Below are 57,671 nucleotides of genomic sequence, written 5' to 3'. Positions count from 1 at the left end.
TTAGGAACTACGAAAATAGCTATTTTCTTCAGAAATCGTCTGATAGAATCCCCGAACAATTTGAATAAAAAACAAGCGGTTACCGAAATTTTATTAGCTTTGTTTGTCTAATTTAAATTCATGGTACGATGAAAAAAATACTTTTAGTAGCTGTATTGTCGATTATGGGAGTGACCCATGCCCAAACACCCAACGCAAATGCAAAACCGGCAACACCTCAACCTGCACAACCGGCTCAAAAAGTGGATGGTCCGCAAATCACTTTCGAGAATGAAACGATTGATTACGGAACGATTCCTCACAATGCCGATGGTAATCGTGAATTTGTTTTTGTCAACACAGGCAACAAGCCATTGGTTATTGAAAGCGCGCAGGGCTCTTGCGGTTGTACTGTGCCAACCACCCCCAAAGATCCGATTCAACCTGGACAACGCGGGGTAATTGGGGTTCGTTATGCCACCGACCGTGTAGGTCAATTCACCAAAAATGTCACCGTGCGCTCTAATGCAGTGGGCAATGAGATTAAAGTACTTACCATTAAAGGAAATGTACTTCAAGCCCCACAACCCGAAGGAACAGCCTCTGTGAAAAGTTAATAATACTTTGTGAAACGATAAAAGCTCCTTATTGGGGCTTTTTTTATTTTTGTACTATGCGAAAATTAGCCAATAACGAACTTGAACGAAAAACGGTAGCTGACTTTAAATCGGCAGTAAAAACACCTATAATTCTCATTCTTGACGACATTCGGAGTCTCCACAATATCGGTTCCGTTTTTAGAACTGCGGATGCCTTTTTGATTGAAAAAATATACCTCTGTGGCATCACGGCTACCCCACCACACAAAGAAATCCAAAAAACAGCTTTGGGCGCTACCGAGACAGTAGCATGGGAATACCACAAAGAAGTGGGAACCGCGATTGAAAAGCTCCAACAAGAGGGCTGGAAAATTTATGCGATCGAACAAGTCGAAGGCGCTGCATTTTTGAACACCTTTCACCCAAAACCCAACGAACGTCTTGCCCTAATTTTTGGAAACGAAGTGTACGGGGTTTCACAAAAAGCCCTCGAACAATGTGAGGGTTGCATTGAAATTCCTCAATTGGGTACCAAACACTCCCTTAACATTGCCGTAAGTGCCGGAATCGTGGTTTGGGATATTTTTCAAAAGATGAAACAATAATTGTATGAATCGCCTACGCATACTTTTTTTGTTATTAAGTTGTACCCTTGGGGCGCAGACCTCCAACGTTGCCCCTATTTTGCAAGCGACAGGCAATCAAGCGTATTGTCCCGGTACTGCCCTTCCTATTGCCACCTCCATGTCCTTTATCGACCCCGACGATACGGGAACCCAACAAGTGACAGTGCAAATTTCGGGAGGCTATGTTCAAGGGCAAGATATTTTATTACTCACGGGAGTTCACCCAAACATCAGCAGCTCATGGGATGCCGCCGCTGGAAAACTCACGCTCACCGGAATTACAAGCCAACCTACTTATGCCGAATTGCAAGCCGCCATTTTAGGGGTTGTGTATCAAAGTAACCACCCTGCCCCTACAGGAACACGAACCTTTGCCATAGCGGTGGGTGATGCCAATTACCTTCCATCAACGGGACATTATTACCTTTTTGTACCCAATGTTGGCATTACTTGGAGCGATGCCCTGACGTTGGCTGCGGCCAGCAATTATTTTGGCCTTCAAGGGTATTTGGCTACGCTTACCTCAGCAGAGGAAGCAACTTTTGCGGGAAATCAAGCTTCCGGCACGGGTTGGATTGGCGCAAGCGACCAACAAACCGAAGGTCAATGGCGCTGGATGTCGGGCCCTGAAATGGGTACTTTACTCACGTATTCCTTTTGGAATTCGGGGGAACCCAACAATATGGGAAATGAAGATTATGCCCACATCACTGCCCCAGGAGTTGGTATTCCAGGTTCATGGAATGATTTATCCAATACAGGAGAATCCAGCGGCCCCTACCAACCGCAAGGGTATATTGTTGAGTTTGGGGGGATGCCCAATGACCCCATACTGCAATTATCAACAAGTACCTCGGTATATATGGTACACATCAATAGCATCACCGAAGGTGAATCGTGTGGCCCCGGAAGTGTAACCCTATCGGTCACTGCTTCAGGAAATCCGATTGCTTGGTATACGAGTGCGGTTGGGGGAACACCAATTGCTTCGGGACCGTCTTTTACCACCCCAATTCTGTCATCAACTACGGTGTATTTTGCCGCTTTGGTCGATTGTCCCAACACCCCACGAACGCCCTTGGTTGCCTTAATACGTGATGTTCCCGTGGTAACGGTTGGACCAACAACTACGGCTTGTGCCGGAAATACACAACTTTTGAGCGCCACCACCACGGCTGGAATTCTTCGCTGGTATGACGATCCCACCACCTCAGTTGCTTTGGCTACGGGTACAACTTTCACCACACCACCCTTAACCGCAGCTGCGATGTATTATGTAGAGGCCGACAACAATGGCTGTCGTTCCGGACGAATTCCTATTGTTCTACCGTTGTTTCCGAGTCCCGACTTGGGTAATGATGAAGTCTTGGCCTGGTGTGAAAATCAATCGGGCACCCTTAGTGTATCTTTTCCCAACGGAACCTACCTTTGGTCGAATGGGAGTACTACCAATACGATTACGGTTTCACAAGCGGGTACCTACACCGTTACGGTAACGACTCCTGAAGGGTGCACGGATAGCAAAACCTTTACTGTCAACACATACGCTATTCCTCAAATCGCTTCGGTATTGGTGAATGGCTTGGACGTTAGCCTATTTACCGTCAATCCCGGCGATTACGAATACAGCATAGATGGCTTAAATTTTCAAGACACGCCCTTTTTTACCTTACCTACGGGTGGGAATTATGTAGCAACGGTTCGAGAAGTACACGGCTGTGGATTGGTAATTTATCCTTTTAATGCCACCTTTTTTAGTGCCTTTTTTACCCCTAATGGCGATGGCATCAACGATCAATGGACGCCAAAAGGGCTTGTATGGAATGCCCAAACTTCAATTGTTATTTTTGACCGTTTTGGAAGAATACTAAAACTCTTGGATGCCAATACACCGGGCTGGGACGGTCTTTTCATGGGTCAGTTGGCCCCTGCGGATGATTATTGGTTTCGCTTTCAAGCCGACGAATCTGCTGCACCTCAATTGGGCCATTTTAGTTTAAAGCGCTAGACTTTCCTGAATTTTATCGAGAATAAAAACATAGTCCGATTGATGTTTTACAAAATCCAATTCAGAAACATCGATGACTAATACATTAAGGCCTTGTTGGGTTTTGATAAAATCCAAGTACCCACTGTTGATTCGCTCCAAATAGTCGGCGGGGATTTCTTGCTCATAACTGCGACCTCTTTTGCGAATATTGGCCAACAAGCGCGCTGTATTTTGATACAAATAAATATACAAATCGGGCTTGGGCATTTCCTTATAAATGATATCAAAAAGCGTTTTGTACAATCGATATTCATCTTCGGCTAAGGTAACCTTGGCAAAAATAAGCGACTTGAATATGTGGTAATCCGCTACGATAAAGTCTTTAAACAAATCGAATTGCGAGAGATCGTCGGAAATTTGTTGGTAGCGATCGGCCAAAAACGACATTTCCAACGGAAAAGCATACCGGCTTTGATCTTTGTAAAATTTGGGTAAAAACGGGTTGTCGGCAAAACGTTCATAGACTGTTTTCCCATTAAAGTCCGCTGCAATTTTGGAAGCTAACGTAGTTTTCCCAGCGCCGATATTCCCCTCGATGGCAATATAATTGAACTTGTCTAAGGTGATTTTGGCTAAGGGTTGAGGCATCGAACCCACACGCTCACAACGTCCCTTGTCGGCACAAGCGCTAAGTAAAGCCTTTACCGAGGTTCCCGTGAGAGGCTCTTTCCAATACGGGAGTACTTCCTGCAAAGGGCGCAACACAAACAACCGTTCCGACAGATGCGGATGGGGCAAGGTCAAGGTTTCTGTAGTGAAACACTCCTCATCGTAACTGATGATATCAATATCGATGATGCGGTCTTGATACTCCGACGTTGATTTTACTCTTCGTCCCATCGTTTGCTCCAAGCGTTGAAATGCTTTTAATAATTTTTGGGGCGATTTGTACGAATGAACCACAAGCACACAATTGAGAAACGAAGCACTTTCAAATCCCCACGAGTCACTTTCATACACCGAAGAAACAGCAACAACGGTGGCAATCTCTTGGTGGATTTGCGCCACACATTGCACCAAATTCTCGGGTTTATTCCCCATATTGGTTCCTAAAGCGACTACTATAGTGTGTTGTGCATTCATGAAGCGCAAAATAAGTAAAAGTTGCTCAGATTAACTTATTTTTGCGGGCAGTGTTGATAACTATTTCTTAGAAAATTTTAAAAAAGAAAACGTAACATTTTTAATGTTTTGATAACTAATTAGAAAAAAAAGTTATGCGATTTTTAAGTAATGTGTTGGCCACCTTAGTGGGACTGTTTCTGTTTTTTATGATTTCATTTTTCGGTCTTATTATTATCGCCGCCGTGTTTGGAGGGGATGAAGAGACCGTTGCGGTAGAGTCCAATTCAGTCATCGAACTGGATTTATCCAAAGTTTCCCTCGATTATGCTGGGAAAATCAACTTTACCGATATCGGACAATATACCGAAAACCATGACGGATTGATGGACATTATTCATGCCTTATCGTATGCAAAAGGCGATACGGACATCAAAGGAATTTCGATTATCAATTCCAATTCAGCCCTAGGTATGGCGCAAACCAAAGCGTTGCGAGATGCCCTTACCGATTTTAAAAAATCAGGGAAATTTGTTTATGCCTATGCCGACGTGTATTCGCAAAAAGACTATTACCTCGCCTCCGTTGCCGATAAAGTGTATATCAATCCGGTAGGAGAATTGGACTTTAAAGGACTTTCAGCTGAAGTGATGTTCTTTAAAAACATGCAAGAAAAATCGGGAGTGAAGATGGAAGTCATTCGCCACGGGAAATACAAAAGTGCCGTGGAACCCTTTTTGGAGGAAAAAATGAGTGAAGCCAACCGAGAGCAAACCAATCAATTGATTCAATCGCTTTGGACGTCAATGTTGAAAGACATTAGTACTAGTCGTAAACTCTCTGTTGAACAGTTGAATGCCATCGCAAACAATTTGGGAGCCCGAACGCCCGAAATGGCTAAAGCCAGCCGATTAATTGATGGCATTACTTACGAGGACCATTACCACGATGTGATTCGTAAAGCACTGGATGTTGAAAAAGATACAGGCTATAATACCGTATCGATTGTGGATTATGCAGAAGCCAATGCGACATCGGCGATGGATTTAGAAAGTTCCGATAAAATTGCGGTGATTTATGCGCAAGGGGAAATTGCCGAGGGGGAAGGCGATGTCAATATCATCGGTGACGGTGCCATGCGAAGAGCTATCCGTGCCGCCCGTCGCGATGAGGACGTAAAAGCGATCGTGTTACGCGTGGACAGTCCTGGGGGGGATGCCTTAACTTCGGACTTGATTTGGCGTGAAATTGAACTCACCAAAAAAGTAAAACCCGTAGTGGTATCGATGGGGAATTACGCCGCCTCGGGAGGATATTACATTGCTTGTAATGCAAATAAAATTTTTGCCGAAGAAACTACCATTACGGGATCGATTGGCGTTTTTGGGGTGATTCCCAATTTTGCCGAATTGAGCCAACGCATTGGCCTTACGGTTGACCAAGTACAGACCAATGCACAAGCCAACGGATACAGTCCCTTCCGCCCCATGGATGATAGCTTCCGCGCGGTAACGCAAGAAGGGGTCGAACGCGTCTATGCTACCTTTGTCAAACGAGTCGCTGAGGGACGAAAGTTGACCCCCGCTCAAGTAGACGCCATCGGTCAAGGTCGCGTGTGGAGTGGAGCCGATGCGATCAAAATAGGCCTAGTAGATGCTATTGGCGGCATGGATGAAGCCTTGGCAGAAGCCGCTAAATTGGCTAAAATCAAAACATACCGCACCCAAGAGTTTCCTGAATACGAGCGCGAAGTTTTTGCCTTCTTTGAAGAAATGGGACTCATTCAAAGTCGGGAATCCCTATTGAAAGAAACGATGGGAGCTGAAAATTACGCTGTATTCCAACGCATCCAAGTGCTGGCTCGTCAACGAGGGGTCATGGCACGTGTTCCCTATGAACTCGAAATTCAATAAGCTACAAACCGCCTAACTTCAGGCGGTTTTTTTATTTTTTTTAGCATTTTCCTTACGATAGACTCCGTTGGAAAAGATTATTTTTGTGCTATCTCGTTTCAGGCAAGCTTTTTGCAAAGCTCTTTAAAACCCTTTATTATGTTGAAGAAAATCGCCAAAATTACCGGAATCACTTTGGGAGTACTCCTTTTAGCTGCTTTTGCTATCCCCTATTTTTTTAAGGACCAAATCAAAGCCCGTATTGAAAAAGCACTCAATGAAAGTGTCAATGCTAAGGTGTCTTTTGCCGATGCCGAGGTAAGTCTTTTTCGAAATTTCCCAAAAGCAACGGTAAGTATCGAGAAAATGGCAATCATCAATAAAGCGCCTTTCGAAGGCGATACCTTGGTGGCTTTTGAAGAACTAGCCTTGAAATTGTCGGTCATGGAATTGTTCAATGAGGAAACCGAACCCATGCAAGTAGACGCGATTGCAACCAAAAATGGCCTCATCAATGTTATCGTAAACAAAGAGGGTATCGGCAACTATGACATAGCGTTGAAAAAAGCGGATGAAAAAGCATCTACCAAGGAAAGCAAACCGCTGTCTTTCAAAATTAATTCGTATGAAGTTGAAAATTACCGCTTCCGATTTACCGATCAAGCCTCAAACATGAAGGTGGTCCTCGACAGCATTCAGCATACCGGAGTGGGTGATTTTAGCAATGACGTTTTGGATTTAGACACCCATACCGCAACAAAGGTTTCACTCTCAATGGATAAAATCAATTATATGCGTAACATTCCCGTGCGCTTGGATGCTATTTTGGGGTTGGATTTAAAACAAAGCAAATACAGCTTTAAAAAGAACGAAGCCAAAATCAATGATTTACCTCTAAAATTCAATGGGTTTATTCAGCTCTTGGATAAAGCCCAAGTATATGACCTGACGTTTGAAACGCCTACTTCCGACTTTAAAAATTTCTTGGGTTTGATTCCTGCCGCCTACCGAAGTAATATCGAGAATGTAAAAACAACGGGGCAATGTAGTGTCAACGGATTTGCCAAAGGACAATTAACCGACACAACGATTCCTCGATTTTCATTGGCCATCGCCTCAAACAATGCTTCCTTTCAATATCCCAATTTGCCCAAAGCGATTAAAAACATTCATATAGATACCAAAATTGTGAATGAAACGGGGCGAGTCAACGATACCTATGTCAACCTCAATCGCTTGTCGTTTGCCGTAGATCAAGATGTATTTGAGGCCAAAGCCACCATTAAAAATTGTGCTGAAAACGCTTTAGTGAATGCGCAATTAAAGGGCGTTGTCAACTTGGCCAATTTTTCAAAAGCCTACCCTATTGCCGTTGACAAACCCTTGTCGGGAATTATCAAAGCCGATGTAACCACCGAATTTGATATGGCTGCTGTGGAACAAAGTGACTATGCGCGTATCAAAAACGCAGGGGAAATAGACCTTACTGGATTTCGCTATACCGATGAAAGTGGCAAAACGATGGACATCAGTAAAGTATGGGTTGCCTTCAATCCGAGCCGCGTCGTGTTGAAAGAATTTAAAGCAAAAACGGGAAAAAGTGATTTGGGCGTGAGTGGCGTATTGGAAAATTTTTACGGCTACCTCTTTCGCAACCAGAACTTGGAGGGCAACTTTACGCTGACTTCCAATCAAATTGCCGTGAGTGATTTTATGACTACCGAAAAAGCGGCCCCAAGCGAAACTTCAAAAAATAAAGAACCGCTTAAAATTCCAGCCTTCTTAGACTGTACACTCACGGCCAAAGCCAACACGGTATTGTATGACAATTTAACATTGAAAAACTGTGCTGGAAAATTAATTATTAAAGAACAAAAAGTAACGCTAGAGAATGTAAAAACAAACATTTTCGGCGGGCAAATTACCTTTAATGGCGATGTTTCAACCCAAAAGAAAGTGCCTACTTTTGCAATGGATTTGGGGCTGAACCAAGTCGATATTGCACAAACTTTTACCCAACTCGAACTATTTAAAAAAGTGGCTCCTATTGCTGGGGTTATCAATGGAAAATTCAATTCCTCTGTACAGCTGAAAGGATCCTTAAACGCGACCGAAATGACCCCTGACCTAAAAAGTCTCAACGGCGATTTGATGGGACAATTGTTGTCAACTACGGTAAATTCGAACAATTCTAAGCTCTTACAAGCACTGGATGGACAGCTCAAATTCATTGATTTGAATAAACTAAATCTGAACAACCTCAAAACGGCCCTTCATTTTGAGAATGGCCGCGTTACCCTCAAACCCTTTGACCTTAATTACCAAGATATCAAAGTAAACGTCACTGGTTCACACGGTTTTGACCAAACGATGCGCTATGGGTTGACTTTCGATGTTCCCGCTAAATATTTAGGGCGCGAGGCCAATGCGCTTTTGGCAAAACTATCTCCCGCAGAAATCAATGCGTTGGGCACACTTCCTATCAATGCTACCCTTACTGGTAATTTTAATAACCCAAGAGTAACCACCGACTTAAAGACAGCCACGACCACGCTCGCCAACCGATTGGCGCAACAGCAAAAGAATAAATTGGTCGACAAAACGAAAAACGAAATTGGACGAATCATCGATCGAAATACAAAACCTGGCGACACGGCCAAGGCATCTTCGAAAGAAGCGGTAAAAAATAAAGCGGGAGATTTGTTAAAAGGCTTGTTGGGGAAAAAGAAATAGTATCTTCGCAGCAATAATTCTAATTCGTTACCATGAAAAAAATCATTCTTATTGCAGTACTCGCCACAGGCTTGTGTGCCACTGCCCAAAAACGCGTTCGCGGTGATGTTGAACTTACCCCTTACATTGGGTATCATTCGTCAACATATAGCTCAGGCTATATTTCTAATACAAACACCTTAAACACCTTTCAATTTGGTGCGCTCGGTGATTTTTATTTTAACAACCGCTGGAGTATTCGAACGGGATTGCAATCGCAAACCATGGGGGTTGAAGTTTTAGGCTTTGATGAAAAATTAAATTATATACAAATCCCAGTGAATGCCAATTGGCACTTTGGTTCCAGTCGGGCTTGGAATTTGAACTTCGGATTGACGGGCGGGGTATTGACCTCTGCGAAAGCCGATGGTGAAGATATTTCAGAATTAGTTGAAGGGACTCAAATCGGACTTTCGTTTGGTATTGGATACAAAATCTTCTTAAACAAACGCACCGGATTACTCATTGACTATCAAGCTTTTTCTGGAATGACAGATATTTCAAAAGACCCAAGGTTTGATGTTCGAAATGTTGCAGGAAGTCTTAACTTAGGATGTGTCGTGCGCCTTTAAGTTGGGAATCACTTTTATAAATTCAACGGCCAAGTACTCCTTGGTCGTTTTTTTATACTTCAATACTTACCGTATAGCCTTCATAGGTGCGTACATTAAACACCGTTTGATCTTCAAAAAGCAAATATTGCCCTTTAATTCCTACTAGTTTACCTTCATAAAATGGCGACTTGTCCAAATTGAGACTCACTACTTTGGAAGGGTATTGCAGTACGGGATAGTGCAATTCCCAAAGGCTATTGGCATTTAGATCAAAATAAGGACGCACTTCCTCTGGGAGTTTTTCTGCCAATGTAGTGAGCATGTAAGGCAAATCGGCGGTGGGCACTTCATTTTTCAACATCTTTTGCCAGTTGGTTTTGTCGGCGAAATACTGTTTCAACGCGACTTCGGTAATTCCTGCCAAATACCGATTGGGCACTTCTACGATAGGCAAGGCTTGAACCGCTCCTTGATCAATCCAGCGTGTAGGCACTTGCGTTTTTCGGGTAACCCCCACTTTGACATCACTTGAAAGGGCCAAATAAACGATGTGGGGTTGTAATTGGATTCGTTTTTCATAGTCCAAATCCCGATCTTCAATATCCAAATGGGCGGTACTCAATTCGGGCTTCATAATCCAATCGCCTGCCGACGGACTTTGCATAAAACAATCGTAACAAAACCCTTGTCTAAAAATTTTCTTGGCTTTTCCACATTGCAAACATTGGTAGCCCGTATGGTGTATGGCAAGCGGCTTCCCCAAAAGTTGGTTCATGTGTAAAAAACTGTTTTCAAAAACCAAATAGTATTGAATAGGTGCTTGAAATTCGGTTTGCATTTTGGTTAATACACCTTCGTAAGACATTGCCTCAAAAATTGAAATGGATAATCGTGTAAAGATAAAACAACTACTATGCTTAGGGAATAAAATTTCTTTTTTTTCACCATTTCTTTTGGGGTAAAGGCATTTTTTAGTACTTTTAACTAGCTATACAAATCATAAAATTATGGGATTTGATTGAAACGAATTTGTTTTTATTCCCCTACAACTTTATGATTTAAAATTATTTTTATGCCATTTCCCATCATCAATTCCATCGCCTCTTGGGTATTAAAACAACGCATTCACCAAATTGAGTTGTTTTTAAAATACCCTAATGAAGTTCAAGAAGATTTGTTATTGAACCTGATTCGTAATTGTGAGGAAACGGTGATTGGTAAAAAATATGATTTCGCCTCGGTCAAAAGTTACCAAACCTTCATTGATCGTGTGCCCGTCTCTAGTTATGAAGATTTGGAACCCCTCATTGAAGAAACCCGCAGGGGGTATCAAAATATTTTTTGGCATTCTCCCATCAAGTGGTTTGCCAAATCGAGCGGAACGACCAATGCCAAAAGTAAATTTATACCGGTGAGCAATGAAGCCTTGGAGGATTGTCATTACAAAGGCAGCAAAGATTTACTGGCGATGTACTTACATAATAACCCCGATTCGGGCTTGTTTTTGGGAAAAAGTTTACGCCTTGGAGGCAGTTCGCAAATCTATGCCAACAACAATACGTATTTTGGAGACCTGTCGGCGATACTCATTGAAAACATGCCGCTTTGGGCCGAGTTTAGCAGCACCCCGAGCAATAAAACTTCATTGATGAGTGAATGGGAAACCAAATTGGCCGCCATTATTCAAGAAACTAAAAATGAAAATGTCACGAGTTTCGCTGGAGTTCCCTCGTGGATGCTCGTATTGATTAACCGTATGTTGCACGAAGAAGGGAAAACTAATTTGTTGGAGCTCTGGCCCAATTTGGAAGTCTATTTTCATGGCGGGGTTAGTTTTGAACCCTACCGTGAGCAATACCAAAAAATCATTCCAAAGACAGAATTCAAATATTACGAAATTTATAATGCCAGCGAGGGCTTTTTCGCCATTCAAGATCAAAATTATTCGAGTGATTTATTGTTGATGTTGGATTACGGCATTTTTTACGAATTCATTCCGATGGACACTTTTGGTACTTCAGAGCAAAAAATCGTTCGGTTGGCCGAGGTAGAATGCGACAAAAACTATGCTGTGGTCATCACCACCAACTCAGGCTTATGGCGCTATATGATTGGCGATACGGTGCGCTTTACTTCGCTAAATCCCTATCGAATTCGGGTTTCGGGACGTACGAAGCATTTTATCAATGTATTTGGCGAAGAATTGATGGTGGAAAATACCGATCGCGCTTTGGCCGAAACCTGTAAACAGTTGCAATGTGAAATTAAAGATTATACCGTGGCTCCTATTTTTATGCAAGGTAAAGAAAAGGGCGCCCATGAATGGATGATCGAATTTGCCCAAAAACCGGAGTCGATGGAGGCCTTTGCCAAACTTTTGGACGAAACCTTGCAATCGTTGAATTCTGATTACGAAGCCAAACGTTACAACAATATGACCTTAAACCCGTTGAAAGTGAATGTCGCCCGAGAGAACTTGTTCTACGATTGGCTGAAAGAGCGCAATAAATTGGGAGGACAAAATAAAATTCCACGTTTATCCAACCAACGGGATTATTTGGAGCAACTATTAGGGTTACAACAAACACCCCATTTCTTATGAGAAAAGTCGTAGTATTCCTTTTGGCATTGAGTTTTGTAGCGTGTGGCCCAAAACGGATGAAATGTTATGGCCGTCGTTGTGTCACTATTGACATTCAACCGGTGCATTCGCCAAATTCAAAACTTCCAGGATAACATTTTTTTGTGATTCAGATGTAACAAATGTACGACACGAGAGTCTTACGTGTAATCATCAATCAATCACAATCATGAAATCAACTTATTTGACCCTACTGCTATTGGTAGGCTTAAGCGCCCTTGCGCAAGAACCAAACAACCCAGAAAAAGTCCAAGCCAACGATTCGATCAAAACCAAGGTTACTACCCTTGATGAGGTAACCATTGCACAAAAGCGCAAATACATAAAAGTTGAATCCGACAAAACAACGGTTTCCATCAAAGACAACCCGATGGTGAGTAGCGGCAGTAGTTTGGATGCGATCAAAAAATTACCCGGTGTAATTACTTCGCCTACGGGCGAAATTTCGCTCAACGGTCGTGGTGTTCGTATTTTTATCGATGGAGCGCCCACCTCATTGGCGGGAACCGATTTGCAAAACTACCTGAGTTCACTCCCCGCCAATGCCATTGAAAAAGTAGAATTGATTTACAATCCCGGCGCTTCTTATGACGCCAATGCAAGTGGTTCAATCATTAATATTGTAACCAATGCCAAGCGCAAAGCGGGAATCAATGCCAGTATCAACATCAATTACAACTTCAACAAATACCAAAAACCAAGTCCACAAGTATTGGTCAATGGAAAATCCGGCAAATTGAGTTGGCAAACCATGACGGGCTACAACTATATTGAGGGAGAAAATCGCCGTCGTATCACCCAAACCTTTACTGCTTTTACACCTGATAAATTTTTGGATCAAGAAAATTTTGGGGTCAACATTTACCGCAACTTTTACTTTCGGGGAGGCACCAATTACCGTTTTAATGAGCGTTCCAATTTGTTATTCAATTACAATGTAAATGCCGCCAATGAACGCAGTCGTTTTGAAAACAGCACGTTGGGTGAAAATATTGATTACCGCAACAATGGCTTGTCCAAAAACAAGAGCTACAATCACGAGTTGAGTTTGCAGTTTAAACAAAAATTGGACACCATCGGTTCTTCTTTTGATGTTACCGCTTATTCTAATTTCTTGGATCAAAAACCCATATCGTCGGCTTCTGCTTTTGATTTTGCATCGTCAAACACCTTTACCAATACGAGTAATTCGGTTTTCCACTTGGACAATCATTATTTGAAATACGACTTTGTCTTTCCTATTCCGAAATGGAAGTTGACCCTTTCTACGGGAGGGAAATACAATTATTTGTCGGTGGTTCAAGATGGAAACTACTTTTTAAATAGTGTAACCCCCAATGTGATCACCTTCGACTATCGCGAGGATAATTTGGCCTTTTATGTAGAAGCGCGCCAACAATTTAAAAAATTGAGTCTGACCGCTGGGTTACGCTACGAAAACTTTCATATTGAACGTTTGACGAACACTTTAGCGCAAAAGGTAACGTTCACCAATCGAAATCTGTTTCCCAATTTGAGTGCGCTTTATGCCTTCACGGACCAATTGAATGTTTCGGCCTCGTATGCTAAAAAAATCAACCAACCGAATTATTTCTCATTGAATCCCAACAACAGTTCCAATTTTGACCAATTCAATGCTTCGCAAGGAAATCCATTGTTGAATCCAACGTTCTTGGACAATTTTGAATTGAAATTTACAGCCTTCCAATTTGTACAATTAGGGGCCAATTATACAATTAGTAAGGACAATAATTTATTTGTTTTCAGCGCAGACCCTACTGCCGCTACGCCTATTAGCAATGCCACGTTCCGTCAGTTTGAGGAGTTTAGAACCTTCAGTGCTTTTGCCAGTTTTCCTATTCCGTTGGATTATTTTTTTAAAGGAAAAGAAGAATTTCAAAAACGCATGAACAACATGGATCAAATGAATTACATTTTTGTGAATGTAAACTATATCAAGTCGGAATTACGAGGAGTTTCCCTGCCTTACGGGACCGAGGGGCTATTCAATTATGGGGCACAGGCGCAAATTATTTTGCCTTGGGGCATCAAAAATGTGATGAATTATTTCATTTTGCCGGGCAATGGGAACTGGGAAATCTACCGCATTACCAAACCCATTCAGCAATTTGATATTTCCTTCCACAAGGAGTTTATGGATAAAAAACTAAAAGTGGGTCTCCATGCGATGGATTTGTTTAATCAAAATAACATTAACGCGTTGGTGGCTGGAGAAAATTTGGATACGCGTTTCCGTGAGAAGATTGACTCACGCGTATTCCGAATTTCGTTGACGTATAATTTTGGTAATCTAAAACTTCAGAAAGAAAACACCGACATTCAAACGGAGAAAGTAAATGCTGGAGGCGGCTTACTGAAATAAATTTGAGGTTAGTGCATAAAAAACCCGATCGGTGGATCGGGTTTTTGTGTTTTAAGAAGCAATTTCTAATCGTTTCAGTAAGTTTTTATTCAACGCATGCTCGGCATAGGCTTGGTCTATCTCTAGATTTCGTTCGTCAGAGCCGGGTAGTTCGTACATAGCGTCGGTGAGAATGGCTTCGCAAAGCGAGCGCAATCCTCGGGCACCCAATTTGTACTCCAATGCTTTTTCAACAATATAATCGAGTGCTTCATGGGTCACCGTTAAGGCTACGTGATCCATCGCAAACAATTTTTCATACTGCTTGATTAAGGCATTTTTGGGTTCGGTAAGTATGGCCCGTAAGGTTGCTTTATCGAGTGGATCCATGTGGGTTAAAACAGGTAAACGACCAATGATTTCGGGAATTAAACCAAAATCTTTCAAGTCTTTGGGGGTAATGTATTGCAACAAATTATCCTTATCCACTGCTTCCTTCTTTTGGTTGCTGTACCCAACGGCTTGTCGATTTAAACGTTTTGAAATCACGCGTTCGATACCATCGAAAGCACCACCCGCGATAAATAGGATGTTTTGGGTATTGACCTCCACAAATTTTTGGTCGGGGTGTTTTCGTCCGCCTTTTGGGGGAACGTTGACCACGGTTCCTTCCAACAATTTGAGTAAGGCTTGCTGCACCCCTTCACCCGACACGTCGCGGGTAATGGAGGGGTTATCGCTTTTTCGTGCAATTTTATCAATTTCGTCAATGAAAACAATCCCGCGTTCGGCTTTGGCCACATCATAATCGGCGGCTTGAAGCAAACGCGTAAGAATACTTTCAACGTCTTCGCCCACATAACCGGCTTCTGTCAATACGGTGGCATCGACGATCGCTAAGGGCACATCCAACATACGCGCAATGGTTTTAGCCACTAAGGTTTTGCCGGTACCCGTTTGGCCGACCATGATGATGTTTGACTTTTCAATTTCAACTTCATCGGCTGCGTGGGGTTGCATTAACCGTTTGTAGTGGTTGTACACCGCTACGGAAAGTACTTTTTTGGTTTGTTCCTGACCAATGACATATTGATCCAAAAAGGAACGAATCTCTTTAGGGTGTTTCAATACCAAGTCGGCGGCCGATTTGGCGCTTGCTCCTGTACGAATTTCTTCCAATACAATGCCATGCGCTTGCTCGATACAGCGGTCACAAATGTGTGCGCTAATACCGGCAATCAACAAGTTTGTTTCGGGTTTTTTACGTCCGCAAAAAGAACATTCTAAAACTTCTTTAGCCATAATTGAGCTGCTGAGAAGCTGAGAAACTGAGAACCTGAGCGAATGAGGCTGAGAAACTCGGTTACTTAGCGACTTATTAAAAATTATCTGCGTAATACTTCGTCGATCATACCGTATTCTTTGGCCTCATCGGCAATCATCCAGTAGTCGCGTTCGGAGTCTTTGTATACTTTATCAAACGATTGTCCCGAGTGATTGGCAATAATATGGTACAATTCGTCTTTCAATTTCAACATTTCTTTCAAGTTGATTTCCATATCGGTAGCTACGCCTTGTGCTCCACCAGAAGGTTGGTGAATCATGACACGGGAGTGGGGTAAGGCTGAACGTTTCCCTTCGGCGCCGGCACACAAGAGTACGGCCCCCATAGACGCGGCCATTCCGGTACAGATGGTGGCTACATCGGGTTTGACATATTGCATGGTATCGTAAATTCCCAAACCGGCATACACGCTTCCGCCGGGCGAATTGATATAGATTTGAATGTCTTTGGAAGCATCAACACTTTCCAAGAAGAGCAATTGCGCTTGGATAATGTTGGCCACATAATCGTCAACGCCTGTGCCCAAAAAGATGATGCGGTCCATCATCAAACGGGAGAACACATCGAGTTGCGAAACGTTTAATTGACGTTCTTCAATAATATAGGGTGTCATACCGGCTACGATTTTGTCGTAGTAAAGGCTGTTGACCCCGTGCTTTTTCGTCGCAAATTTTTTAAATTCTTTTCCGAAATTCATAGGTTGTGATGAAATGAATTAATATTCTTTTTACTAGATGCGAAAAGGAGTACAAAGGTTGTACCGCTTTTCATAGAAATGCCAAAGTGACGGTTTTTAGGGAATTGCAGCCCGGATTGTCGTGAAGGTCACCGGAAGTGGCGGTCGTGTTGTTGTGGGAACAGCAGCGCGACCGAAGGAAGCGCCTGAGGGGCCGAACAACAACCGAGTGGCACGACGGTACCGAAACAAAAGCCGGAAATGCTGCCCAAAAACGGTAAGAACGTATTTAAAAAAAGCGTCAAAATCGAGGAGACTTTGACGCTCAAATATAGCAATATTATTTGAATTAGTGTTTCAACTCGCCGTACATCGCTTTTACGAAGTCTTCGTAGTTCACTTCTTTGGTTTTGGCTTTCACGTTGGTTTTGAACAAATCCAACATTTTTTGGTTCATCACTTGTTCGGACAAACGGCGCACTTCGTCTTGATTGGACATCACGCGGGCTACGATGCCTTGTACATCCTCGTCGGAGGGATCCATTTGACCGAATTGTGCCATTTGTTGTTTGATCAAACCGGAGGTGTAGTCTTTCAATTCGTCGAAGGTAATTTGAAGGTTGTTGTCCTTCATGATTTTACTTTCGATTAATTGGTAACGCAATCCTTTTTCAGAGCGTTCGTATTCGGCAGCAGCTTCTTCGGCCGAGATTGGATTTTCGCCGGTGGTTTGAATCCATTTTTTTAAGAATTCAGCGGGCAAATCAAATTTTGTAGCTTCTACCAAGAACTCCGTCACATCGTTCAAGAACTTTTGGTCGGCTTGTTGGGCGAATTGACGCTCGGCATCTTCTTTGATTTTTGCTTTTAACTCATCAACAGAAGTCACTGCTTTGGGTCCGAACAACCGATCAAACAATTCTTGATCTAAGGTAGCGGGCTCATATCCGATTACTTCATCAATAGTGAAGGTCACTTCGACATCCAATCCGTGTACGTCATCGTGACCGATATTGAGGACATCCATTAATTTATGATCGTCATTGAACAAGCCTTTTGTGTTTAAGGTCACTACGTCGCCTACTTTTTTACCCAAAATTGCTTTTACCGCTTTTTTGTCGGCAAGATCTTCTAGATCAAGCGTAGTGCGGTTGTTGATGCCACGCTCTACGTTGGCAAAAATACCGGCGACATCATTTCCTTCTTCAACTTTATCTTTGGCAATAACCTTTCCGTATTGTTTTTGAATGCGTGCGATTTGAGCGTTTAGCATCGTTTCGTCGGCAATCACATTATATTTTACTACGCTTGTTTTAGCGCCTAAATCAACGGAGAATTCAGGGGCAAGACCCAATTCGAATTCGAATTTAAAATCGTCAGTATCCCAATTAAAATCTTCCGTAACTTTAGGAAGTGGGTTTCCAAGGATGTCTAATTTCTCTTCCACCAAGTAATTGTTCAAACTTTCTTGCAACAATTTGTTCACTTCGTCCAATAATACTGCTTTTCCGTATTGTTTTTGGATTAACGTCATGGGCACAGCCCCTTTGCGGAATCCGGGGATGCTTGCATTTTTACGGTAGTTGGTTAACACTTCCTGTACTTTGTCTGCATAATCGCTTTTGTTCACTTCTACAGTCACTACTGCATTCAAAGCGTCCACATTATTTCTTGTAATATTCATGAGTTTGAACTAATTTTTAGTATATAAAATCGGGTTGCAAAAGTATAATTTTTCTGCAACCCGACCAAGTTTTAGGGTATTGATTTTTAAAGTCTTATTTTTTAAGTTCAGTCAACCGGTAAACAAGTGACTGCGAGAGCGAAAGCACCACACTAAAAAGCATGGCCCAACCGATATTCTTGACATCAAAACCGTCGACAAAATAATCGCAAAGCATGATCATCATTCCGTTGATGACGAGCAAAAATAAACCTAGACTAAACACGGTAATAGGTAAGGTAAAAAGGACGAAAATAGGTTTTACAAAAAGGTTTAACACCCCTAAAACTAGCGCTACAGTTAAGGCTGTAGTAAAGGCATCGACCACAATTCCTTTAAAAAAAGTAAGGAATAATCATCACCAAAAGAGCGGTAACTAACACACGCACAAGAAGTTTCTTCATAACATTAACACTTAATTGTTGGGTTTAAAGGTAAAAAAATTGTGTAAAAGAATAAAATTACTTAGATTTGCTTTGTAATTAATAAATTTATGTACATGAAAAAACTATTACTTTCTTTAACATTATTGGCTGGTTCTATGGCATCAGCACAAATTTTCCAAGAAAATTGGGATGGTAACGGACCTGGGGTTAGTGGATGGACTCTTTACAACCTTGACAACAGAACTCCTGTGGGACCTGACGGAACCGATGGTGAACCGCTATCGTTCCTTGTTCAGAATGCTTGGACAGTACTATCACTTGCTGACATTCAAGGTGCTAATCCTGATTATCCAGGTTACCCAGCAGCCGCAACAGGAATGGATGGTAACATTATTGCAAGTAACTCATGGTACACACCTGTTGGTGTTGCTAACGATTGGCTTGTATCACCTCTTATCACTGTACCCGCTGGAACAACTGGATTAAGCCTTAACTGGGCAGCAGTTAGTTTAGGTAGCGCCAATTTCTTGGAAGATTACCGCGTTTTGATTTCTCCAACGGGAGGTAATGCTGTGGCAAACTTTACTACGCTATTGCTTGATGTCAACAACGAGTTGAATACAGGTAGTTATAGAGAAGTGCCACTTCCAGCAAGTTTAGCGGGAACATCTTTCCGTATTGCTTTCCAAAATGATGGAAACGACCAATATGTAATGTTCCTAGACAACATTACTGTAACTGGTACATTATCAAACAGTGAGTTCTTAGCTAACAAATTCAATTTGTACCCAAATCCATCAAACAGCATCGTCAATATTTCTTCAGACGACGCTATTTTGATTGACAAAGTTGAGATTACTGACATCAATGGAAGAATTGTGAAATCTTTCAACGCTGATGCAACATCATCTACATCTATAAATGTGAGTGATTTAAATGCAGGCGTCTATTTCTTGAACATTTCTTCTGCGGAAGGTTTGGCTGTAAAAAAATTAATCAAAAACTAATTCAGTTTTGATAAATAGAAAAGGCTTCCCAACGGAAGCCTTTTTTTATGCCCTAAGGAACCCATTTATTCTTGCAAAAATCGTGCAGTGATCTCAAAGAACGATTTCGGATTTTCGGCATGAAGCCAATGCCCTACGCCGGGAATTGTGTCTAATACAGCTTGCGGAAAATGACGTTGAATGCCTTCCCAATCGGCATCTACGATATAGCGCGAATTTCCTCCCCGTAAAAATAAGGTAGGATTATTGAAAACCGTATGCTCGGGCAAAGCAGCGCCTACTGCTTCGATTTGCTCGTTAAATACTTTTAAATTAAAGCGAAAATCAAGCTGCCCGGGTGTTTTCCAATATACGTTTTTCATCAAAAACTGGCGCGTACCAAAATCAGGAATGTAGGGATACAACATTTCTTCTACTTGGGCACGGTCGGGTTGAATAGAAAAATCCACAGCATTGAGTCCGGCCAAAATATCGTGATGATGCGGCGCGTAATATTTGGGTCCGATATCGGCAACAACTAATTTCCGTACCCGATCGGGATGACGGACCGCCAACAACATCGCTACCTTTCCTCCCATAGAATGTCCGATGATGTCAAATGAATTCAACTGATATTCGTTGGCGTAGGCTACAACATCTTGCATCATCACTTCATAATTGAACGCGTCTGAGTGGAAGCTTTTGCCATGGTTTCGTAAATCGAGCAAATGGACTTGATACCCCAGCGATGCATATTGAGGCGCAAACGACTTCCAATTGTCTGACATTCCCATGAAACCATGAATAATAAGTAAGGGCTTACCTTCACCTTCAATCCTAGAGAACAACATGTTTTGAGAATTATGAGTTATGAATTATGAGTTATGAATTATGAGTTATGAATTATGAGTTATGAATTGAAAATTGTTTTTATTTCAATTTTTGAAGGTACATATTCACTACATTATCAAGACCAAAATACAAAGCTTCTGATATTAAGGCGTGCCCAATGGAAACCTCTAAAAGTCCGGGGATATTTTGCTTAAAAAACCGAATGTTCTCCAAACTTAAATCGTGCCCTGCATTCACGCCCAAGTCTAAATCTACCGCTCGTTGCGCAGCAGCAGCATAGGGCGTAATGGCGTGTTCATTTCCCAAAGCATATTGCTGGGCAAAGTGCTCTGTATACAACTCTATCCGATCGGTGCCGGTAGCTTTGGCCCCTTCAATCATTTTTAGATCGGGATCTACAAAAATTGAAGTTCGAATTCCCTGAGCCTTAAATACAGCTATCACCTCCTGTAAATACGATTGGTGGCGCACGGTATCCCAACCTGCTGAGGAAGTAATTGCCCCAACGGCATCGGGCACCAGGGTTACTTGCTCGGGACGGCATTCGAGAACGAGATCGATAAAATTATGCTGGGGATTTCCTTCGATATTAAATTCAGTAGTGACTACACCGCGCAAATCACGGGCATCTTGATAGCGAATATGCCGTTCATCGGGTCTTGGATGAATGGTTATCCCTTGGGCACCAAAACGCTGTATCGCGACAGCTGCCTCAACAACATTGGGCACATTTCCGCCTCGAGCATTACGCAACGTGGCTATTTTATTGATGTTGACACTTAGTTTTGTCATGGTATTTGTGGATTAATTATGCAAAAATACAAGTTAAAATCGGCACACCCGAACGAAAAAATTGATTATTTTGCATTAAATATCCTTCCCTATGACTGCCATCAATGATTACATCACCAACGATCATGCTGCCTTAGACAGTTTACAAACCGTTGCTGACGCGCAAGACTTTTTTTTGGAAGTTCCATTTTCCAATTTCCCTGTGCTGCAAGAAGGCATCTACATTGGCTGTATCGCCGCCGACGATGTAGAAACGTTTGACATGGACAAGCCGCTTTCAGACTACCGTTATGTTTTGGAAGGATTTTTTGCACGGAAAAGTATGATGTGGTTGGATGTTTTGGAGGTATTTGCAAAAAATCACACGAACATTGTACCGGTATTGGACGATGAAAACAATCAGTATTTAGGGTATTATGAGCTGGAGGATATTGTCAAATTTTTCCATGAAACGCCTTTTCTAAAAGAGCAAGGGGGAATTATTGTAGTTCAAAAAGGCTTAAACGACTATGCAATGAGTCAGATCGCTCAAATTGTAGAGAGTAATAATGCCAAAATGTTGGGGGCGTTTATCTCAGATGTGGCTGGAGACCAAGTGGAAATAACCGTCAAAATTGCCATTGGCCCCATGAACGACATTATTCAAACGTTCCGACGTTACAATTATACTATTGTTTCGGAACATCACGATGATATGTTTTTGAATAACTTGAAAGAACGTTCTGAATATTTGGATCGCTTTCTGAACATCTAATCTTATGAGAATCGCCATCTTTGGTCAGTATTACCAAAACGATACCCGTCCTATCATTCGTGATATTTTTCTTTTTCTAAATGAAAACCAAGTCGATTTAGTGATCGAGGCCGATTTTCTGACGATTTTATACGAACATGAATTGCTCAAAAAATCGTATAAAACATTTTCGTCGTATGAAGATTTAAAATCGGGATTTGACTTAATGATTAGTATCGGCGGCGACGGAACAATTTTGCGTGCCGCTACTTTTGTTCGTGATTTGGGTATTCCTATTTTAGGGATTAACGCGGGTCGTTTAGGATTTTTGGCTAAAGTTCAAAAAGAAAACATCAACGCATTTTTACAATTGGTATTGGAACGACGCTATACTATTTCTGAACGGACGTTGTTGGAACTTCAAATCACTCCTGACGAAGGTATAATCCCCACACTCAATTTCGCCATGAACGAGGTGACCATGAGCCGTAAAGACACCACTTCGATGATTACCATTGAGACCCATTTAGACCATGAATATCTTACCTCCTATTGGGCCGACGGTCTCATTGTGGCCACACCTACGGGAACCACTGGATATTCGTTGAGTTGCGGAGGTCCTGTACTAACGCCCGATGCCAAATGCTGGGTAATTACTCCCATTGCGCCTCACAACCTCAATGCACGACCTTTAGTTATTCCCGATCATACCACCATCCGTTTGCGCGTTTCAGGAAGGGAAGATCAATTTTTAGTATCCTTAGATTCCCGTTTGATTACACTGACCAAAGAACATGTATTAACCATACGGAAAAATGATTTTACGATTAAAATGGTCGAAATACAAGAGGAAAGCTTTTTAAAAACCTTACGCAACAAACTCCTTTGGGGGGAGGATAAACGAAATTAACACCTGTATTACACTACACTCTTTTTTTTGCCGTTAAACCCTTCGAACAGTGAATAGTTATAAAAAGAAGGTTTAACCGTGTAAAATATAATTTTTATTATTCAAAAGGGATGTTTATCTACTAATGATAATTATTATATTTGCACGCTATTTTCCATTGGATGAAACGAATATATATCGCGTTATTGGTATTGACTTTTTCTGGATTACAAGCGCAAATTCATGAAATTGGCGTGTTTGCAGGAGGAGCAAATTACATTGGAGAGGTAGGTAAAACAAATTACATCAATCCAAACGAACCCGTTTTTGGGTTTTTGTATAAGTGGAATAGAAGTCCGCGTCATTCCTACCGCTTCGCATTCAATTGGGGAAAAATTAGCGCCAACGATTTGGACTCCGATGTTCCTGGACGACAGCGAAGAGGAAATCGCTTTGAAAATTCAGTACGCGAATTGGCTGTAGGAATGGAATTCAATTTTTTTGAGTTCGACCTGCATGAAATGGACCGCCAATTTACGCCCTATGTATTCACAGGACTAACGTATACCTTTTATGATGAATTGTATACTGTGAATCGTGAAACTAGAACTGATAAAAGTAGTTCAACGCTTGCCATTCCGATGGTCGTGGGCATAAAAACGAATATTGCTGACCATTGGATTTTGGGCTTTGAAGTGGGTGCCCGTTATACGTTTTCTGACAACCTCGATGGAAGTCAACCCAAAAACAACCGGTATGCAGCACTTCGTTATGGCAATTTAGAAAGTAATGATTGGTATGTGTTTACGGGAGTAACCCTAACCTATACCTTTGGAAATAAACCCTGCTTTTGCGCAGACTAACTATGAGTTTACTACAACACGTAAATACCGATAATCTACCCAAGCACATTGCCATCATTATGGACGGCAACGGAAGATGGGCTAAAAAACAAGGTATGTTGCGCACTTTTGGCCATGAGCGTGGCACCAAATCGGTTAAAACTACCGTTGAAACTTGCGCGCGCTTGGGGATACAAAACCTCACGTTGTATGCTTTTTCAACCGAAAATTGGAACCGCCCCAAAATTGAAGTAGAAACGTTAATGAAACTTTTAGTTAAATCGCTTAAAACCGAACTTAAAACGTTACAATCCAACAACATTCGACTTAATGCGGTCGGATGCCTTGATTTACTGCCCAAAGGAACGCGCAGTGAGTTACTAGAAGTGATGGATAAAACCAAAAACAACAACCATATGACCCTCACTTTAGCCCTAAGTTACGGCTCTCGAGAGGAATTAATTCAAGTTGTTAAAAACATCAGCGACAAAGTTAAAAATAGTATAATTTCAATTGAGGCTATTGACGAATCCATTATTAATCAACATCTTTACACCCATGATTTACCCGATGTTGACTTATTAATTAGAACCAGTGGCGAGCACAGAATCAGTAATTTCTTGTTGTGGCAAATTGCTTACGCAGAGTTGTTTTTTACCGATGTATTGTGGCCTGACTTCACGGACGAGCATTTGTATGAAGCCATTATCAATTATCAAAAAAGAGAACGCAGATTTGGAAAAACCAGCGAACAGATTAACCCTTCCTAATATGAAAAATAGCTACTTATTATGGACCGCTATCCTACTATTAGGAGTGTTTCAAGCCCTTAATGCACAGAACACCGAACGAATTCCTTTCGACCAAGGAAAAAAATACATTTTAGGAAAAGTAAATGTTACCGGGAAAATTAGTTACAATGAACTCACCGTAGTCACCTTTGCCGGTTTAGAGAAAGGACAAGAAATTACGGTACCCGGGGAACAAATTAGTAATGCCATTAAAAAATTAGGGAAACTTGGTCTTTTTAGTGATATCGATTTTTATGCTAGTGAAATTCGGGGCGACACCATCGATTTGGAGTTGAACATTACAGAACTACCGAAACTAAATGACGTGCGAATTAATGGGGTTAAGAAAAATAAAATCGAGGACTTAATCAAAGAAAATGCGTTAACAAAAGGGAAAATTGTCAACGAAAACTTAATTACAACAACACGTAACTACCTCGAAAACAAGTATAAAAAAGAAGGATACTTTAACGCCAAAGTGTCTGTAAAGACTTCTCCCGTGGATTCTACTGTCAATCAAGTGAATATGATTGTGGGGATTGACAAAGGAGATAAAATCAAAATCAACCGCATCACCTTTGAAGGAAACGAAAAATTTTCAGACAAAAAGTTGCGAAAGGCCATGAAAGGCACGAAACAACAAAACCCAATCCGTATTTTCAAAGCTTCTAAATTTATTCGCAGTAAATTCAATGAAGATTTGGTATCTATTGTAGAAAAATACAAAGAAAAGGGATACCGTGATGCGCGTATAGTCTCCGATTCGGTGTGGTTGGATACCAAAAAGCAAAAACTAGCCTTGAACATCAAAGTAGAGGAAGGGCGAAAGTATTATTTTGGAAACATTAAGTTTTTAGGAAATTCCGTCTATTCTGACCAAGCGTTATCAGGTATGTTGGGCATCAAAAAAGGGGATACGTATAACGGTGTTCTCTTGGAAAAACGCATTTCCGATAAAAGTAAACCCGATGGCGATGATATTACCAACTTATACCAAAACAACGGATACCTCTTTTCTACGATCAATGCCGTAGAGGTAAAAACGGAGAAAGACTCCATTGACTTTGAAATCCGCGTTGTCGAAGGACCTATTGCGTATTTTAACAAAATCACTGTTGTGGGGAACGACAAAACGAATGATAAAGTCATCTATCGTGAATTGCGAACGAAACCCGGAGAAAAATACAGCAAAGAAGATTTGGTTCGAACTGTGCGTGAAATTGGCCAATTGGGATTCTTTGACCCAGAAGCCATCGACCCAAAATTCAAAAACGTTGACCCCACAGCGGGCACTGTAGATATTGAATATAATTTGGTCGAACGTGGCTCAAGTCAGATTGAACTCCAAGGAGGTTATGGGGGCGGTGGATTTATTGGAACCCTAGGACTTTCATTCAACAACTTTTCGATTGCCAATATTTTCAAGAAATCGGCTTACAAACCCTTGCCCATGGGTGACGGACAAAAATTAGCCTTACGTTTACAAGCGAGTACCTTCTTTAGAACCTATAGTTTTTCGTTCTCTGAACCTTGGTTTGGTGGAAAAAAACCTGTGAGTTTCTCGGCCTCCGTATCACAAAGTAAGCAATACCTTTTCTCGGGGTCGTTTAACAGTATTGACCGCTCGCGTAGTTTTGACATCACTTCGGTAACTATCGGTTTGGCAAAACGACTTACGATTCCCGATGACTTTTTTATTCTCTCAGGCAATTTAAGTTTCCAATATTACAACTTAAACAATTACAATACAGGACTTTTTACATTTGGTAATGGTACCTCTAGAAACTTTGGATTCAGTGTGGGTCTCACCCGAAACAACAAAGCAATCAACCCAATTTACCCGATTCGTGGGGCAGAATTTAGCATCAATGCCAAGTTTTCTCCACCCTATTCGTTATGGAACGGGGTAGATTATGGCGACCTTCCGAATCAAGCTGAATTCAAAAAACGATTTGACCCCAACACGATGACGGCTGATCCTAATGTAAATGTTTTACCTGCTGTCGGTGATTTCGTTACTCAAAATCCGAATACAGGACTATACACTCGGGTCGACACCTTCCAAGAGGCCGATGTGGATCAAGCCAAAGTAGACCAGAAGCGTTTTAACTGGTTGGAATACTATAAAATTAAGTTCAAAGCCGATGCCTATACCAAACTTCAAGGTAACTTGGTGTTGCGCAGTTTAACCGAATTTGGTTTCTTGGGAGCTTACAATCAAGAGCGCGGGGTTGTTCCTTTTGAACGTTTCTTTGTGGGAGGTGATGGTTTGGCCAACTTTGCTTTGGATGGCCGAGAAATTATTCAGTTACGCGGGTATCCCAACCAATCCTTATCCTCAAATGTAGGAGGAAGTATCTATAACAAATTCACGTTGGAGTTACGATATCCTATCACTTTAAAAGCCGCTGCCTCCATTTATGCATTAACTTTTTTAGAAGGAGGAGCCTCGTTCAACAATTTTAGAAGCTTTAATCCGTTTGCTATACAACGGTCAGCCGGTTTCGGTATTCGTGTGTTTATGCCTGCCTTTGGATTGTTGGGAATTGACTTTGCCCAAGGATTCGATTTTATTCCAGGAACCACACAAAAAGGAGGGTGGCAGACCCATTTTATTATTGGACAACAATTTTAGTATATTTGCTTAGGCTATGCTAACACAAACGGTTATGAAAAAACAGTTTTCGCTTCTTTTTTGGGTGCTTTTATCCGCCACACAATTGATTACAGCACAATCCCGTGGGATTAAAGTGGGCTATATCGATATGGAATATATCCTGGACAAAGTTCCTTCTTATGCGGAAGCAAAAAATCAATTGGAACAAAAAGCAGAAAAGTGGAAGCAAGAAATTGAAACCAAAAAAAATGACATTGCCAAACTTAAAGAAGCGCTAAAAACGGAACGTGTTTTATTGACCAAAGAGTTAATCGAAGAGCGTGAGGAAGAAATTGCTTTTCAAGAAAAAGAGTTAATCGATTACCAACAAAAGCGTTTTGGGCCCAACGGAGATTTAATCGTTCAAAAAGCCACCTTGGTAAAACCCATCCAAGATCAAGTTTTTAATGCCGTGCAGGATTTGGCGGAAGCACGAAAATACGATTATGTATTTGATAAATCTTCCGACTTAACAATGCTATTTGCAGCCAAAAAACATGACCTTAGCGACCGCGTCATTAGTGTTTTAACCCGTGCTGAACGGCGCCAACAAATGTCCAAAAAGCAACTTAAAGAAGAGGAAGCTAAAGAAAAATTAGAGGATATGATGGCTGACAATCCTGAAATGACGGAGCGTCAGAAACAAATGGAAGAGCGTAAAGCTGCCCGTCTAAAATTGATTGAAGATAAAAAAGCAGCCGCTGAAGCCCGTAAAAAAGAAGCAGATGAAAAACGCAAACAACAACTAGAAGAAAAAAACAATAAAAAAACTGGCACAGTTTCTGATACAGCCAAACCAACGGCTGCTCAAGACCCAAATGCCGCTCAGAAAAAAGAAGAAAAAACAGAAGCTGCCGCCGCTGAAAAAGAAAAACGCGATGAAGCACGCAACAAATCATTAGAAGAGCGTAAAAAAATTATTGATGAGCGTAAAAAAGCAGCCGAAGAAAAACGCAAACAACAGTTAGAAGCACGTGAAGCCGCCAAAAAAGCGAGAGACAGTGTGAAGACTGCAAAACCTTAAAATAAAATTGTTCACTAAATTAAATTAAAAATGATGAAACTATTCAAAAATGCCCTTTTAGCCGTAGTCGCTGTATTAGGAATGCAAACTGCTCAAGCACAGGCCAAAACCGCTCATGTGGATGTCAATGATATTACGTCGAAAATGCCTGCTATGATCGAAGCCCGTAAACAATTGGAAAAATTGGGCGAAAACTACAGTAAGGAATACAAAACTTTAGTAGAGGAATACCAAGCGAAAGCAAAAAAATATGAAGCAGAAGTAGCTACTGTATCCGATGCGGTTAACCAAACACGTCAACAAGAGATGCAAGATATGGGAAAACGTATCAGCGATTTCCAAGAAAATGCTCAAAACGACTTGCAAAAGAAAGAAGGGGAATTAATGAAGCCATTGGTAGACAAAATTAAAGCCTCTATTTCTAAAGTTGGAAAAGCAAAAGGGTACCAATATGTTATGGATGTATCTAGCTTATTGTTGGCAGACGGTCCAGACATTACCGCTGACGTAAAAAAAGACTTAGGATTTTAATTGAAATCCCTACAATACAACCCGAAGCTAACCCTTCGGGTTTTTTTATACCTTTGTGTATGGAGAATAATCAACCTATCGGCCTTTTTGATTCGGGAATTGGCGGGACATCCATTTGGAAAGCCATTCACCAACTTTTACCGCACGAAGAAACACTTTACCTCGCCGATAGTAAAAATGCTCCTTATGGCGTGAAATCCAAAGCTGAAATCATCGCTTTGAGTCGCAAAAACACCGAATTTTTATTGGACCACCATTGCAAAATCATTGTCGTCGCTTGCAACACTGCGACCACCAACGCCATTCAGGAATTACGCGCGAGTTATAACGTTCCATTTATCGGTATTGAACCCGCCATTAAACCCGCAGCCTTACATTCAAAAACCCATAAAATTGGAATTCTTGCTACGCAAGGCACCTTAAACAGCGCTTTATTTCACCAAAGCATGCAACAGTACCAAGATGTAGTTTTTGTGGAGCAAATTGGACACGGTTTGGTAGAACTTATAGAAAACGGTCAAATCGATAGTCCTGCGATGGAAACCCTTTTACACCAATATTTACATCCGATGATAGCCGCCAACATCGACTACTTGGTTTTAGGATGTAGCCATTACCCTTATTTAATTCCGCAAATTCTAAAGATTTTACCCCCACACATCACCATTATCGACTCGGGAGAAGCTGTAGCGCGTCAAACGCAACGGGTTTTGGAACAAACTGTAGGCTTACGAAAACCAACTACCCCACCCTCACACCGTTTTTTAACCAATACCGATCCACAGGTACTCGAAGCTATTTTAGACCATAAATACACTGTAATCCCCACTGATTTTTAATCCGTATCCCTATAACGCAGGAAAAGAAGTATCTTTGCCAAAAAGTAAGTGCATGCAACGTTCGAATTCCAACCGCTCTGGTAAAAAACCGACCTCAAATTCAAAATTTAATCGGGAATCCAAACCCCCACGAAAAACAGCTGCACCCAAAAAAGCAGCACCAGCTCCCAAAAGCAATCCCGATGAGATTCGCTTAAACCGATACATTGCCAACTCTGGGATTTGCTCCCGTAGAGATGCCGACATTTACATTCGTTCGGGTAATGTGAAAGTTAATGGGGAAGTGATTACTGAAATGGGGTATAAAGTCAAACCAGGGGATATTGTTAATTTTGACGGCACAGAAGTTAGCCCAGAAAAAAAAGAATATTACCTCATCAACAAACCCAAAAACTTCACGACCTCTGGCGATGATAGCGCAAACTCTCGCAATGTTTTGGAACTTTTAAAAGGAGTTTCCCGCGCCAAATTACAACCTGTGGGACGCATGGATAAAAACACTACAGGATTATTGCTGTTGACTAATGACAGTGACATTATACTAAAATTTTCAAAACCTCAACCCAAAGCCACCAAGATCTACCAAGTAAGTTTGGACCGTAACCTGAAGTATGAAGATTTGGAATCAATTGCTAAAGGAATTACCTTGGAAGGCCACCGCGTGAACGTGGATGAGATTAGTTACATAGAAAACCAACCCAAAACGGAAATCGGTATTCAACTCCGTACTGCCAATGTAAAAGTAGTGCGTGCACTTTTTGAAGCCTTAAAATATGATGTGCTTAAAGTAGACCGTGTTTCGTTTGCTGGATTAACAAAAAAGAACTTACCCCGTGGATTTTTCCGACCGCTAACCGAACAGGAAATTATCAACCTTAAAAATATTTAATACTATGCGTACAGTGGGAGCACTCTATGTTTCATCTGTAAAAGATTACTCTATTGAATTTTACAACGTGCTGATTGACTATGCCCCTCGCCTAGTTTCGTCATTAGTTGTATTGGTTTTAGGACTCTATGCAATTCGTTTTATAACCCGTTTGGCCAAAAAAATCATGGCCCGAAAAGAAATGGAAGTCACGTTGGCTGAGTTTCTATCGAGTTGCCTCTTGTGGGGACTGCGCGCCTTGCTTTTTGTCACCTTTATTTCCCGCCTTGGCATTGAAACTACCTCATTTGTCGCCATTCTCGGGGCAGCAGGCTTAGCCATTGGAATGTCTCTTCAAGGGTCATTGGCCAATTTAGCCGGGGGTGTACTGATCATTCTTTTTAAACCTTTTCGTGTAGGTGATGTGATTGAAGCACAGGGCGCAAGTGGCATGGTGACCGAAATACAAATATTCGTTACCAAACTTATTTCGGGAAATAACCAAACTATAATGATTCCCAATGGAATTTTATCCAACGGAATTATTACCAATTTTTCGATTGCGGGTAAAAGAAGAGCAGACTTAGTCTTTTCGCTTTCGTATGAAACCAATATCAAAGCTGCCAAAGAAACCGTTTTACAAGTCATGCAAAACCATCCAAAAGTGCTTAAAGATCCTGCACCAGAAGTGATTGTTAAAGATTTATCGGATAGTGCCATTCACTTAGGAATTCGTCCTTGGACCCTAAATGATGATTTTGGGGAAGTGTGTTCCGATATCCTTGAGCAATGTAAAGCGGCTTTTGATGCGCAAAACATTACCATTCAGCCTTTCGTTCGTGAAAATCCAGCTTAGAGCTTAGGGATTTACCATAAAGTTTTTGAGGTAAAACGGCTCAAAATACGCCACATCTTCGAACTGTTTTTCTTGGTAAAGGGTTGCTGCAAGTTCAGCCATAGTTTGCGCAGAGGGGAATGTAATGGCTTCCAAAAATTGAAAACGCGGCTGGGAAAGTACGGTTTTGGCTTTGGGCAAACAATCGCCTACAAACGTACAAGGCCCGGGCCATGCTTCAAAAGATGTTTCACTTAAAATCATCGCTTCTACCGCACTTAACGGTTTCCCATACGCGTCAAAAACCGCTGTATATACCTCCATGCGACGCGCATCGATAAGCGGAATGATATAACCTTCATCTACTGAAGTCGCATGAGCGAGAATTTGTAACGTAGACACGCTAATCAATGGAATTTGCAAGGCGTAACACAATCCTTTGGCTGCCGAAACACCAATACGAAGTCCGGTATACGATCCAGGGCCTTTACTCACCGCAACGGCATTCAATTCGGACGCCAAGACCCCAGCCTCCTGAAGAACATCTTCTATAAATACATGGAGCTTTTCAGCATGGGTATAGCCCTCTTCAGCATGTTCTCGTACTGCGATTACCTGACCGTCTCGGACTAAGGCTACTGAACAATTTCGGGTAGCCGTTTCCAAACACAACAATAAAGCCATGAGGAATTAAACTTTTGATTTAAGTTTCACTTTATCGCCCGAATTTAAGTCCTTGGAGACGGTATTGTAAGGTCCGATAATGACTTCATCGCCTTTTTTCAATCCCGTAAGAATTTCGATATTGGTATCGTCTTGAATACCCGTTTTTACCACACGGATTCGGGCTTTGTCTTTGACCTTTACGAAAACACATTCTAGTTTTTTATCCGACTTCGATTTTACTTTTTCTGTTTTGGCGGCTTCCTCATCTTCGGGAACATCTAGTATAGATTTGGGCAGTGTATCTGATTTAACCACAACAGCACTGATCGGTACGCCTATGATTTTTTCTTTCCGTTTGGTAATGATATCAACAGTAGCTGTCATTCCTGGGCGAAAAGGTGAATACGTTGCGGGTTTCCCTTTTAGTAAATCTTCATACGACTCTTTAAGAATTCGCACTTTTACTTTGAAATTGGTCACCTGATCGGCGGTCGTTCCGGTACTGGCTGAGTTTGATATACTGGTGACTACCCCTTTAAATTCTTTTTTCAAATACGCATCGACTTGGATATTGGTCTCATCACCGATATTGACTTTTACGATATCATTTTCATTCACATCGACTTCAACCTCCATATTGTTTAAATTGGCCACGCGAAGCAATTCGGTTCCAGCCATTTGTTGGGTTCCTAAAATCTTTTCTCCTAACTCAACATTGAGTACCGAAATTGTACCATCGGCGGGTGCATAAATGGTGGTGCGGCCTAAGTTATCCTTGGCTTCGACGACTGAGGCATTAGCACTCTGTACGTTGTAATACGCCGATTGTTTGTTGGCTTTGGCTACTTCAAAGGCTGCAATCGCTTTGTCCCAATCGGCACGAGAAATGATTCCTTTTTCAAACAATGATTTGCTGCGCTCATAACTCGCTTGCGCCTCTTTAAAAGAAGCATCTGCTTGTGAAAGTCCCGCCTTGGTTCCCGCATAATTGGAAACGGTGCGGTTTAACCCGGAGGTATAAATGTCGGGGTTAATTTTGACCAACAAATCTCCTTTTTTCACAATTTGCCCCTCTTTTACGGGTAAAGCAATAATTTCTCCTGACACTTGAGAAGATACTTTCACTTCAATTTCGGGTTGTATTTTTCCTGTAGCCGAGACCGTTTCGATAATCGTTATTTCATCTACTTTGGCCACTTCCACTTCTTTCAATTCTTCACGGCTACCAAAAACACCTTTGGAAGACAACACCATTAATACGATGATTACTCCTAAGACAATACCACCCCATAAAAAGATTTTTTTTCTACTCATGATTGTTATAATTTCTCCACAATGGGAATTCCAAAATAAAATTCGACAACTTTAACTTTAAAAATATAGTCATACTTCGTACGTACCAAATCCGATTGCGCATTGGTGTACAAGGTTTGCGCTTGACTCAACTCAAAACTATTAGAAAGTCCAACATTAAAACGCTCTTTTGCATAGTCAAAGGCCAATTTTCTTGCATTCAGGGCCGTTTGCGCCGATTCATAAGCTTGTAGCGCTCCTTTGGCATCCGTGATGGCTGTATAAACGGTTCGCTCCAAATCGAGGGAAGTTTGTTTTTCATTGGTTCGGGCGCGTTCTAAAGCGATTCGTGCCCGTGTCACCGCATTGGAAGACCGGAATCCATTTAAGATGGGAATCGTCATTTGAACCCCAAAACTATTCCCTTTAAATTGACTAAACTGATCAAAATAGGGCAATGGATTTCCTTGAATGGGAATAAAATTAGGCGCCACTACCGCTTCGCCGGTACTTGGAACAAATCCGATGGTATTAGTAGGATTGTTGGGGTCGACTATAAAACTGGAAATACGCCGTTGATTGGAAGCACGGGTACTGAAACTATAAAATCCGTTGATGCTGGGTTGCAAGGCCCCTTTGGAAATCTTCAAATCGCGTTCGGCAGCCTCTAAATTGGTACGTGCAATTTTCAACTCCACGCGTTCTCCCAAAGCTTTTTTGACAATCGTTTCTGGACTTTCTGAGAGTGTTGGACTCAACGACGGCTCATAGTTAGCCTCAGCAATATCAAAATTGCGAAAATCATCCAATTGCAGCAATTGCGCCAAACTTAATTTGGACAAAAACAACGTGTTTTGTGCGGCAATTACCCGTTGGCGATCGGCTGCTACTGTAGCTTCTGCATCGAGTAAGTCGCCACGTGGAATCATCCCCGATTTAACCATTTCACTTGCACGAAGCAACTGTTTTTCATCATTGGCCAATTGCTCTTGTTGTACTTTTAAATTTTCTTTATTAAAAAGAATTTGCAAATACGAATTGGCAACGTTCAACGCTACATCGTCCTGCATTTTATTCAACTGATATTGTGCGGCCAAAATGGTTAATCGGGCGCGCTTCAATTGATTCATATTTTGTAACCCGTTGTAAATCGCCACACTTGAATTAAGTCCGGCAGACGTGAACTGAATGGTTTGATTTTCCAACAAACCCGTGGTGATATTTTGGTTCAAACCAATATTCCACGAATGGGAGGCACTGGCATTTAGGGTAGGTAAAAAATTACCTATCGCATCTTTTTTAGCGACACGTCCATTTTGCAAATCCAGTTCTGATTGTTTGATAGAAATATTATTTTTCAATGCATAATCAACACATTCACGAAGCGTCCAGGTTTTGGTTTGTCCCCACCCCTGAAAGGCGCTACACAAAAACACCCATAGCACGGTTTTTATAATCCATTTATTCATAAACCTCTGAAGATTTCTTGGAACAGCAAAAGTAGAAGAACTGCTTTAATTCCTATCCAATTTTGTTTGCTTATCAGACGTCATTCCGCTTTTTTTGTTACATTCACATCCAAATTAATTTCGTTTTTCATGAAACTACGTTACCTCGTATTGCCGCTTGTTCTCTGTCTTATCACCACCTCATGTTCGGGTCCTCAAAAAATTTTGGCCGAAAAACCCGTTCGCAGCAACAATCCCGACTTTGCCTACAAAACAACGAGTTCGATGGTGAGCATGCCGCTGGAGATTACGCTTACTGAAATTGAAAAGCAATTGAATAAAACCCTTGCCGAATTGGTGTATGAAGACCCTAATTTGCAAGACGACAACATTCAAATGAAGATCTGGAAAACAGCCCCTATTCGCTTGCAAGAAAATCAGGGGAAAATTAAATCGGTGCTCCCCCTAAAGATTTGGGTCAATTATAAGTATGGCACTGATTTTCTGGGATTAAATGACACCAAAGAATTTGATTTAAACGGCGTAATTACCTTGAGCAGTCAAGTGCAACTCTCCAATTGGAAACTAAGAACCCAGTCGATTATTGAGGACATCGCGTGGCAGGAGAGTCCCACGATGACTGTGGCTGGTAAAAAGGTTCCGATAACGTATTTGATTAGTCCTGCTTTATCGTTGTTTAAGAAAAAGATTGCCCAAAAAATCGATGAAGCCATTACTAAATCCTGTGATTTTAAACCCTATGTGCTAAATGTATTAGAAACCCTTAGTAATCCTATCCTCACTAGTGAAACTTACCAAGCTTGGTTTAAATTGCAACCCAATGAAGTTCAAGTTACCGATGCTATTTTGGACAAAACCAAGATTACCATGAACCTGGGATTAAAATGCGGCATGACGACTTGGGTGGGACAGCAACCCAAAAAAGGGATTGACCGTGAAAGCATCGGATTCAAATCGGCACGAATGGTGGGAGATAAAACCGTAGTTAGTATTGCCGCGATTACAACCTATGACAATGCCTCAAAAATCATAACAGGTAATTTTAAAGGGCAAGAATTTAAGTCCGGTTCACGCGTGATAACAGTTCAAAATGTTGAATTATGGGGCAAAGATGGCCGTATGATTATTGCATTGGACTTAGCGGGCAGTCTCAACGGGACCATTTATTTGAGTGGGATACCCAAATATGATGCGGTTTCCAAAGAAATTTACTTTGAAGAAATGGACTATGTGTTAAACACGAAAGGGATTCTAACCAAGACTGCAAATTGGTTGTTGCAAGGATACATTTTACGCAAAATACAAGCGCAATGCCGCTACTCGATACAGCCTAACATGGAGGAGGGAAAAAAGAATCTTTTAACTTACCTAAACAACTATTCGCCCATGAAAGGCGTGTTTGTGAATGGATCGATTTTGGAGTTGGACTTTGATAAAATAGAACTCACGGACGATTTTATCATTGCTTTCATTAATGGAAGTGGAAAAATGAATGTCCGTGTAGACGGAATGGATTAAGTCGTCTTGACCTTTTTCCGACGAAACATACTGTATACCACATAGCCCACTACAGCCACAAGAATATACGGAAACACCATAAGGTAAACGATTCCGTCATTGACTGCTTCGGCTTTGACCACATTTCCTGAACTTTCTAAAGACGCTCGACACATGGCACACTGTCCTTGGGCTGACGGAGTTGTCGAAAGGAGCAGAAAAAGTGCGAAAAACAAACGATTATTAATGCGCATAATACGGTGCAATCATTACATATACAATAACACCCGTCACGGCTACATACAACCACAACGGAAAAGTGATTTTGGCCAATTTACGGTGGCGGTCAAACTGTTGCGATAAGGCGCGAACATAGGTAAATAAAACCAAAGGAATGATCGCTACCGACAAAACGATATGACTTATCAAGATAAAGAAGTAAACATAGCGAATGTCTCCTTCACCGCCAAACTTAGTCGATTCGGAAGTAAGATGATAGGCAACATACATCACCAAAAACACGACAGAGCAAGCAATCGCAGCAGTCATCAAACGCTCATGTGTTTTGCGATTTCCATTTTTTATTGCAAGCACCGCCCATACCAACAATACTGCTGTAACCGCATTGATTCCTGCATAAATAGGCGGTAAAAAAGAGAGCGGTTCTACATTGATTCCAAAGTCCTTCAACTTGAAAGAAAACAATACCGCGACGACAATCGGGATAAGAATAGAAACAACGATAATCGGTGTTTTAAATTTAGTTTCTAATGTAGGTTTAACGTCCATAATTATTCATTTAATAAGCGTTGTATGTCTTCACTGATGGCTTTAATGCCAGGGGCTTCCAAACCGTCGTAATACAAAATCGGATTTCCTTGAGCATCGCGACGGCAGCGTATATTTCCTTTTTTATCGATCAATGCAAACAAACCAGAATGCTCAAAACCGCCATTGACTTTGTCTTTGGATTCCCCAGCATAAATGTTAAACCCTTTATTGGACAAATCAAAAATAGTTGCTTTATCTCCCGTTAGAAAATGCCAATTTTTCATGGTAACCCCTAATGATTGTGCATGTTCTTTCAATACTTCTGCAGTATCTTTTTCAGGATCTATGGTTATCGAAGCGATGGCAAAATCGGGATTCTTACCAAATTGCTGTTGTAATTTCAACATATTTTTATTCATCACTGGGCAAATACTTGGACAACTAGCGAAAAAGAATTCTAAAACGTAGACTTTTCCTTTGTATGAATCCTGAGTAATATTTTTATTGTCTTGGTTAGTAAGTGAAAATTGGGGTACTTGCCCCATCACAACCAAGGTCTTTTTGGCTGCTTCATCTTTGATTTCATTGGACAAACTCATACGGTCATTTTGAACGGTTTGTCCATTTTTAATGCGATCAACGATTTTGGGTATAAAAATTATCCCGAAAATCAAGATAATAAACGATATACCGATATACGATTTGTTTTTCATACTAGATTTTTCGATTGGCTTTGTTATTCTTTTTAAGAGCTAAACGGTATTCTGCGAGAATGACTTTCACATCATCGATCATGTTATTATAAAGGTCGGATACTTTAAAGGTATTATACCCCTCTTGGTATTCCTCTTCCCCTTTTTTATTTTTCCCTTTTCGTCCTCTCAAATTGCGCTTCTTATCTACAATATACACGTTGGGAGTACCTAATTTTTCATTGAGACTGCCCTGTAATTGTAATTTGCTGTAGTAGCTTTTTATCGATTCGGGGGAGCCAAAAACAAACCACCAATTTTCCTGAGGCCCTAACTTCTTTAAACTGGTTTGTAACTTGGTCACTTCAGCCTCGGTCCCTTCGGGAAAAACCATCACCATTTGGAAGTCCTTAAACTCTTTGTTGCGGGCATAAATTTTTTCATACAAATTAAAAAAACCGCCTTTGTGGTGCTCGACATCATAACCGATAAATCCTAAGATGGTAATTTTATTGTTTAAGGTCACTGATTTCCCTTCTGTGGTTTTCCATTCTTGAAGGTCAGGAATAGTAGGGGTAATAGTAGGTAACTTCGCAAAGCTGTTGACGCCAGAGGCAAAGAACAAGTAAGCCACGATGGGCAAAACAAAAAGGACGAAGAGCACTAAATTCTTTTTCATGAACTAAACAAGTTGCTTACAAAATTAAAAAAAAGGTACGCTATTGCGTACCTTCAACTGTAATTAATATGCTGTTAAAAATTCCATTTAATCGTGGCATCTCTAAACACGGTGAAGACATAGAATCCCTCAGTTAGAAGAATGAATGTTAAATAGAGAATTAAGAAAATACCTGTCCAAACTACGGCTCTTCGCAAAGCTTTTGTTTCACCTTCCATGTGCATGAAAGCCCACACAATGTAGTATGCCTTCACTAACGTTAGGATGATGAAAATCCAGTTCAGTAAATTCATGGATAAAAAGTTCGAGTGGAATAATGATTTTGGCTTTTCAATCCCTAACCATACTTCGACAATAGTAATAATGGAAAGAATACCGAAAACAACCCAGATGCGTTTTGTATTTGATGTATGCTCGTGTGCCATGATTCGCTTTTAATTAATTATACTAAATAGAAGAAGGTAAATACGAATACCCAAACTAAGTCTACAAAGTGCCAGTATAAACCAACTTTTTCAACCATTTCATAAGTTCTTCTACGCTCGTAGGTACCCAACAACACATTGATAAAAATAATGATGTTGATGACAACTCCTGAAAATACGTGGAAACCGTGGAAACCTGTAATAAAGAAGAAGAAATCAGCAAATAACTTACTTCCGTATTCATTGCGGTGTAAGTTAGCCCCTTCAATAACTATTTTCGCCTCATTAATTCGTCTTAACGACTCTTCACGCGTCAAAATAGTTTTATGTTTAATCTTGTTTAAAGAAGGGTGAGCTCCGATAGAATGCTTAGCCGTTTCCTCCGAATAGATGACTTCTGTACGGATCAAAATATCGGGATTCTTTTTGAAGCCTTCAATTACTTCATTAACAGAATACGTAGGTAAAGAAGGTTCTGACATAAACCAGGTAGCACGACTACGCGTTAGCTGCTCACGTTCTTCTGGTAAAGTAGCTGCAAAATCAGCTAACTTAATTTGCTTTCCTTCAGCATTCACAAACTGTAAAATACTTCCTCCTTTGGTTTCAATAGCACCGTATTCTCCTTTGATGAAGTTTTTCCATTCCCAAGCTTGTGACCCTACGAAGATTAAACCTCCGATAATCGTTAAAAACATGTAAATGGCAACTTTACCTTGTTTCATTTGGTGTCCAGCATCTACAGCCAAAACCATGGTAACAGAGGAAAAAATAAGTACGAAAGTCATGAAGGCCACATAATACATCGGCATAGATACACCGTGCATAAACGGAAAGTGGGTGAACACCTCATCCGCAATTGGCCAAGTTTCGATAAATTTAAATCTTGAAAAACCGTAAGCCGCAACGAATCCTGAGAAGGTTAATGCATCGGAAAGGATGAAAAACCACATCATCATCTTTCCATAACTCGCTCCTAACGGCTCGGCGCCTCCGCCATTCCAAACATTAGCTACACCATTGTTTGTAGTAACTGTCGATCCCATAAGTACGTAATAGTTAAAAAGTTTCCAAATTTACATTTTTTTCTTATTTAAAGAAATACAAAAACAAAAATAAATAGAGCCACAAAGCATCCAAAAAGTGCCAGTATATCGCACCCAGCTCAATTCCAAGATATTGAGCAGCAGTGTACTTTTGTTTAAAATGATTATAAATAATTAGCAACAATGATAAGATGCCTCCCAACAGGTGCGCTAAGTGTACGTAAACCAAGATATAAAGGAACGCAATCGTGACCGATCCTGACTTCCCTGTAGGAAAAAGACGGTCGGCAAACAGCTCGTCAAACCCTTCAAACTGGAAGTAAACAAATCCCAGTCCTAAAACCAATGTCAACCCTAAAAATAGCGAAGTTTTACTACGCTGGTCTTGCTTAATGGTGCGTTTTGCCAAGTGAAATGTCAAACTACACAACAAAATGAGCACTGTGCTGATGGTAAAGGCCTGTGGAATTTGATAATTCGTCAACCAATCCGGGCGGGATTTACTAACCACCATGGCGCTTGTTAATCCGGCAAAAAGCATAACGATGCTGATCATTCCGAAGATCAACAACAATTTATAGGAGCGCGCTGAGCGGGCTTGTTCTTCTTGTACTGTCATATTAACGTAGAAATTTATCCGTGATGTAAATGATTTGTAATAATGTAATATACCCAACACTCACCAACATGAGTACACGAGCTGCTTTTGGGGTGCGCAAACGGTATAATTGAAACGTATAAAACAGCATCCACAACCCCAACAACACGACCAAAACCGTTGCAATGGGACTAATAAAAAGCTGCCCCGTATACCCAAATGCAGGCAATACCGAAGCTACAATCAACCAAAATGTATACAACACAATTTGCAAGGCAGTGCGGTTATCCCGCTGCCCTGTGGGCAACATAAAGAAACCGGCCTTCTTGTAATCTTCAAATAAGAACCAACCAATTGCCCAAAAGTGGGGAAATTGCCAAAAAAACTGAATTAAAAATAAGGTCCCCGCTTCAATACCAAAATGGTTTGTAGCAGCAACCCATCCCAACATAAAAGGAATTGCACCTGGAAATGCACCAACAAATACGGCCAAGGGAGTAACGGCTTTTAAGGGGGTATAGACACTGGTGTATAAAAAAATGGACACCGCGCCAAACATAGCCGACTTAGGATTAATGATATACAACAAAACCAAACCCGTGATGGTAAGGGAGCTCGCTACAAATAAGGCCGTGTTGGGTGCCATACGACCTGATGCAACGGGACGGTTTTTGGTGCGGTCCATCAAGGCATCTAAATCTTTTTCAATGACTTGATTAAACGCATTGGAAGCACCAACCATACAATACCCTCCTACCGCTAACACCAACAAAGTCATCCAATTGAACGGATGGGCCTCACTGATGCCTAGTAAATAACCTGCAATGGAAGAAAACACGACACTCACGGCTAAGCACGCTTTAGTGATTTCTTTAAAATCTCGAAACAATTTTAAAGGGTGCAACGATGTCGAATGCGTGTCCAACGATACTTTGTTTACAAATGTCAATTAAGTCGTGCAAAAGTAGTCTATCCCAAAAGAAATGACAAAAAACAAAGCATAAATATTCTTGAAGATTTTAGTAATCAAAATACCAGTTAAAGATGTCTGTACGAACACCAATCGAAAACCATGTCGTAGCCGATGACGTAACCGTATCAGTTACCGTGGCGGGATCAAAATTTCTAAAAATTAGATTGGCAAACAGCTTTAAATTGGTTGTAGGGTTGATTACATAACCCGCTTGCAAATCGGCAATAAACACCATCGTTTCGTTACCTTGTCCTACCACAACTCCAGTATCTGTAGGACGGAAGTCATTGTAACTTAAATAAATATTACCGCCGTAATTCAAGCCGTTTATATCCAAACCACGAATTCCATAATGCAACTTGGCCGAAGCATAGTAGCGTCCATGCGTATACCGCCCGATAGCAATTAACTCTTTGGTATTACCTCCCCATTGATGCCCTAAACTTTGGTTACTATTCCCGTAATTCGTTAGCACATTGCTATGTGAATAAACATAAGGACGAACAAAGTTGTATTCCAACTGCAACATTAAGTTATCTACATTGAAAGCATTGTAATATTTTAAGCCCAATTGATAGGCGTATTTATTTTTCCAACTCTGATTTTGAGCACGAATTTCACCCAAGGAAAATTCATCCAACAAAAATTGCCCGTAAGCATTTACACTATTACTCAATTTGTATTTCCCCGTGAGCCCCAAAAGCGCATTTCCACTACGAGAAGAAGATGAAAACTCAACAGCTCGGTAAAAAATAATAGGATTGACAAAATTCATGTCAAAGCCACGGTCATTTTGATTGGCCCATACTACCGATTCAAAAAAGCCAATGTTTAAGCGTCGGTTAACGTTCCAACTCAAGTAGTGACTGGCAACAAATTTCGTAGCATACGTTCCATCAACCGTTACTTCAGGACGGGTGTCTTTCATCCACATGTAAAGATTGGTATATTTTATTTTCCAAAAAGTGGTATTGATTTTGAAATAAGGATACGGACTCACCCCGTCGGTTAACAATAATGACCGGTACCCATCGCCAATAAAATTTCGGCCATGCCCCAATTGCATTTCAACAAACTTCCCAGGAGCATAATTGATATACGCCTCCGCCATGGGAAAATCAAAAGCATCGGTTTTAAATTCTTTGGCAATCCCTATCCCTGGGATGGTCGCTGGATTTCCTCCGGATGGGCGCAAAGAAATAGCATATTGATTGAAATAATCGGCAAATCGTCCTTGACTTTCAAAAATAGTGGCCGAAAAGTTGACTTCTTTACCTAACCCACCTCGAATTTGCACTCCGCGGGTATTGACAAAGGTATAATCGGTAGCGCCAGAGGTTTCGCTTCCTACCTGAAAATCAAACACGGGATTCAATGTAAACCAATAATCATCGCCTTGAATGGCAACCAAGTCATCATTCCATATTTTTTTACCCCACCATGACGATTTGGGCTTCATCAATTGTTGATGGGCTTCCCGTAAATTGTAATATTTCGACACTTCTTTGAAGGTAAAAGGTTTTGAAGTCGTATGGGCATTGGCCCCCACTTGATTCATTGCCCAATCAAAGGAAGCATAAAGTCGATTGGAAAAAGGGATCGCAAGTTTACTATCGTATTGGGGTTTGGTAAACGTTTGATACTGCATTGTATCTAAATCCATGGTACGCGTTTCCTTTTGAAATGTAGTCGGTACAGCTAGGGATTGTTGCTGTTTGGCTACTACTTTGGGCGTATCGTCTGGATTTTGCAACGGGACATCAAAACGAATGGTGTATTTCGAATAGGTAGCTTTCCCTCCATAGACCGCGGGTTGGATCACGGGTAACTTTTCAAATACACGGCGACACTCGGCAGTGATTTCGGCATCTCCTGCATCAATATACAAGGGTTTGAATTTACCCGATTGATCGACTTCAAAAACCACAATTACCGTCCCCTGATAATTGGACTTAACGTTGAACTCACGGTAAATAAACCGCTGTAATTCTTGATCAAAACAAGTTTGTGCATCAGCCTCGTTGACCGACTTACAATTCGGAAAAACAGGAGGTGTTTGTTGCAATCCTTGCGCACAAATGGTTAGCAACCCACTCCAAAAAAACACAAAAACAAGTAATCGTTTCATACTTAATATTCAGCTTCAGTCGTCCCGCCGTGCGCAATGGTTTTTGCCGCCGACGTTCCGATTCGTTTTACACCTAATTTTATCATTTCAACGGCCTCCTCATAGGTGCGCACACCTCCAGCGGCTTTAACCGGAAGTGGTGCACAATTTTCGAGCATCATCAATATTGCGGCACGTGAAGCGCCATTGGGCTTTCCTTCTTTTGTTTCATAAAAACCGGTCGAAGATTTTACAAAAACATGAGCAAAGACTTCTTCTTTAAAATGGGCTATAATAGTATTTTTTATGCACACCGACAACTGAATGATTTCAGCATCCGTCAGGGCAGCCACTTCAATAATCCATTTGACTGTTTTGTGGTGTGACCAAGCCAACTGCGTTCCGGCCACAATCTCTTTGCGCACTAAGGCCACATCTCCTGATTGGAAGGCGGTATAATTACACACAAAATCCAACTCATCGGCTCCATCTTCAATCGCCTGTTGTGCCTCTTGCAATTTGGCTTCCAAATCAGCTGTCCCCTCTGGAAATCCAATCACGGTTCCCACCAATACCGAAGATTTTGCTTGATCAATCATCGTTCGCGCCATGGACACCATATCGGGGCGAATCATCACCAACTTAAAACCCTCCTCAATGGCTTCTTGAATACAAGCTCTTACCACTTGTTCATGGTCGGCTTTGGAAAGTCCGGCCTGCTCAGGCAATTTAAGGTAGGTAGCATCTAAATAGTGTCGAATGTGCATAGCGATAACCAATAAGGGTCAAAAATACAAATTATGAAGGCAGCTTCATTGATTTCCATAAAAAAACCACTCCCGAAGAGTGGCTTACTATTTTTTTGGAGAAAAGAGCAATAATCCAACGCTAGCCCCTAGGGTATTGGCAAGCACATCCCAAAAATCCGCTGAGCGATTTTGTGTGAAAACGAATTGACAAACTTCCATCAAAATTCCATATCCTACTGCGGCAAGCCAAACCCAAAGCAGCACTCGTTTTGACTTTCTTTGCAGACAGTTCCCCCACCAAAAAACAAACCCCAAGTAGAAACAAAAGTGAACTACTTTATCCTTTTGGGGTACTGGAATACTTTGTCCAAAACTTCCTGTTGAACCCAAACTTAACCACGTTATGAGTGCGGTCCAACAAAGCGCTAGTAATAAACGATATGTTATCTTAGGCTCCAATCAACGCTTTGTAGGCATCGGCATCCATCAATTGATCCCACTCAGAGGCATCAGAAATTTTAACTTTCACCATCCAACCGGCACCATAAGGATCCGAATTTACCGTTTCTGGCGTACTCTCTAAAGCATCGTTAAATTCAATAATTTCACCCGACAATGGGAGAAATAAATCAGAAACGGTTTTTACCGCTTCAACGGTACCAAAAACTTCGTCTTTTGCGAGGGTTTGATCGAGTGTTTCAACTTCAACATAAACAATATCACCCAATTCACGTTGCGCAAAATCGGTAATGCCTACGGTGGCTACATCGCCGTCCAAAGAAACCCACTCGTGGTCTTTGGTATACTTCAAATTAGAAGGAATATTCATTCGTTTGTTGGTTTAAAAATACACGTTCAAAGGTACACTTAATTCCGATATTGAAAAATGATTTTTTGCATTTCAACTGGTTTAATTTCCGAAGTTATAACGCAACGTAAATCCAGTTCGAATATTGGTTATCGGGAATGAAGTTGAAATAACGGCTTGAGAGAATGAATGATCATAAAAGAAAATGGCCGTTAAATTTTTACTGAACGAATAATCGGCAGTAACTCGGGCTGACCATAAGTCTTGACCGCCTCCCAACTGGTTGTTATTATAATCTAAATACCGCACAATGGTTTTGTTGTTACGGTAAGAGAAGTCAATTTTCACATTTATATCACTCTTAATCACTCCGGTGGGATTATCGGCCAAACGCGAAGAGATAATCACGTCTTTGAAACGGAATCCTGTTCCAACAATATACTCAACACCTTGTTGCTCGGTCAATAAATTGTTGTCAAAACTGAACGATAAGGCGCGGTCTTTTTTCATTTCAAGCAACAACTTAAAGGAGCTTTTTGTTTCAAAATCAATGCGGAAAAGCGGACTAAATTGTTCCACCAAGTTGACATTTCCTACAATCGTTTGCTGGAAGAAATTGTTATTGGCAGGGTTTATGGCACCTTCTACATAGTCTAAATTTGAACGGAAGGCATTGATAGTATAGGATGCTTTGTAGTTGTGCTGAATCGAGAAACGTTTGAAGCGATCTTTGAAAAACTTATACCGCATTAATCCGTTGTACTTAATATTCCAACCCGGAATGGGAATGTCTCTAAAGATTCCCGTTGACACTTTATTGACATCACGCCCTGTATAGGCCGCCAAGAAAGCGGGCAATAAGACATCCTGACTGTTTTTCCCAAATCCTTGTGGGTACCCCTCTGCATCGAGCGGATAGGTAGTATTCCCATAATAATCTTCGGCCAAACGATGCGCAATTACAAAACGGTTTTCGCGGAATCGATTAAATGCTTCCGAACCAAACTCGTCACTAGGCATAAACGAGGTGGTAATCATGTTGGTCGAAATCGCAAAGTTCCCTGTATTGTAAGGCGACCTTGAATTGTAGGTCCCATCGGGACTTACATCATATTGCTCTGTATAATTCGTGGCATAAGTGCGATTGGCCGCCAAATCGATTTTAAAATCGGGGAACAAATCAATATTAGCCGTCATGTCCAACGTACGGTTGATAACCTCAGTATAATTTTGGTTAAAATCCTGGAAATTGGTCAACCAGCCGCGTTTGGCCGCTTCAAAACGCACATCGTCTTGCAACCCAAACACAAATGCCATAGAGGGCTTGGCCGAACCAAAGAATCCGAGACCCGGCGTGTATCCTGGTAAGGCTGTACTTTGATTTTCGGTGTAATTGATTTGAATATTTTTTACACTGGTTAAAATACCGATTAACCCCTCTACAAAAGGACTGCGCTCCGATTGTGGAGCTACAGCGGTGTTTGTAATTTTTTGCCCTGGTTTTGGGGGACCTGTTTGCGTGGTCTTGGTATTCTTTTTGGTCTTGGTTAACCCAATGTATTTATACAAGGCATCCATATTGAAAGCCGTATTCAACTTGTGTGATCCAGAATTTTGAATGGTATTCCCTAAATTAAACACCTCTCCATTGGCATCGGTGTACGAAGATAATGCGATGGAAGAACGTTGCCAGGTGAATGTACCGTTGTATGTATACGTTGGTTTGATAAAGGCCAGGAACGGAATTTTATTCAACGGCACTTCGTAATTGATAGTCAACTGTTGATTGTGGGTATTCGGCAATCCCGGATTCCAAAAGTCCGTCCAAAGCGTATACGTATTGTCGGGTACATTATTCTCATCCATAAAATTACGGACCAAGTTATTGCTCGTCGCATTAAAGTTCAACTTTAATGACTTGGTCAAATTGTAATTGAATCCGTACTGGTAATTGAACAAATAATTTCTTTGAAATAAGGTTTGCAACCCTACTCCTTCTACATCAACCAAGCGGAATTGCTGACGATTCAACTGACGGTTAATGTTGGTACTAAAAGAAATATTAGAAGGTAAAAAGTTGAAGTTAAAATCACTCAACAATTTCCAATAACTGCTTTTTTGGAAAGCCTTTACTTTTTTGAAAGGCTCCACGGGTTTGTTTTGAAAGGCAAACGTATAATCCACTGCGGTATTTACTTGTTGATCTTGGAAGTTTTCCAGCTCATAATTGTTGCGATCCACCTGATTGTACGAGTAGGAAACCGTCACGTTTTCGATGTCATAAAAACGTGGTTTTTGTTTTTCTCCACGGTCTTTTTTAACCCCAATAAAATTGATGCTTTTACGCTTGGTATAGTCAATCGCTCGGTTGCGGAAATTGCGTTTTTGCGCCTCATCTTGAGTGTTGTCAATCAATTGTTGCAACTCGATATCTTGGAAGAATGGATCGTATTTAGGTGTAATAATCTCTTCCCCAACAGAATAATTAAAAGGCACATTCATGTTCCATTTCTTGGGCAACAATTTCCCCAAACTCATATTGGTCACAATATTGTACTGCAATATCTCCTCACGACTACGTTCATTAGGACCTTGATCAATCGAACCAAAACCAATGGTGCTCATGCGTCCAGTCGCTGAAATATTTGCAAAGTCGGCCAAATTCGCATCCAAATTGGCTACAGCAGCCATACCGCCTTTATTGTCCATATCGGCAATACGCAACTCATTGAACCACGCCTCTCCCTTTATCCTTCTCGGATTGAGTGGGTGTTCAACAGTGTTCAGGATGTGGGTATTGTTTTTAATTCCCACCATTAAAACCCGAATCAAACCAAAATTAGGATTCCCTCGAATACCCAAACGGGCCTTATTGACTTTGCCAACCAAGGAATTGTCGAGTTCATCTTCATTTTTAAAATAAATTTCTCCAGGCGAAGTATAGATATGACTCAAGGCCAACACTTTTAATTGGGTCAACAACTTCAGCGATACGTCAATTTGGTTGGCTTCGGGCCATACCGCATCGGGATTATTAACGTTGAATTGCGATTTTTTTAACGGAAGTTCTATCTGATAAAAGTTTTCTGACGCATCGTTTCCAAAGCGAATGAAACCCACAAGCTCATTATCTTCAATTGAACTTGGCTCGTCAGGAAGCGCTTCAGCGTGCAAGAACATTTTGATTTTTTTGAACTGTCGCATGTCGACACTGACGTTTTTAAACACCCCACGAGCATCGCCAGGCTCCAAACCTAAGCCACTAGCGCGTAATGCCAACGATTGTTCATTTTGAGGAATCAAGGTGTTGTTTTGCATCAACTGTTCTAGCTGAACACCCGGAGGAGTAACGTAATTAATAGGATTACGCGAACCGTTTTCTTGAACGTTTAAGGCTTGAACCTCAAAATTGGTTCCATCATCAGTGACATCTGTATCGACAGGATCAAGAGTGTTTTCAAAACGTCGCCATTCGCCTCGAACCAAATCCAATGTCCCAAAACGAATGGTAACTGGTTGGTTAAATTTGGTCATGAAAATTCGCATGAAACGAATAGAACGGAAATCAGAAATACTTCCAATGGTATTGGCAGGTGCAGTAACGGGTATTTTAAACTGAATCCAACGGGCTTGAACTGTATTTCCGTTGGCAGCAGTTACCTGTGTTTCACGAATATCTGTAATAAAGTTGGCTCCAACATTTGAAAGCGCACTTGGACTGATATTAATTTTATACTCATAATACGCATTGATCGTATTCATGGTATTATCCCGATTGACATCTTCTACATCAGGAATAGTGGTCGAACCTCGATTGGTGTCGGTAACATCTACGGGAGAGTTGGCTTGAACGTTATTGTAATTTTTATAGCGATCCAAAACACCTCCATTGGCATTTAAATAAAAATTGTAATTGTCTGCCGCCGGATCGGGGAATGAGGCAAATCCAGGGAACTTGGCCGCCTCTTCATTATCGCTAAGCCCATCCAATCCTACGTCTTGCACATTACGGTTGGCCGTATCAGTATCAAAAGCATAAATCAAAGATTGCGAGGCCGGAATATTTCCCCAATAATTACTGGTGGTAATTTGCCCAGGCCCTAAACCATTTTCATAAAACTTACGCCCGTCTTTGAGGATATCTTCAGAAATCTCACCGAGGTTGAAATAAATCTGACCCACATTAGAAGGATCGGAAGCCGCCCCAGGATTGGTCGGATCAAAATAGGGATCCATCATCCAAAACTGGATATATTCGACATTGGTTTGTTCAAAATTGGTTGAATTCAACGCTCGCATGATTCCCCCATAATTGGTATCGGGATTAGGCAATGTTCCATCTGCTTGCGCTGCTGGATTGAAATTATAGGGACCGCGTTCTTGAGGAAAATAGGTTAAATCCAAGGTATTCACCACTTGCGATTGTCCTTGTGCGATAACCGTTTGCGGAAATAGCTCTGAACTGAAAATACGACGCGTGCTGTTGAGCGATAAATCATCTTGGGAAACACCCGAAGGACGTTGCGTGTAAAATACAGGATCAATGGTATACCATGCAATTTTGGCGCGTTTAAATCCGTAATCTATCGAATTTTGTGTTCCATTAAAATCAGGATAATCCACATTTCCGGTTGCAGGGCGTTCTGGTGTAGAGGCTATAAACCACGACAATGGGGAACGTAAATCAATATTGGTTTGTGATCCTTCAAAATCGTCTACGTACAAAGTCGATTCACCATTAAACCGGTCACCAATAGGCGCATCGGGCTTTAAGAAAGCAACTTCCCCACGGAACGACACGTTTGAAGGAACATCCGTGTCCACATTGGGCAATTTATTCACTAAACGAGTTAAGAATGGAACTTCCGAAGACAAACTCGTGTTCAACCCAAACATACTGTTGTTAACAGATTCCTGACCGTAATTGGATTTTTGGGTGAACGGACGCTCCGTCATTTTCAAAAACGTGGCGCCCACTAAGGCTTTGGGTGAAAATTTATGCTCAACATTAATCCCCATAAAGCGACGTGTTTGCTGGCCAAAGACAGAATTGTTCTCAACCGAAACTTCAATAGGTGTATTGGATGCTTGTAGGGAGGGATCTAAAATTTGAACACGTCCCGCTTGGTAATTTACGGTAAAATCGACCCCTTCAACCAAACGTCTTCCTCCCGCCGTAACGATAACCGATCCTTGCGGAACGTTGAACGCTCCGATGGGAATCCCTTCTCCTCCCGAAGATTTAAATCGACCGCGCAATTGAAATTTATTCTTTTCACTGTCTTGCAACGCTGCGGCTTGTGTACTTGTATATAAAGTTCGGAATACGTATTTCGCTTGGTTGGGGTTAAAATCTGCCAAAGAGGTTGGGTCGCCTAGATAGTTTTCCGATGACCCAGGTGCAGTTCGTAATTTTTCAAATAAATAACGTCCAAAAGGTTCGATTTTAGTAAAAATAATTCGGCCGTTTTGCTGGTCAATGGTAAGTCCGGGAACAAAATCAAAAAAACCATCCCCGCCTGTTTGTGGGTCGTTGGCAAAATTCAATTGGTCCATAGAGAAAACGCGAAGTAAAGGCGTTTCGCGAACGTCGTTGGGCAGTGGACTTGTGGGGCTAGCCTCTACGATATAATTTAAAGGCGAAGGATCTGTGTAAAGAATATTGAATTTAAAATCCTCTTTTTGCAACTGGAACCCCCCGGGAATTTGATAAATATTTTTCATCATCAAGCCCCAAATCGGCTTATCGACAAACGTTAGCGTACTTTTCAACATTTTTACGATCAACGATTGTGTCGCGGGAATTCCTCCGGTATCAACTTGCGTTGCTTCAACGCCATCGGTTCCAAACTCCCCTACTTGATATACTTGACCACCCACGGTATACTGGAAAGCAACGGCTAAAACTTCGTCATTGGCCAAGCGTTGTTGCAAAGAGATATATCCCAATTGGGGGTGAAAAGTATACTCGGAGGGATTTAATTTTCGTGCATTTTCCAACTTGGCATAATCGGTCCCTTCGTTTACTGGATTTACGTTGTTGAATCCATTGCCGGCAGTAAAAATTTCACGAATACCTTGATTAAGCAATCCGGTTGTTCCAATTAAAGCGGGATCATACCGGTTGTTGGAGTTGTCGGAAGGACTATCAATTGGGGTTAGAAAAAATCCATTGGTGATTTCAATCGGATCGACGGCCACTACTTGGTTATCATTCAGTGGCGTATTGCTATACGTGTCGGTCAATCGAGACTCCCCTAAATCTTGTAAAGCGATTACGTTTCGTTGGTTGTTGTTGGTAGTGTTGATTCGGTTTTGACGGTTGGTTACCCAAACTTCAATACGGGTAATTTGTACCCGGCTGTCAATAAAGGGATAATTTCGTAAAGCAAAATCGTAGCGATTTTTGAAATATTGCGATAAGAAGAAGTGACGATCGTTATCGTATTCTTGTGCGAAAAGTTCAAAATTCTGAATCGTCCCGCCTCCTTGTGAGGTTACGGTTCGGGTTTGCGACTTTTGCTCTGAAAACACCCCTGTTACGGTTGTTCTTCCAAATTGCAGTTGGGCACGAACCCCAAACAAACTCTGCGCTCCACGAATTAGCGTATTGTTTAAAGGCATACTAACGTTACCGACTTCAATCTTCTGAATGATATCGTCTTCGGTTGGCGTGTATTCCAACTTGATTAAATTCTGGAAATTAAAAGTAGATTGGGTGTCGTAATTGACATTTACATTTAAACGCGTTCCTACTTTTCCCATCAAACTCATACTGATGCGCTGATTGAAATCGAATGTAGTTGTGGCACGGTTCCGCGGTGAAAAAGCGGGGTTATCTTGCTTGGTATGACGCACCCCTAGATCAACTTCTACCGATCCAGTGGGCTTGATATCGATGGTGTTACTTCCAAAAAGGGTTTCAAAAAAGCTGGAATTTACGTAATACCGCGGGAGCAAGTCTTTCTTGTCTTGTTCTGTTCCTTTTCCTTCAGCAGCATTGGACTTCTTTTGAAAATAAGCCCGCATCGATTCCCGTAATACCAAGGCATCGTACTCTTTAGGGGTTAAAAACATCGGATAATTGATGTTAAACCCTTCAAAGGTTTTGGTCAAAACGTATCGATCTATGGTAGGGTCATAGGTATAGGCTTCTACAACACTTTTCGGGTCATTTAATTTAATGGCTCCGGTGTTGTATCCTTTAATGGTATCTCTCGCTTTTTCGTCGTCTTCCTCTTCTGTTGTTTGGGCCTGTGTTGAAAAGGCAAAAAACACAAAAAGAAAACAAAGTATTCGTAATAATGATTTATTCCGGCTGTTTGTTTTCAACAGTTATAGGTTTTTTAATGCTTGTTTGATTATGGTTTCTAGGTTGGCATCGGGCTGTTCTTTCATGATTTTATCCACTACTTTTTCGGCATTCTTACGAACAAAGCCCAAAACCTCCAAAGCAGATAACGCCTCATCCCGATTTGTATTGTATGAAATGGGCGAAACTTCCCCGATATCATGGATTTTTAACACTTTATCGCGCAAATCAAGGATTACCCGTTGGGCTGTTTTGGCCCCAATACCTTTGATGGATTGAATAGTTCCCACATCACCGTTGCCGATGGCTGCAATAATTTGTTTTGGATCTAATGAAGAGAGCATCGTTCGCGCAATTCCAGCACCGATTCCCGATACGGACAACAACAATTTAAACAACTCGCGCTCTGATTTTTCCATAAACCCGAACAGTTGATGCGCATCCTCTTTGATGAGCAAGTAGGTAAATAACTTCACCGACTCGGATTGCGGCAACAACGCATAGGTGTGTAACGAAATATGGATGTGATAGCCTACCCCTTGGCAATCAATCACCACTTCGGTAGGATTTTTTTCAACTAATTTTCCGTGAATATGTGCTATCATCTTAAAATCGTATGTCCAAATATAGAAAAAATTAACAATTAGGGACTTTTCTAAACAAGAACCTTACTTTTTTATCACCATATCGCGGAGCCGTTTGTGTTTTTCTTGGGCATCAACCACCGCTACAGCAGCCATATTTACCATTTCCTCTACGCTGGCCCCTAGTTGAAAAATATGTGCCGGTTTGTCCATCCCCAACATAATGGGGCCTACCGAATCAACTTTGTAAAGTTCTTTCAGTAATTTATACGTAATATTGGCCGACTCTAGATTGGGAAAAATCATGGTATTGACTTTTTTGCCTGCCAATTTTGAAAATGGGAATTTCGCTTTCAACATGTCGGGATTCAACGCAAAATCGGTTTGAATCTCCCCATCGACAATCAAATCGGGATAGTATTTATGCAAATAAGCAACCGCATCACGCACTTTTTGCGCACTTTCATGGGTAGATGAGCCGAAATTGGAAAACGAAACCATGGCAATCACGGGTTCCATTCCAAACATACGAACCGTTTTGGCGGTCATTAAAGCAATCTTGGCCAAATCATCGGCAGATGGGTCTGGATTGATGGCTGTGTCTGATAAGAACATGGGGCCCCTATTTGTCATCATCATATTGGTAGTAGCAATCAACGAAATCCCGGGCGCTTTTCCGATCAATTGCATTAAGGGGCGAACCACCGAGGGATAACTTCGAGAGTACCCCGAAACCATGGCATCAGCATCGCCTTCATTAACCATCATGGCGGCAAAATAGTTGCGTTCGCGCATCCATTTTTGTGCATCCAGCAAAGAGATGCCGCGGCGTTGACGTTCTTTCCAAAAGATTTCAGCATACCGCATACGACGCTCGTCTTCCTCTTTGGTTTTGGGATCAAAAATAGGAATGTCGGCGTCAAAACCGATTTCCTCTTTCAACTCTAGAATATCTTCTTTCCGACCCAGTAAAATAGGTTTTCCTATCCCTTCCTCATAGACAATTTGAGCCGCTTTGAGTACATCCAATTGATCGGCTTCAGCAAACACAATGCGTTTGGGGTCGGTTTTTGCGCGGTTGATGAGCAATCGCACCATTTTATTATCCGAACCCATACGTTCCATCAATTCCTCTTCATAGCGTTCCCAATCGGTAATCGGTTGTTGTGCTACTCCCGACTCCATAGCGGCTTTGGCTACGGCGGGGGCAACGCGTGAAATTAGGCGCGGGTCAAAAGGTTTCGGAATGATATAGTCGCGTCCGAATGCCAATTTTGTTTCCCCGTAGGCAATATTTACCTGCTCGGGCACTAATTCTTTGGCCAAGCAAGCCAAGGCTTTTACGGCGGCCATTTTCATGGCTTCGTTAATTTTGGTGGCGCGAACATCTAAGGCGCCACGAAAAATATACGGGAATCCCAAAACATTATTCACTTGGTTGGGATGATCCGAGCGACCCGTAGCCATAATAATATCTTTTCGGGTGGCAATCGCTACATTATAATCGATTTCAGGTACAGGGTTGGCCATCGCAAAAACGATGGGATTCTTGGCCATCGCCAATAGCATTTCAGGCGTCAAGATATTTCCTGCAGAAAGACCCAAAAACACATCCGCATTTTTGAGGGCTTGCGCCATAGTTGTTCCAGGTTTGGCGGTAGTATAGCGACGCTGTAAGTCGGATAGATCGGCGCGGTCTTTATGCAGCACCCCGTCTTTATCAAACATGATGATGTTTTCGGGTTTAACGCCCAAAAGCACATACAAATTGGCACAAGCTAAGGCGGCTGAACCTGCTCCCGAAACGACAATCTTTACTTTATTGACTTTTTTACCTGCCAATTCAAGGGCATTCAAAAGAGCGGCTGAAGATATGATGGCTGTTCCGTGTTGGTCGTCATGCATTACGGGAATGTTGAGCTCTTCCACCAAACGGCGCTCAATTTCAAACGACTCGGGGGCTTTAATATCCTCTAAGTTGATTCCTCCAAAAGTGGGGGCAATGTTTTTTACCGTTTCGATAAAAGCATCTACATCTTTAGTATCCACCTCAATGTCAAACACATCGATGTCTGCGAAAATTTTAAACAACAAGGCCTTTCCTTCCATCACGGGTTTGGAAGCCTCGGGGCCGATATCGCCCAAACCTAAGACCGCCGTTCCGTTGGAAATTACCGCTACTAAGTTCCCTTTGGACGTGTATTTATATACGTTATTAACGTCTTTGGCGATTTCCAAACAAGGTTCGGCAACCCCCGGGGAATAGGCCAGGGACAAATCTCTTTGCGTGGCGTATTTTTTGGTAGGAACAATTTTTATTTTGCCTGGAGTGGGTTTGGCATGGTATAAAAGTGCCGCACGGCGTTTACTCGATTGATTATCCATTTTTCACAATTTGCATCATGACAAAGGTAAAAGTATCCGTGGAATCGTGAAACAAATGAAGGATTTATTTAAGGAAGTCAATATTGCGTTTTAAGCCTTGGTATTGGGTTCGTTTTACTGCCGAATCGCGAAAAACTTCTTTGAAAATATCTTCTGTTATTTCTTCCCAATCCTTTTTGGAAAAAGAGAGTAAATCGGGATGCGGATTAAATTGGGGTTCTTGATGTGGCGTTGCAAAACGGTTCCAAGGACACACTTCTTGACATACATCACAACCGAAGACCCAGTCATTCCATGCGCCTTTCATGGTTTCGGGCAATTGATTTTTGAGTTCGATAGTAAAATACGAAATGCACTTGCTGCCGTCGACCACATAAGGAGCCACGATAGCTTGGGTGGGACAAGCGTCAATACAAGCGGTGCAAGTTCCACAATGATCGGTAGTGGGCGGATCATAGTCTAATTCAAGATCGACGATGAGTTCGGCTACAAAATAATAAGAACCCGTTTTTTGGGTAATAAGATTGGCGTTTTTTCCGATCCATCCTAATCCACTTTTGGCAGCCCAAGCTTTGTCCAAGACTGGAGCAGAATCGACAAAGGCACGTCCGTTAACGGCTCCGATTTCGGTTTGTATACTGTGTAAAAGCGCTTTTAGTTTGTCTTTGATGACGTAATGATAGTCTTTACCGTAGGCATATTTTGAAATCTTGTACGTATCCTCTTGTTGCGTTTCGGAGGGAAAATAATTGAGAAGCACTGAAATGACACTTTTGGCATCCTCGACAAGCAACCTAGGATCTAGACGTTTATCAAAATGGTTTTCCATATACTGCATTTCACCGTGAAAGCCTTTATGGAGCCAGCGTTCCAAACGAGGGGCTTCGGCTTCGAGAAAACCGGCTTTGGCAATACCGCAAGAGAGAAACCCAAGGCGTTTGGCTTCGGCTTTTATAAACTGACTGTAGTGTTGTTTTTGGTTGTTCATGTGCATTAGGGATTGCAGCGAAGTACCCGCCCGACGTGAGGAGGGCGCGTACTGCGGAAAGCCCGACCCCGAGAGAAAACGGGAATAGGCGCAGGGAGTTGCTTTCGGGGGAATGCCCTAAAACAATTCGCCCTGTGACGTTCCTTTAATTTTGCCCAAATGGCGATAGGCCTTTTCGGTGACTTCGCGACCCCGCGGCGTGCGAATGATGAATCCCTCTTGGATTAAAAATGGTTCGTAAACTTCTTCGATGGTTTCACCATTTTCGGAAACGGCGGTGGCCAAGGTAGAGAGACCCACAGGACCCCCTTTGAACTTATCGATAATTGTGGTGAGAATCTTATTATCCATTTCGTCCAAACCGTGCGCATCGACATGGAGCGCTTGAAGCGAATAGCGTGCGATTTCAATATCGATTTTTCCATTGCCTTTGATTTGGGCAAAATCGCGAACACGGCGTAAGAGTGCATTGGCAATACGGGGGGTTCCTCGGCTTCTTCCTGCGATTTCGATAGCCGCTTCCATAGCAATGGGTACGCCGAGAATGGTGGCACTGCGTTGCACAATAGTGGTTAAGAGTTCGGTATTATAATAATGCAAACGCGATTGAATTCCGAAACGCGCCCGCATGGGAGCTGTAAGGAGTCCGCTACGTGTGGTTGCCCCTACGAGGGTAAAAGGATTCAGATTGATTTGTACCGAGCGCGCATTGGGACCGGTTTCAATCATGATATCGATTTTAAAATCTTCCATCGCCGAATACAAATATTCTTCGACTACGGGACTGAGCCGATGAATCTCGTCGATAAAAAGCACATCGCGTTCCTCTAGATTCGTGAGCAAACCTGCAAGATCCCCAGGTTTATCGAGAACGGGGCCTGAAGTAATTTTTATTCCCACCCCCAATTCGTTGGCAAGAATATTGGCTAGGGTCGTTTTCCCCAATCCTGGAGGGCCGTGAAAAAGGGTATGATCGAGGGCTTCATCGCGAAGATTGGCGGCTTTAACGAAAACTTTTAAATTCTCGAGTACTTGCTCTTGACCCGTAAAATCGTCAAACGAAAGGGGGCGTAACTTCTTTTCGAGGTCAATTTCTTCGGGGTTGTAGCCCTTATTGGTGGGATCTAAGTTTTCGTTCATAGCACAAATATAGCTCAAGTTTGGAGGAATAAAAAAACTAGCCGTCTCACAACTTGAGTCGGTTTTTTTTTAAGTTTTTTGTTTCATAATATTGTTTGAATTTTTTTTTTTATATATTATTTTTTTTTTTTTTTTGTTTTATTTTATATAGTTGAATGAAAGTTGTTTGTGTGTTTTTGGTTTT

Annotated in this window: 49 protein-coding genes; 21 read left to right on the top strand and 28 right to left on the bottom strand. The window is 41.6% G+C overall.

Annotated features, from left to right (window positions below; translation table 11 throughout):
• Positions 1-128 precede the first annotated feature (128 nt).
• From O9316_RS00880 to O9316_RS00870, 3 genes are read left to right on the top strand one after another with little or no spacing between them, the layout of a single operon-like run.
• Positions 129-596 carry a DUF1573 domain-containing protein gene (locus O9316_RS00880; protein WP_298203799.1) on the top strand — a complete coding sequence of 156 codons (468 nt, stop codon included), beginning with the start codon at positions 129-131 and terminating at the stop codon, positions 594-596.
• A 56-nt stretch (positions 597-652) separates the two neighbouring features.
• Positions 653-1,183, top strand: a complete 531-nt coding sequence (locus O9316_RS00875; RefSeq protein WP_298203800.1) for an RNA methyltransferase — start codon at positions 653-655, stop codon at positions 1,181-1,183.
• Between the two features lie 4 nt (positions 1,184-1,187).
• The gene (locus tag O9316_RS00870) at positions 1,188-3,212 is read left to right on the top strand and encodes a T9SS type B sorting domain-containing protein (protein WP_298203801.1); all 2,025 of its coding nucleotides are present in this window, start codon (positions 1,188-1,190) and stop codon (positions 3,210-3,212) included.
• Here the strand turns inward: O9316_RS00870 and folK are convergent.
• A complete protein-coding gene (folK, locus tag O9316_RS00865; RefSeq protein WP_298203802.1) occupies positions 3,201-4,337 on the bottom strand; it encodes a 2-amino-4-hydroxy-6-hydroxymethyldihydropteridine diphosphokinase in 1,137 nt (378 codons plus the stop codon). The genes O9316_RS00870 and folK overlap by 12 nt on opposite strands.
• A gap of 134 nt (positions 4,338-4,471) precedes the next feature.
• Here folK and sppA point away from each other — a divergent pair, with 134 nt between their 5' ends.
• The 3 genes from sppA to O9316_RS00850 all read left to right on the top strand — a co-directional run bounded on the left by sppA (position 4,472) and on the right by O9316_RS00850 (position 9,552).
• Positions 4,472-6,229 carry a signal peptide peptidase SppA gene (gene sppA, locus O9316_RS00860; protein WP_298203803.1) on the top strand — a complete coding sequence of 586 codons (1,758 nt, stop codon included), beginning with the start codon at positions 4,472-4,474 and terminating at the stop codon, positions 6,227-6,229.
• 138 nt (positions 6,230-6,367) lie between these two features.
• The gene (locus O9316_RS00855; RefSeq protein ID WP_298203804.1) at positions 6,368-8,941 is read left to right on the top strand and encodes an AsmA family protein; all 2,574 of its coding nucleotides are present in this window, start codon (positions 6,368-6,370) and stop codon (positions 8,939-8,941) included.
• Positions 8,942-8,973: 32 nt separating this feature from the next.
• Complete coding sequence (locus tag O9316_RS00850) at positions 8,974-9,552, top strand: porin family protein (protein WP_298203805.1); 579 nt, start codon at positions 8,974-8,976, stop codon at positions 9,550-9,552.
• Positions 9,553-9,604: 52 nt separating this feature from the next.
• On the opposite strand, the gene O9316_RS00845 is transcribed toward O9316_RS00850, so the two are convergent.
• On the bottom strand, positions 9,605-10,399 hold the full coding sequence (locus O9316_RS00845; protein ID WP_298203806.1) for a DUF2797 domain-containing protein: 795 nt from the start codon (positions 10,397-10,399) through the stop codon (positions 9,605-9,607).
• A gap of 207 nt (positions 10,400-10,606) precedes the next feature.
• Between O9316_RS00845 and O9316_RS00840 the strand changes: the two genes are divergently transcribed.
• The 3 genes from O9316_RS00840 to O9316_RS00830 all read left to right on the top strand — a co-directional run bounded on the left by O9316_RS00840 (position 10,607) and on the right by O9316_RS00830 (position 14,558).
• On the top strand, positions 10,607-12,136 hold the full coding sequence (locus O9316_RS00840) for a GH3 auxin-responsive promoter family protein (protein ID WP_298203807.1): 1,530 nt from the start codon (positions 10,607-10,609) through the stop codon (positions 12,134-12,136).
• Positions 12,133-12,270, top strand: coding sequence for a hypothetical protein (locus O9316_RS00835; protein WP_298203808.1), 138 nt, complete (start codon positions 12,133-12,135; stop codon positions 12,268-12,270). Before O9316_RS00840 ends, O9316_RS00835 begins: the two co-directional genes overlap by 4 nt.
• Positions 12,271-12,344: 74 nt before the next feature.
• A complete protein-coding gene (locus O9316_RS00830) occupies positions 12,345-14,558 on the top strand; it encodes a TonB-dependent receptor (RefSeq protein WP_298203809.1) in 2,214 nt (737 codons plus the stop codon).
• Between the two features lie 51 nt (positions 14,559-14,609).
• Here O9316_RS00830 and clpX read toward each other — a convergent pair whose 3' ends face one another.
• From clpX to O9316_RS00810, 4 genes are all read right to left on the bottom strand, one after another.
• Positions 14,610-15,839, bottom strand: coding sequence for an ATP-dependent Clp protease ATP-binding subunit ClpX (gene clpX, locus O9316_RS00825; protein WP_298203810.1), 1,230 nt, complete (start codon positions 15,837-15,839; stop codon positions 14,610-14,612).
• Between the two features lie 83 nt (positions 15,840-15,922).
• Positions 15,923-16,579 (bottom strand): ATP-dependent Clp endopeptidase proteolytic subunit ClpP, encoded by a 657-nt coding sequence (gene clpP / locus O9316_RS00820; RefSeq protein ID WP_298203811.1) that lies wholly within the window; start codon positions 16,577-16,579, stop codon positions 15,923-15,925.
• A 328-nt stretch (positions 16,580-16,907) separates the two neighbouring features.
• A complete protein-coding gene (gene tig, locus O9316_RS00815) occupies positions 16,908-18,242 on the bottom strand; it encodes a trigger factor (protein ID WP_298203812.1) in 1,335 nt (444 codons plus the stop codon).
• A gap of 94 nt (positions 18,243-18,336) precedes the next feature.
• Positions 18,337-18,609: a phage holin family protein gene (locus O9316_RS00810; RefSeq protein ID WP_366941505.1), complete on the bottom strand. Its 273-nt coding sequence runs from the start codon at positions 18,607-18,609 to the stop codon at positions 18,337-18,339.
• A 171-nt stretch (positions 18,610-18,780) separates the two neighbouring features.
• Between O9316_RS00810 and O9316_RS00805 the strand changes: the two genes are divergently transcribed.
• A complete protein-coding gene (locus O9316_RS00805; RefSeq protein ID WP_298203814.1) occupies positions 18,781-19,674 on the top strand; it encodes a T9SS type A sorting domain-containing protein in 894 nt (297 codons plus the stop codon).
• 65 nt (positions 19,675-19,739) lie between these two features.
• Here O9316_RS00805 and O9316_RS00800 read toward each other — a convergent pair whose 3' ends face one another.
• Together O9316_RS00800 and O9316_RS00795 are read right to left on the bottom strand one after the other, a co-directional pair.
• Positions 19,740-20,504, bottom strand: a complete 765-nt coding sequence (locus O9316_RS00800; protein WP_298203815.1) for an alpha/beta fold hydrolase — start codon at positions 20,502-20,504, stop codon at positions 19,740-19,742.
• Positions 20,505-20,583: 79 nt separating this feature from the next.
• Positions 20,584-21,297, bottom strand: coding sequence for a pyridoxine 5'-phosphate synthase (locus O9316_RS00795; protein ID WP_298203816.1), 714 nt, complete (start codon positions 21,295-21,297; stop codon positions 20,584-20,586).
• A gap of 91 nt (positions 21,298-21,388) precedes the next feature.
• On the opposite strand from O9316_RS00795, the gene O9316_RS00790 reads away from it, so the two are divergent.
• The 10 genes from O9316_RS00790 to O9316_RS00745 all read left to right on the top strand — a co-directional run bounded on the left by O9316_RS00790 (position 21,389) and on the right by O9316_RS00745 (position 31,326).
• Entirely contained in the window at positions 21,389-22,051 is a 663-nt protein-coding gene (locus O9316_RS00790) for a CBS domain-containing protein (RefSeq protein WP_298203817.1), read from the top strand.
• A gap of 4 nt (positions 22,052-22,055) precedes the next feature.
• Positions 22,056-22,940, top strand: coding sequence for an NAD kinase (locus O9316_RS00785; protein WP_298346873.1), 885 nt, complete (start codon positions 22,056-22,058; stop codon positions 22,938-22,940).
• A gap of 161 nt (positions 22,941-23,101) precedes the next feature.
• Positions 23,102-23,782: a DUF6089 family protein gene (locus O9316_RS00780; RefSeq protein ID WP_298203819.1), complete on the top strand. Its 681-nt coding sequence runs from the start codon at positions 23,102-23,104 to the stop codon at positions 23,780-23,782.
• 2 nt (positions 23,783-23,784) lie between these two features.
• On the top strand, positions 23,785-24,531 hold the full coding sequence (locus O9316_RS00775) for an isoprenyl transferase (protein ID WP_298203820.1): 747 nt from the start codon (positions 23,785-23,787) through the stop codon (positions 24,529-24,531).
• 1 nt (position 24,532) lies between these two features.
• The gene (locus O9316_RS00770) at positions 24,533-27,187 is read left to right on the top strand and encodes a POTRA domain-containing protein (protein ID WP_298203821.1); all 2,655 of its coding nucleotides are present in this window, start codon (positions 24,533-24,535) and stop codon (positions 27,185-27,187) included.
• A gap of 34 nt (positions 27,188-27,221) precedes the next feature.
• Positions 27,222-28,232 carry an OmpH family outer membrane protein gene (locus O9316_RS00765; RefSeq protein WP_298203822.1) on the top strand — a complete coding sequence of 337 codons (1,011 nt, stop codon included), beginning with the start codon at positions 27,222-27,224 and terminating at the stop codon, positions 28,230-28,232.
• 33 nt (positions 28,233-28,265) lie between these two features.
• Entirely contained in the window at positions 28,266-28,763 is a 498-nt protein-coding gene (locus O9316_RS00760) for an OmpH family outer membrane protein (protein WP_073363508.1), read from the top strand.
• Positions 28,764-28,822: 59 nt separating this feature from the next.
• Positions 28,823-29,602, top strand: a complete 780-nt coding sequence (gene murI, locus O9316_RS00755) for a glutamate racemase (RefSeq protein ID WP_298203823.1) — start codon at positions 28,823-28,825, stop codon at positions 29,600-29,602.
• 52 nt (positions 29,603-29,654) lie between these two features.
• Positions 29,655-30,491, top strand: coding sequence for a pseudouridine synthase (locus O9316_RS00750; protein ID WP_298203824.1), 837 nt, complete (start codon positions 29,655-29,657; stop codon positions 30,489-30,491).
• A gap of 4 nt (positions 30,492-30,495) precedes the next feature.
• Positions 30,496-31,326, top strand: coding sequence for a mechanosensitive ion channel domain-containing protein (locus O9316_RS00745; RefSeq protein ID WP_298203825.1), 831 nt, complete (start codon positions 30,496-30,498; stop codon positions 31,324-31,326).
• A gap of 3 nt (positions 31,327-31,329) precedes the next feature.
• Here the strand turns inward: O9316_RS00745 and tsaB are convergent, their stop codons facing one another.
• Genes tsaB through O9316_RS00730 form a run of 3 tightly spaced genes read right to left on the bottom strand, consistent with a single transcriptional unit; the run spans position 31,330 to position 34,733 of the window.
• A complete protein-coding gene (gene tsaB, locus O9316_RS00740) occupies positions 31,330-31,989 on the bottom strand; it encodes a tRNA (adenosine(37)-N6)-threonylcarbamoyltransferase complex dimerization subunit type 1 TsaB (protein WP_298203826.1) in 660 nt (219 codons plus the stop codon).
• 6 nt (positions 31,990-31,995) lie between these two features.
• Entirely contained in the window at positions 31,996-33,285 is a 1,290-nt protein-coding gene (locus tag O9316_RS00735; protein WP_298203827.1) for an efflux RND transporter periplasmic adaptor subunit, read from the bottom strand.
• 5 nt (positions 33,286-33,290) lie between these two features.
• Positions 33,291-34,733: a TolC family protein gene (locus O9316_RS00730; RefSeq protein WP_298203828.1), complete on the bottom strand. Its 1,443-nt coding sequence runs from the start codon at positions 34,731-34,733 to the stop codon at positions 33,291-33,293.
• Positions 34,734-34,862: 129 nt separating this feature from the next.
• Between O9316_RS00730 and O9316_RS00725 the strand changes: the two genes are divergently transcribed.
• On the top strand, positions 34,863-36,251 hold the full coding sequence (locus O9316_RS00725) for a DUF4403 family protein (RefSeq protein ID WP_298203829.1): 1,389 nt from the start codon (positions 34,863-34,865) through the stop codon (positions 36,249-36,251).
• Here O9316_RS00725 and O9316_RS00720 read toward each other — a convergent pair.
• The 17 genes from O9316_RS00720 to ruvB form a co-directional block, all read right to left on the bottom strand.
• On the bottom strand, positions 36,248-36,484 hold the full coding sequence (locus O9316_RS00720) for a hypothetical protein (RefSeq protein WP_298203830.1): 237 nt from the start codon (positions 36,482-36,484) through the stop codon (positions 36,248-36,250). The two genes, O9316_RS00725 and O9316_RS00720, sit on opposite strands and share 4 nt — an antisense overlap.
• Positions 36,474-37,019 carry a DUF420 domain-containing protein gene (locus tag O9316_RS00715; RefSeq protein WP_298203831.1) on the bottom strand — a complete coding sequence of 182 codons (546 nt, stop codon included), beginning with the start codon at positions 37,017-37,019 and terminating at the stop codon, positions 36,474-36,476. Before O9316_RS00715 ends, O9316_RS00720 begins: the two co-directional genes overlap by 11 nt.
• 2 nt (positions 37,020-37,021) lie before the next feature.
• Entirely contained in the window at positions 37,022-37,714 is a 693-nt protein-coding gene (locus O9316_RS00710) for an SCO family protein (RefSeq protein ID WP_298203832.1), read from the bottom strand.
• A gap of 1 nt (position 37,715) precedes the next feature.
• On the bottom strand, positions 37,716-38,372 hold the full coding sequence (locus O9316_RS00705) for a hypothetical protein (RefSeq protein ID WP_298203833.1): 657 nt from the start codon (positions 38,370-38,372) through the stop codon (positions 37,716-37,718).
• Positions 38,373-38,446: 74 nt separating this feature from the next.
• Positions 38,447-38,797 (bottom strand): cytochrome C oxidase subunit IV family protein, encoded by a 351-nt coding sequence (locus tag O9316_RS00700; protein WP_287784528.1) that lies wholly within the window; start codon positions 38,795-38,797, stop codon positions 38,447-38,449.
• A 17-nt stretch (positions 38,798-38,814) separates the two neighbouring features.
• Positions 38,815-39,843: a cytochrome c oxidase subunit 3 gene (locus O9316_RS00695; RefSeq protein ID WP_298203834.1), complete on the bottom strand. Its 1,029-nt coding sequence runs from the start codon at positions 39,841-39,843 to the stop codon at positions 38,815-38,817.
• A gap of 43 nt (positions 39,844-39,886) precedes the next feature.
• Positions 39,887-40,462 (bottom strand): cytochrome c oxidase subunit 3, encoded by a 576-nt coding sequence (locus tag O9316_RS00690; RefSeq protein WP_298203835.1) that lies wholly within the window; start codon positions 40,460-40,462, stop codon positions 39,887-39,889.
• A 1-nt stretch (position 40,463) separates the two neighbouring features.
• Positions 40,464-41,366 carry a heme o synthase gene (gene cyoE, locus O9316_RS00685; RefSeq protein ID WP_298346869.1) on the bottom strand — a complete coding sequence of 301 codons (903 nt, stop codon included), beginning with the start codon at positions 41,364-41,366 and terminating at the stop codon, positions 40,464-40,466.
• A 94-nt stretch (positions 41,367-41,460) separates the two neighbouring features.
• Positions 41,461-43,542 (bottom strand): gliding motility protein RemB, encoded by a 2,082-nt coding sequence (locus O9316_RS00680; protein WP_298203837.1) that lies wholly within the window; start codon positions 43,540-43,542, stop codon positions 41,461-41,463.
• A gap of 2 nt (positions 43,543-43,544) precedes the next feature.
• Entirely contained in the window at positions 43,545-44,288 is a 744-nt protein-coding gene (gene deoC / locus O9316_RS00675; RefSeq protein ID WP_298203838.1) for a deoxyribose-phosphate aldolase, read from the bottom strand.
• An 87-nt stretch (positions 44,289-44,375) separates the two neighbouring features.
• Entirely contained in the window at positions 44,376-44,660 is a 285-nt protein-coding gene (locus O9316_RS13065; RefSeq protein ID WP_366941506.1) for a VanZ family protein, read from the bottom strand.
• Positions 44,661-44,718: 58 nt separating this feature from the next.
• A complete protein-coding gene (gene gcvH / locus O9316_RS00670) occupies positions 44,719-45,099 on the bottom strand; it encodes a glycine cleavage system protein GcvH (RefSeq protein WP_298203839.1) in 381 nt (126 codons plus the stop codon).
• A gap of 81 nt (positions 45,100-45,180) precedes the next feature.
• On the bottom strand, positions 45,181-52,356 hold the full coding sequence (gene sprA / locus O9316_RS00665; protein ID WP_298203844.1) for a cell surface protein SprA: 7,176 nt from the start codon (positions 52,354-52,356) through the stop codon (positions 45,181-45,183).
• Positions 52,357-52,413: 57 nt separating this feature from the next.
• The gene (gene ruvA / locus O9316_RS00660) at positions 52,414-52,995 is read right to left on the bottom strand and encodes a Holliday junction branch migration protein RuvA (RefSeq protein WP_298203840.1); all 582 of its coding nucleotides are present in this window, start codon (positions 52,993-52,995) and stop codon (positions 52,414-52,416) included.
• 63 nt (positions 52,996-53,058) lie between these two features.
• Positions 53,059-55,359, bottom strand: a complete 2,301-nt coding sequence (locus O9316_RS00655) for an NADP-dependent malic enzyme (RefSeq protein WP_298203841.1) — start codon at positions 55,357-55,359, stop codon at positions 53,059-53,061.
• A gap of 64 nt (positions 55,360-55,423) precedes the next feature.
• Positions 55,424-56,347: a tRNA epoxyqueuosine(34) reductase QueG gene (queG, locus tag O9316_RS00650; protein ID WP_298203842.1), complete on the bottom strand. Its 924-nt coding sequence runs from the start codon at positions 56,345-56,347 to the stop codon at positions 55,424-55,426.
• Positions 56,348-56,464: 117 nt separating this feature from the next.
• On the bottom strand, positions 56,465-57,487 hold the full coding sequence (gene ruvB / locus O9316_RS00645) for a Holliday junction branch migration DNA helicase RuvB (RefSeq protein WP_298203843.1): 1,023 nt from the start codon (positions 57,485-57,487) through the stop codon (positions 56,465-56,467).
• Positions 57,488-57,671 lie beyond the last annotated feature (184 nt).

Source organism: Flavobacterium sp., assembly GCF_027533505.1.
Lineage (GTDB): Bacteria > Bacteroidota > Bacteroidia > Flavobacteriales > Flavobacteriaceae > Flavobacterium.
The sequence above is the reverse complement of the archived record's forward strand: the minus strand, read 5'-3'. Positions and strand labels throughout refer to the sequence as shown.

Excerpts from the sequence above, each read along its gene's own strand:
- tsaB (WP_298203826.1), bottom strand. The coding sequence starts at position 31,989 with ATGGCTTTATTGTTGTGTTTGGAAACGGCTACCCGAAATTGTTCAGTA.
- clpX (WP_298203810.1), bottom strand. The coding sequence starts at position 15,839 with ATGGCTAAAGAAGTTTTAGAATGTTCTTTTTGCGGACGTAAAAAACCC.
- O9316_RS00795 (WP_298203816.1), bottom strand. The coding sequence starts at position 21,297 with ATGACAAAACTAAGTGTCAACATCAATAAAATAGCCACGTTGCGTAAT.
- O9316_RS00680 (WP_298203837.1), bottom strand. The coding sequence starts at position 43,542 with ATGAAACGATTACTTGTTTTTGTGTTTTTTTGGAGTGGGTTGCTAACC.
- ruvA (WP_298203840.1), bottom strand. The coding sequence starts at position 52,995 with ATGATAGCACATATTCACGGAAAATTAGTTGAAAAAAATCCTACCGAA.
- O9316_RS00750 (WP_298203824.1), top strand. The coding sequence starts at position 29,655 with ATGCAACGTTCGAATTCCAACCGCTCTGGTAAAAAACCGACCTCAAAT.
- O9316_RS00725 (WP_298203829.1), top strand. The coding sequence starts at position 34,863 with ATGAAACTACGTTACCTCGTATTGCCGCTTGTTCTCTGTCTTATCACC.
- deoC (WP_298203838.1), bottom strand. The coding sequence starts at position 44,288 with ATGCACATTCGACACTATTTAGATGCTACCTACCTTAAATTGCCTGAG.
- O9316_RS00845 (WP_298203806.1), bottom strand. The coding sequence starts at position 10,399 with ATGTCTTACGAAGGTGTATTAACCAAAATGCAAACCGAATTTCAAGCA.
- O9316_RS00710 (WP_298203832.1), bottom strand. The coding sequence starts at position 37,714 with ATGAAAAACAAATCGTATATCGGTATATCGTTTATTATCTTGATTTTC.
- O9316_RS00830 (WP_298203809.1), top strand. The coding sequence starts at position 12,345 with ATGAAATCAACTTATTTGACCCTACTGCTATTGGTAGGCTTAAGCGCC.
- gcvH (WP_298203839.1), bottom strand. The coding sequence starts at position 45,099 with ATGAATATTCCTTCTAATTTGAAGTATACCAAAGACCACGAGTGGGTT.
- O9316_RS00840 (WP_298203807.1), top strand. The coding sequence starts at position 10,607 with ATGCCATTTCCCATCATCAATTCCATCGCCTCTTGGGTATTAAAACAA.
- clpP (WP_298203811.1), bottom strand. The coding sequence starts at position 16,579 with ATGAATTTCGGAAAAGAATTTAAAAAATTTGCGACGAAAAAGCACGGG.
- O9316_RS00850 (WP_298203805.1), top strand. The coding sequence starts at position 8,974 with ATGAAAAAAATCATTCTTATTGCAGTACTCGCCACAGGCTTGTGTGCC.
- O9316_RS00690 (WP_298203835.1), bottom strand. The coding sequence starts at position 40,462 with ATGACAGTACAAGAAGAACAAGCCCGCTCAGCGCGCTCCTATAAATTG.
- O9316_RS00870 (WP_298203801.1), top strand. The coding sequence starts at position 1,188 with ATGAATCGCCTACGCATACTTTTTTTGTTATTAAGTTGTACCCTTGGG.
- O9316_RS00855 (WP_298203804.1), top strand. The coding sequence starts at position 6,368 with ATGTTGAAGAAAATCGCCAAAATTACCGGAATCACTTTGGGAGTACTC.
- queG (WP_298203842.1), bottom strand. The coding sequence starts at position 56,347 with ATGAACAACCAAAAACAACACTACAGTCAGTTTATAAAAGCCGAAGCC.
- ruvB (WP_298203843.1), bottom strand. The coding sequence starts at position 57,487 with ATGAACGAAAACTTAGATCCCACCAATAAGGGCTACAACCCCGAAGAA.
- O9316_RS00720 (WP_298203830.1), bottom strand. The coding sequence starts at position 36,484 with ATGCGCATTAATAATCGTTTGTTTTTCGCACTTTTTCTGCTCCTTTCG.
- O9316_RS00875 (WP_298203800.1), top strand. The coding sequence starts at position 653 with ATGCGAAAATTAGCCAATAACGAACTTGAACGAAAAACGGTAGCTGAC.
- O9316_RS00805 (WP_298203814.1), top strand. The coding sequence starts at position 18,781 with ATGAAAAAACTATTACTTTCTTTAACATTATTGGCTGGTTCTATGGCA.
- O9316_RS00775 (WP_298203820.1), top strand. The coding sequence starts at position 23,785 with ATGAGTTTACTACAACACGTAAATACCGATAATCTACCCAAGCACATT.
- O9316_RS00695 (WP_298203834.1), bottom strand. The coding sequence starts at position 39,843 with ATGGGATCGACAGTTACTACAAACAATGGTGTAGCTAATGTTTGGAAT.
- O9316_RS00760 (WP_073363508.1), top strand. The coding sequence starts at position 28,266 with ATGAAACTATTCAAAAATGCCCTTTTAGCCGTAGTCGCTGTATTAGGA.
- tig (WP_298203812.1), bottom strand. The coding sequence starts at position 18,242 with ATGAATATTACAAGAAATAATGTGGACGCTTTGAATGCAGTAGTGACT.
- O9316_RS00790 (WP_298203817.1), top strand. The coding sequence starts at position 21,389 with ATGACTGCCATCAATGATTACATCACCAACGATCATGCTGCCTTAGAC.
- O9316_RS00765 (WP_298203822.1), top strand. The coding sequence starts at position 27,222 with ATGAAAAAACAGTTTTCGCTTCTTTTTTGGGTGCTTTTATCCGCCACA.
- O9316_RS00705 (WP_298203833.1), bottom strand. The coding sequence starts at position 38,372 with ATGAAAAAGAATTTAGTGCTCTTCGTCCTTTTTGTTTTGCCCATCGTG.
- O9316_RS00735 (WP_298203827.1), bottom strand. The coding sequence starts at position 33,285 with ATGAGTAGAAAAAAAATCTTTTTATGGGGTGGTATTGTCTTAGGAGTA.
- sppA (WP_298203803.1), top strand. The coding sequence starts at position 4,472 with ATGCGATTTTTAAGTAATGTGTTGGCCACCTTAGTGGGACTGTTTCTG.
- O9316_RS00780 (WP_298203819.1), top strand. The coding sequence starts at position 23,102 with ATGAAACGAATATATATCGCGTTATTGGTATTGACTTTTTCTGGATTA.
- O9316_RS00770 (WP_298203821.1), top strand. The coding sequence starts at position 24,533 with ATGAAAAATAGCTACTTATTATGGACCGCTATCCTACTATTAGGAGTG.
- O9316_RS00835 (WP_298203808.1), top strand. The coding sequence starts at position 12,133 with ATGAGAAAAGTCGTAGTATTCCTTTTGGCATTGAGTTTTGTAGCGTGT.
- folK (WP_298203802.1), bottom strand. The coding sequence starts at position 4,337 with ATGAATGCACAACACACTATAGTAGTCGCTTTAGGAACCAATATGGGG.
- murI (WP_298203823.1), top strand. The coding sequence starts at position 28,823 with ATGGAGAATAATCAACCTATCGGCCTTTTTGATTCGGGAATTGGCGGG.
- O9316_RS00880 (WP_298203799.1), top strand. The coding sequence starts at position 129 with ATGAAAAAAATACTTTTAGTAGCTGTATTGTCGATTATGGGAGTGACC.
- O9316_RS00655 (WP_298203841.1), bottom strand. The coding sequence starts at position 55,359 with ATGGATAATCAATCGAGTAAACGCCGTGCGGCACTTTTATACCATGCC.
- O9316_RS00715 (WP_298203831.1), bottom strand. The coding sequence starts at position 37,019 with ATGGACGTTAAACCTACATTAGAAACTAAATTTAAAACACCGATTATC.
- O9316_RS00700 (WP_287784528.1), bottom strand. The coding sequence starts at position 38,797 with ATGGCACACGAGCATACATCAAATACAAAACGCATCTGGGTTGTTTTC.
- O9316_RS00800 (WP_298203815.1), bottom strand. The coding sequence starts at position 20,504 with ATGTTGTTCTCTAGGATTGAAGGTGAAGGTAAGCCCTTACTTATTATT.
- O9316_RS00730 (WP_298203828.1), bottom strand. The coding sequence starts at position 34,733 with ATGAATAAATGGATTATAAAAACCGTGCTATGGGTGTTTTTGTGTAGC.
- O9316_RS00785 (WP_298346873.1), top strand. The coding sequence starts at position 22,056 with ATGAGAATCGCCATCTTTGGTCAGTATTACCAAAACGATACCCGTCCT.
- O9316_RS00745 (WP_298203825.1), top strand. The coding sequence starts at position 30,496 with ATGCGTACAGTGGGAGCACTCTATGTTTCATCTGTAAAAGATTACTCT.